Source organism: Hominimerdicola aceti (assembly GCF_025567495.1).
Classification (GTDB): Bacteria; Bacillota; Clostridia; order Oscillospirales; family Ruminococcaceae; genus Hominimerdicola; species Hominimerdicola aceti.
In genome coordinates this window covers 115344-163472 of sequence record NZ_JAOQJZ010000006.1, presented here as the reverse complement: position 1 = coordinate 163472, position 48129 = coordinate 115344, and the positions used below count along the sequence as shown (strand labels likewise).

Below are 48129 nucleotides of genomic sequence, written 5' to 3'. Positions count from 1 at the left end.
AATTCATTAAGGATTGACGAAACTTCATATCTTGTGTTATACTATTCATGAGAGATAGGCTTCCTTTCTGATTTGTATTTGTGTGGTAACTTTATATTATCAGATTTTTGTCTATCTCTCTTTTCTTTTTTCTTAATTTTGTCCAATATCTATTGTAGCACTACAGTTTTTTTTGTTTGCAAAGGTCTAAAATGCTTGACATTATGGGCGTTATGGTCTATTATTATTTTATACGACTTTATTTTAATAGGAGATATATAAATGAGTTTAAAAAACGCTTTCACCATTATTTTCGGCAAGCTTATGGTAAAAACTCTGCACCTGCTGGGCAGGGACGCAGGCAACTTTCCCGGGCTTGTGCTGTGGACTATAAATAAAGACTGCCTGAAGGCTTTCAAGGTGGATTGCCCTATCGTCGCCGTCACAGGCACCAACGGCAAGACCTCTGTTACAAACTATCTCAGCCACATTTTTGCAAGCGGTGGAAAGAAGATAATCACAAACCCGGAGGGAAATAACCTTGATACGGGCATATGCTCCCTCCTGCTCAATCACTGCGATATGAGGGGAAGAGTCCATGCCGATTATCTTGTGCTTGAAACTGACGAGTCACACGTTCCTGTGGTCTATTCAAAGCTCAATTTGCAGACCCTTGTCCTGCTGAACTTCTTCCGTGACCAGCTTGACAGAAACGGCGAGGTGGAAACACTCATACTCAAAGTGAAAAAATTCCTTGAAACATTTGAGGGCAACGTTGTTCTCAATGCCGATGACCCAAACGTGGCAAGACTTGGACTTGCTAACCCCAATAATAAAAATATCCACTATTTCAGCGTTGACAGATATCAGGGCGCAACGGATAAGCCTTATGAGGTGGGCGAGGGCAAGTTCTGTCCTTTCTGCGATACCGAGCTTGTCTATGACTATTATCAGTATTCACATATCGGCAAGTTCCATTGTCCAAAGTGTGGTTTTGGCAATATCGAGCCTGAGGTGGAGATAAAGAACGTTGACCTGACTGTTCCGTCCTTTGAAGCAGACGGGGAAACATATAAGACCGCTCATAACAGTATCTATTATATGTATAACATGGCGGCTGTCTATACCGCCGCAAAGCTCTATAATTTTGATAAGGCTATTTTGCATGACACTTTTGAGCATTTCGAGGTAAATAACGGCAGACTTGAACGCTTTGAGGTAGACGGCTCAAGCCTTCTTGTGAACCTTGCCAAAAACCCTGTTGGCGCAAATATGACCTTGCGTGTGATGAACGAGCAGGCAGGCTCAAAGGAACTGCTTTTTGTCCTTAACGATAACCTTGCAGACGGTCATGACGTTTCTTGGATATGGGATATAAACTTCTCTGTGTTCAATAATGTTGACCGAGTTGTGACCTCAGGCACAAGAGCATATGATATCGCCATAAGAATAAAATGCTCAGGCTATGACCCTGACAAGATATTCGTTTATCCTGATCTTGACGAAGCAACAGCGTCACTCTTCTCCACAAAGGGTGATAAGTTCGCCATAGCAAATTATACCGCTATCCAGCCGACAAGAGCCGCAATAAAAAGATATAAGAGCCTGAAAGAAAACGGGGAGGAAAAGTAAAATGGAAAAGCTGAAAATTCTTCATATGTATCCTAATATGCTTGACCTCTATGGCGACAGCGGCAACGTTGAAGTGCTTTCTTACCGCTGTAAGATGCGTGGCATAGAGCTGGAAGTTTCAAAGCATCTTATTGGTGACAAGGAAACTGATTTCACCCAGTATGATATCATCTATCTTGGCGGCGGTGCTGACTTTGAACAGCAGATACTTGCAGATGACCTTGTTTCCTGCAAGGACAGTATCATGGAAGCTTATAAGGCAGGAACATTTTTCCTGATGATATGCGGCGGCTATCAGCTCATGGGTCAGTATTATAAGGACTCAAACGGCGAAAAAGTGCCTGGACTGGGGCTTTTTGATTACTATACCGTCGCCTCTACCGATAAAAGATGCAGATGTATCGGTAATATCGTTATAGAAGCTCAGCTTGACGGAGAAAAATACAAGGTGATAGGCTTTGAAAACCACGGTGGACAGACCACCAACGTCAAGTCACCATTCGGAAAAGTCCTCTCAGGCAACGGCAATGAGTTTGAAAGCAGTACCGAGGGCTATATGGAAAAAAGCGTTATCGCAACCTATCTCCATGGTCCGCTTCTGTCTAAAAATCCAAAGGTCAGCGACTATGTTATTTCATACTGCATGAGCCGCAAGCTTGGCGAAAAGTATATCCCCGCACCTATAAACGATAAGCTTGAAGAGGATTGCCGCAAACAGCTTTTTGAAAGACTGGGTGTGTAAAAATGTTTTCACTGTTCAAAAAGAAGCAGGCTCAGAGCGAGCCGCCTCTGAAAAAGAAAATAAAGGATATGAAGTGCAGAAAAATAAACTACGTTGACGAGGGCTTTGATACCCTCGCATCGGAAATGTCTGCCGACCCGAAAGCTATTCTCAGGCTCAAGCCTGTGAACTATTATGCCATAAAAAATAAATATATCATGGGAAAAGTTTATACGTCTGAGGATCATCAGGAGAATTACGTGCAGTTTTTCAGATACGAGTATGACCACGAGTGCGGAAAAACTGATATCTACCCCCTAAGTGCAGAGCTTATGTCAAAGGCTCTTGCAAAGGTGGGCATAATAATAGACCTGAAAGCCCTTGCCAAAGACCAGTGAGGAAACGAAAATGGCTTCAAAACTTGACGAATTTGATATGAAAGCCCCTGTGGCTGATCTGCTTTATCCCTCTGTGGAAAAGCACAACGCAATGAAAAAAAGAGCTGCCGCCCTTGAAAAGCTCCCCAGAGCGTTTGTTGACAATCTGGAGCTTGAAAAGGTGGCTGATTTTATCACGCCCCATTACCAGTATCGTGTAATGAGGCTTTTTTGTGAGGTTTGCGACGATGAGGAGGTAATAAACTACCGCCTTGATATCCTTGATGATTTCATAAGGCTTCCGTCATTGTCTGCCACCATACGCAAGGTGATAAACGTCATGGTGGAAAATGACAGAAAAAACATCTATAATCTTACTACTCCCGACAGCTTTTCACAGCTTGATGATGCCATAAGCGGCTTTGACGCTTACATACGGTGCATGGAGATAATGCACGATTTTTATGGAAAAATGAAAGATAAGATACGCTCAGAGGGCGTAAAAAAGCTTTTTGCGTTCTTTGAGGAGCATTACGGCGACAAGCATTATATATCCCTGAAGGGTGAGATAGAGAAGCTTAAAAAGGCACTCTATGACCGCATACGAAGCGTTACAGTCGCCATAAACCTCGATGAAAGGCTAGTTCCTGTTTCAGCAGGCATTATAGAGCTTTCAAAAGAGCGTTACGATATAAAACCGTCCCTTGTTGACAGGATACTTTACCATGGGGCAAAGTTCAACGATAAGGCTGTTGTGAAAAATCTCAGAAAAAAGTATAATGACAGCGAGGTGTCTGACGATAAGCTTATCAACACTGTGGATAAGACCCTTTTTGACGAGCTTAGCGATCTTACTGATACTTTTGTGAAAATGATAGACAAGGTGCTTGCTGAGTATCAGAAAGCAGGCATTGCCGATATGCGCTATATAGACTATCAGCTTGAATACTACATGGGCGCAGTGGCTGTGATAGAAGCCTGCGAAGATCAGGGGCTTAAAATGTGCCGTCCGAAAATTCTTCCTGCAGGTGAGAGAAAAGCCGTCATAAAGGATATCTTTGACCCTGTTTATTTCCGTGAAGCCAGAATATATAATCTTGACCACAAGGAGAAAAAATTCGTTGTCACAAACGATATCACCATGGGGGGTGACAGCGAGGGCTTTTATGTGCTTACGGGCGCAAACAATGGCGGAAAGACCACATTTCTCCGTGCGGTCGGTCTGTGTCAGATAATGGCGCAGACAGGGCTTTATGTGCCTGCTTCATACTGTGAAATATCCCTTTTGGACTATATCTACACTCAGTTCCCGCAGGAAGAAAAAACAGGCATCGACACAAGCCGTTTCACCACAGAGATAAAAGAGTTCCGTGAAATAAGCGACACTATCACAGCAAACAGCCTGCTTCTTATGAACGAGTCTATCCAAAGCACAACCCCAAGGGAGTGCGTTGAGGTCGCCTGCGAGCTTTTGAGGATATTCTGCAAAATGGGCGTAAGAGGAGTTTTTGCAACACATCTTGTGGATATCGCATACAAGACCGTGGAGCTTAATAAAGACAACACGCTCAGAACAAAGCTTGCAAGCATTGTCGCCGACGCAGATGATGAAACTGGAGAGCGAAAGTATAAGATAGTCCGTGGAATGCCCCGTGACAACAGCTTCGCTCAGACTATCCTTAAACAATACGGTATAGATATGGAAACGATAGAAAAGCGTATAAGAGAGAATAAAGCCTGACTATTACAAAATTGTAACCATACTTGAAAATTTCTTTGATGTGTGATATACTGAAACATACAACTATGAAGACAGGAGATAAAAACATGAAAAAGATACATAGAACATTGAGCCTTTTTACAGTCGCTGCAATGTGCACCGCACTTCTCTGCTCATGCGGAAAGGTGCCTGACAGTTCACAGACCGACAGCAGCTCAAAGGCAGCCACAACTACAACAGCCGATACAACGGCTGATACAACCACCACAGGTGAGGCGAGCAGTACAGCTTCTGCCACTTCTGCACCTGACAGCAGTGTTTCAGACAGCTCATCAGCGGTAACGGACGATACAAAGACGAACGGTATCACACCTGCTATGTGGAAAGTGACTTCACCTGAGGGCAACACAATGGTGATGCTCGGCTCTTTCCATGCACTGAAAGACGAGTGCTATCCGCTGCCTGAGGCAGTAACGAATGCGTACAACAATGCTGATATACTTGCGGTGGAGTGCGATATAACCTCCACAAGCGAGGACGGCGAGTATATGAAAAATCTTATGAAGCAAATGCTTTATAATGATAACACAAAGCTCAGCCAGCATATTTCCGAGGAAGCATATTCAGCCCTGCAAACATATCTCGGCTATTGGGGCATGGATATCTCAGCTTTGGAGGTCTATAGACCGTGGGCAATATCCAGTACCCTCGATACACTGCTTATTCAGGATGCCGACTTTGATTCGGAAAAGGGTCTTGATAACTACCTTCTTACCACCGCCCACGCAGACGGCAAGGAGATATATGAAGTTGAGTCGGTGGATTTTCAGATGAATCTGCTCATAAACTTCTCTGACGATATCTATGACCTTATGTTCAGAAGCTACGAGGGTGAAACCAAGGAGAGCCAAAAGCAGGCTCTTGAAGACCTCTATACCGCATGGAAGTCGGGGGATATCGAAACCTTCCTTGAGGAAGATAACGAGGAGGAGCTTGCAGGCTATACCGAGGAGGACAAAAAGATCGCCGAGGATTATAATAACCAAATGCTCTATGACAGAAACAAGAACATGGCAAAAGCTGCCGAGGATCTTATGTCTCAGGGCAAGAACGTGTTCTATGTTGTTGGTGCGGCGCACTATGCAGGCGAGGGAGGAATAATCGACCTGCTTGAAAAAGACGGCTACACAGCCGAGCGTGTGCAGTATTGATGGATCTATAGATTTGTATAGGGGAAAGGGGAAAAAAATAAATGCCACATTCATCAGGTGGAGGCTCTCACAGCGGAGGGTCACACAGCGGCTCAGGCTTTTCCAGCTCTTCATCAAGCTCGGGAGGGTCGAGTGCTAAACATATAAAGAACACAAGCTTTCCTGGGGCAAGAAGATACGTATACTATGAGAACTATCGTCCTGTCTATATCTATGCTGACTATGATATTCGCAAGGGGACCGCTTCGGGAAAGGTGTGGAGCATAATAGGCAGTGCTGTCAGCCTGCTCTTTGGTATCATGCTTATTGCCTTGTGCTATGATAAGCCGCAAAAAATGGATACAAGTCCATCTTATCACTGCGAGATAAAGGATACGGCAGGGGTCATTGATGATATGGACAAGGTGCAGGATGCAATAGTTGATTTCTATGACGTAACCGGTATACCTGTGGAGATAATGACGGTGAACAACGAGGATTGGCAGGGAGGATATTCAGAGCTAGAGTACTTTGCCTATGATATGTATGTGACGGAATTTGACGACGAGGAGCATTGGCTCGTGGTCTATTCTGAGCCTGCATCTCCCGACCCTGATTTTAACGATTGGTACTGGGAGGGTATGCAGGGCGATGATACCGACAATATCATAACTGTAGATGTAGCAGACGATTTCAAAGATCTTATGCAGAAATATCTTACCGCTAACAGCCGTTATGATGTCAGCTCTGCTATAGCAGCGGCTTTTGATGAAACTACGCCAAACGTTATGGATGGTCATGTAGAGTGGCTGTTCGTGATATGGGGACTTCTCTTGTCAGGTATCGGGGCTTATGAGATATATCAGACGCTTATCACGAACAAAAAGGCTTACCGAAGCGCAGTGAAATGTGCAAATGATGCAAAAGAGGACACCTGCGAATACTGTGGAAATGTCTATGTTATCGGCACTTGTCATGAGTGCCCACACTGCGGAGCGCCGCTCAGACCACATAACGTGGAAACAGAACAGCCTGTCGCAGATGCTGCAAAAAAATAAGAAAGGGGTAAATAATAAATGCCACATTCATCGGGAGGAGGCTCTCACGGAGGAGGATCACACGGAGGCTCGCATCACAGCAGCCATTCGCACGGAGGCTCAGGAAGAAGCTCACGCCACGTAAGAAGCACCTATTTTCCGGACGCAAGAAGATATGTATATTATGATCATCACAGACCTGTCTATGTCTATGCAGATTATGACATAACCGAAAAAAGAAGTCCTTTGAGATTTCTTATGCTGCTTTTCTATCTGCCGTTTATTTTATTCACATTTTCTATGTTTGCCGAGGCTTATCATCACCCTCATAAGCTTCCCCAAAACTATGATTATAAAATAGTTGTGGAGGATAAAGCCAACGTCCTTGGCAACACCGCAGAGCTTAGGAACTCGCTGGTGGCATTTTATAACCGCACCGGTATCTCACCTGCGGTCATAACAGTGGAAAATTCCGATTGGCAGGGAAATTATTCAGACCTTGAAAACTATGCCTATGATCTGTATGTGAACCACTTTGCGGACGAGAGCCATTGGCTCATAGTTTACTCTACTCCTGACGGCTATTCTTCCTCTGACGGCTATGAGGATTGGTATTGGGAGGGTATGCAGGGCAATGATACAGATGATGTTCTGACAAAATCTGTAACGAACAGCTTCAATGACGAGCTGCAGAAAAATCTCACAGCGAGAACACGCTATACAGTGTCTTCAGCTATCAGCACATCATTTGACGACCTGACGCCTACAGTAATGAAGAGTAAAGTAAATTGGACTATGCTATTTACCTCGATCGCCATTCTGGCATTTGTGTGTCTGCACGCCTGCCTTATGATAGGCATAAATCCAAAGGCGAGAAAATATGCCAAAGCAAAGCCGTGTTCTGACGCAGCTCAGGAAAAAGCCTGCGAATATTGCGGCTATACCTATGTCGTAGACACTTGTACAGAATGTCCTCATTGCGGAGCGCCTATCCCACCAGAGGATCAGCCTGGGCACGATTTACTTGATAAAAAAGTCACCGCCTGAGAAGCTATTTCTCTCAGGCGGTTTTGTTTGTCATTTTTAGCCGTACATCTCTGTCTGCTCAGCGTAGCTGTAGATTATCTCGGAGTCAGGGTCAATGGCAACTCCCTTTGCGTGGAAAAGCTCTGTTATGGTGACGAACTCGTAGCCCTGTTCTTTGAGGGCAGGGATTATCTTATCAAGGGCTTCAACTGTCTGAACGTTTCCGTTCATATCGTGAAGCAGGATAATTCCCCCGTCCCTAGCCTGTGCAAGCACCTTTTCAACACGCTCCTCAACGCCTATGGCATTGTTATAGTCCTCTGCGCCGTATCCGCATATAAACGGCATATCTATAACGTCAAACATTGTCTGGTTCACCGCAATATATGGCGGACGGAAAAACTGTGGACGTTCGCCAACAGCCTCTTCCACCTTGTCAGAGGTAAAGTCTATCTCGGCTTTTATTTCCTCTGCGGTCATTTTTGTCATGTCAGGGTGGCTCTGAGAGTGGTTTTCAATGTCACAGCCCATGTTGTAAGCACGCTTCATGACCTCTGCACTCTCGTCTGTGATGTTGTTTCCGATAACGAAAAACGAAGCCACAATGCCGTGTTCTTCAAGTTTGTCAAGGACAAGGGGAGTTGTGTCAGTGTTAGGGCCGTCATCAAAAGTGAGGGCTATCACTTTTCCGTAGTCAGACTTGTCACGAAGCTGTCTGCGCTTATTCTGTGAACTGCTGTCCTCAGCCTTTGAGCTTTCTTTTTCCAGACTGCTGTTTTCGCCAGTCACACAGCCCACTCCCATAGCAAGGCTGAAAGCCACAGCACCCATAAGAATAGTTTTAAGCACCTTTTTCATAAGATTTTCTCCTTTGTTTTTATTATCTATATGATAGCATATTCCCCCATGATTTTCAATAGAATTTGATGATAAAGCAACAAAAAAACGAGCGGTCAAAAACCGCCCGTCAAATGTCTTTTATTTTTCAGAATGTTTCTTGTCCTTGAAGAATTTTCTGTATATTGCCACTGTTATAACAGCATAAATCGTTCCCGTTAGAACGCCTGCGATAACGTCAAATGGATAGTGTACCCCAACATACAGCCGTGAGAACGCAATGAGTGTTGCCACTATAAGTGCAGGCACGCCATATTTTTTCGGCATCTCCATGAACATTACCACCGCCACTGCAAAGGAGGCTCCCGAATGTCCCGAGGGAAAGGAGAAGTCCGATTGTGCCCCTATTATCCTGTTAAGCCCCTCTACCACCTCGTAAGGTCTTGTTCTGGCAATAATGTTTTTGAGAATGATGTTGTTTATAAGAAAAGTCACCGCAAGGGAGCATGAACACACGATGCCTGTTGTTCTAGTCTTTTTCAGTATGAGAAGTAAAACGCATATGCCTATCCATAACGCACCTCCGTTTGCAAGATATGTTATGAACTTCATTATGGGGTCGAGCCACCCTGCACGCAGGTTGTCCTGTATCCATAACAGTATGTCGCCGTCTAGTTTAAGTAAGGTGTCTAACATTTATCCTCCTGCCATTTATGTAAATCTATCCCTTGAATATATTTACATCAAAACTGACAAGCCCGTCAAAAAACGAGCCTGTCCTTTGTGTATTAATGCTTTAGTTCATATTTTCGCAAATTAATATTATGATAAGTTCATTTTCGTGTATAAAAAGCTTAAAATCATGTGTCATACCCTTAACAAATTCAATTTGCATAGAAATTTGATTTCCAATTACAGCTTAACAGGCTCTATCTTCCAGATGTTTTCTGCATAGTCCTTGATAGTTCTGTCAGATGAGAACTTGCCTGCATTGGCAATGTTCAGCCAGCACTTCTTAGCGAATGCAAGCTTGTCCTTGTAGTCTGCGTTGACCTTGAGCTTTGCCTGAACATAGCTTTCAAGGTCGCCAAGAACATAGTAGTGGTCAGGAACGTGCCAGCTTGCACCGTCAGTGAGAGCCTTGTAAAGCTCCTTGAAGCTGCCCTCCTCGTTGGACGGAACGCCGCCGTCTGAAAGGCTGCCGTCAATAAGCTTGTCAAGAACACGCTTTATCTTGTCGTTTGAGAAAAGTATCTCCCTAGGGTCATACTTTGGCATTATCTCAGCCAGCTCCTCTACTCTTGCACCGAAGATGTAGTTGTTCTCCTCGCCTGCCTCCTGAACGATCTCAACGTTAGCTCCGTCATAAGTTCCCAGTGTAACAGCACCGTTGAGCATAAGCTTCATGTTGCCTGTACCGCTTGCTTCAGTGCCGGCAGTAGATATCTGCTCTGAAACATCAGCCGCAGTAACAAGCTTTTCCGCATAGGAAACGTTGTAGTTCTGTACGAAAACCACCTTGATAAGGTCTTTTGTGTCAGGGTCAGCGTTCACAAGCTTGCTTATCTCGCCAATAAGCTTGATGATAGCCTTAGCCCTCCTGTATCCCGGTGCAGACTTAGCACCGAAAATAAATGTTGTCGGTGTGAAGTCCTTTATAGAGCCGTCCTTGATACCATAGTAGATATACAGTATAGACAAAGCGTTAAGGAACTGCCTCTTGTATTCGTGCAGACGCTTGATCTGAATGTCAAAAATAGTGTTCGGGTCGATGTCAACACCGTCATGCTCCTTTACAAAAGCGGCAAGGCGGTTCTTCTGAGCCTCCTTAACAGCCATGAACTCGTTAAGAACAGCTTCATCATCAGCATATTTTTCAAGCTTTTTAAGCTCGTCCAAGTCCTTCACCCAATCTGCATTGCCAAGAAGCTTTGTGATAAGTGCGGAAAGCTCAGGGTTGCAAAGTGCAAGCCAACGTCTTTGTGTGATACCATTGGTCTTGTTCTGAAATCTCTCAGGATAAAGCTCATACCAATCCTTAAGAGCGTCCTTTTTCAGTATCTCAGTGTGGATAGCCGCAACGCCGTTTATATAGCTTGAAACATAGATAGCCATAAACGCCATTTTCACCATGCCGTCGCCAACAGGAGAAAGCTTAGAGATATACTCTCTGTCCTTTTTGAGAGCGTACATATCCTTTATAAAACGCTCGTTTATCATAAGGATATATGTGTAGACCTCAGGCACTACCTTTTCCACAAGTCTGCAATCCCACTTTTCAAGAGCCTCAGCCATGATAGTGTGGTTTGTGTAGTTAAAGACCTTGTGGGCGATCTCAAAAGCCTTGTCAAAATCATATCCATGCTCAGCACAAAGCTGTCTTATAAGCTCAGGCACAGCGATAACAGGGTGAGTATCGTTAAGCTGGATAGTAATATAGTCGCCAAGGTTGTCAAGAGTGCCGAACTTAGCCAAATGCTTTTTGAGAATATCCGTCACAGAAGCGGAGGAGAAGAAATATTCCTGCTTGAGTCTGAGTATCTTGCCCTCTTCACAGTTATCGTTAGGGTAAAGCACCTTTGAGATGTTCTCAGCGTCATTTTTAGCCTTTACGGCACCGTCATAGTTACCGCAGTCGAACTGAGCGAAGTCGAAATCCTCCACGCTTTCAGCCTGCCAAAGTCTGAGTGTGCCAACGTTCTTAGTGCCAAAGCCGATAACAGGCATATCATAAGGCACAGCGTAAACAGTCTGGTCGCCGTATTTAACGACTACCTTGTCATTTTCGCATCTCTTAGACCAAGGGTCGCCGTACTTTGTCCAGTTGTCAGCTTCTTCCTTTTGGAAGCCGTCAACTATCTTCTGCTTGAAAAGACCGTACTTGTATCTTATTCCGTAGCCGTCCAAAGGCAGGTCATGAGCGGCGGCGGAATCGAGGAAGCAAGCGGCAAGTCTGCCAAGACCACCGTTGCCGAGGGCAGCGTCCTCTATCTCTTCAAGGTCATTAAGACTTCTGCCGTGAGCCTTCAAAAGCTCGTCCACCTCGTCGGTGATACCAAGGCAAAGGAGATTGTTATAAACGGCTCTGCCCATAAGGAACTCCATAGAGAGATAGCAGGCTCTGCGGCTGTCAAGGTGAGCCTTTCTGCTGTTCTCCCAATCGCTGTCAATAAGCTCCATAACAGTAGTCGACAGGCTTTCGTGGAGCTGCCAAGGCAGAGCTTTTTCAACGCTCGTGCCAAACTTCTTTTTCAGGTCTTTACTAAGTTCGCTGTAAAACAGTTCTTTGTTCATTGGTTTTTTTATCCTTTCTGGTGTTTTATGTATTCTATTGTATTTTGTACTTTGTGATTATCCGCACAACGTATGGTAGGGGCGAACATCGTTTGCCCGCATTTATCTTGCCTCTCAAATTTTCCGTTTGCCACCACATTGGATTTACACATTGTTCGGCAAACGAAAAATTTCTCCTACAATGTTTTGGTCAATTTTCTTCTGCCGCAAAATCGCTGTCGCTCTTTGCGGATCTACGTTGCGCTAAGGGATAGAAAAGCGGTGCAGATTTAATTCTCCGATATTACTTTTATCTGGTATCAAACTTTCATGTGCTTTTTAGTTTTACTCTGCACCGCTTGTAGGCTTACGCCTATTGAGGCTCTGCCTCAAACTCCGCAGGGGCTTTGCCCCTAGACCCTGCAATGGGTTTCACCCCTTGACCCTGACCAGGGGCGTGCCCCTGGACCTTTTGCTCGCTTCGCTCGGTGTTTTATTTTACTCCATTCTTGTGATTTGTTCGGTCGGCTATGCACATTCCTCACTCCTCATTCCTCATTTATCCCTGCTCTATCTGCCATACACCGCTGTTATCTTCGCCAATCTTTCCGCCAAAGTATCATCAAGCTTATCAAAACTTTCCAATCTCCACTTCCAATTTGCTCCCACTGTTGACGGTGTATTCATTCTGGCTTTATCGTCAAGGCAAAGTATATCCTGCATTTGTGCGATAGCTGTATCACACACGCTGGACCAACAAAGCCTTACCATTGCCCAAGGCACGAACTCGTCTTTTGTAACTCCAAGATAGTCCTTGCAGTAGCTTCTGGTCTTTTCGTCACAGCTCTTTATCCAGCCAAGTATGGTTTCGTTATCGTGCGTACCTGTATAGCAAATGCTGTTTGTGGTCTTAAAATTGTGGGGCAGATAGCCGTTTGTATTATCAGAATCAAAGCCGAACTCCAGCACCTTCATGCCAGGATATCCGCTTGCATTGAGCATTTTTACAACGTGCTTTGTAAGAAAACCCAAGTCCTCTGCGATTATCTTCACGTCCCCAAGCTGTTTTCTCACTTCTTTGAAAAGCCTCATGTCAGGACCTTTTCTCCACTTGCCCTTTTTGGCGTTCTTTGCACCGTATGGTATGCAGTAATAGCTTTCAAAGCCCCTGAAATGGTCTATTCTCACCACGTCATAGGTGTCAGAAGCCGCCTTTATACGCTCTACCCACCAGCGGAATTTATCTCTCGCTATGTATTCCCAGTTGTAAAGAGGATTGCCCCAAAGCTGACCGTCTGCCGTGAATGCGTCAGGTGGACATCCTGCCACCTCAACAGGATTTTTCTCCTTGTCAAGGCTGAAATACTGCGGTGTACTCCACACCTCAACACTGTCATATGCCACATATATTGGGATATCGCCTATTATCTCGATGCCCTTTTCGTTGGCATAAGCCTTTAGCTTTTTCCACTGCTGGAAGTATTTATACTGCACAAAGCACCAGAAGTCTATATCATTTGCATATTCTTTTCTAGCACTTTTTATCGCCTTAGGCTTGTACATTTTCAGAGGTTCGTCCCATTCATACCAAGCCTTGCCCTTGTTGGCAAATTTCAGTGACATAAACAAAGCGTAATCGTATATCCAGTCTTTATTTTCCACCACGAATTTTGAGTATGCCTTTTCAGGCTTCTTGCGAAAACGCTTGTGTGCCGTCCTAAGCACCTTGAAAATGACCTCGTATATCTTGCCGTAGTCAACAGACCCTTTGTCATCGCCCCACTCAATATCCTTGTATTCCGCAGGTTTCAGATAACCCTCTTTTTCCAGAGCTTCAAGGTCTATAAAGTATGGATTTCCAGCGTGAACAGAAAAGCTCTGATATGGCGAATCACCATAGCTTGTAGGAGATATAGGAAGTATCTGCCAACATTTTTGGTGAGCCTTCTCAAGAAAATCCACAAAAGCATAAGCCTCCTTGCCAAGCTTGCCGATACCATAATCGTTAGGCAGAGAGGATATGTGCATTAAAATACCCGATCTACGCATAAAATGCTCCTTTCATGTCAAAACCGCACCCATGTGAAAAATTTCAGTGCAGTCACATATAATACATCATTATGATTATACTACTTTTCAGCCATTTTTGCAATAGAAAAACCGCCATATATTTCATTTTAGAAATAATTTCTCTAAACAGAAAAATCCCGAGGACGCAAACCCTCGGGATGATCTTTTATTCATGTGTTATCATCATAAGCACCGCAAAGTAGTGGAAAACACTTCCCGCAATGGTGAACAAATGCCATATTGAGTGAAAATATTTCTTGCTCTTTTTAACATAGAAAATAACGCCCACAGTGTAGAAAAGTCCGCCTATAAGAATAAACCATAAGGACAGAGGATAAACTTTTTCTATCATAGGCTTGACAGCGATTATAACTACCCAGCCCATTGCGATATAGCATACAACAGAAGGCTTGCGGAACTTTTCAAGGTCAATGGAGTTCAGCACAATGCCAAGAATAGCCGCACCCCAAACGATTCCGAAAAGAACCCAGCCAAACGCACCTCTCAAAGGCACAAGGGTGATAGGGGTGTAGGTGCCTGCGATGAGGAAGAAAATGGTGTTGTGATCCATTATTCTGAAGAATTTTTTAGCTTTTGGATTGGTGATAGCGTGATAAAGGGTTGACATGGTGTAAAGTATGATAAGAGAAGCTCCGAAAATAGCGGAGCTTACAACGCCCCAAGCGTTGGAGTAAATGGCAGCGAGAACGATAAGAACGGCAGTGCCGGCAATGGATAGCAGACCGCCTGCACCGTGTGAAACGGAGTTGAAGATCTCCTCGCCGAGGGTGTATCTTTTGGTTAGATCCTGAGATTGGATCTCGACAGATTTTGACATAGTATCATTTCCTTTCCGATAGGACCGAGAATTTGCATATAAGTTTTATTACTATAGTATAGTAACATTTTTTTAGACACTTGTCAAGTTTAAATACAGGTGTAAAAAGTGAGGAGTGAGGAATGAGGAATTAGGAATGAGGAATTAGGAATGGGCAAAGCTGACCAGAGTTGTGCCCCAACACCGAGCGAAGCGAGCAAAAGGTCCAGGGGCACGCCCCTGGTCAGGGTCAAGGGGTGAAACCCATTGTGGGGGTCTGGGGGCAAAGCCCCTAGCGGAGTTTGAGGCAGAGCCTCAATAGGCGTAAGCCTACTAAGCGGTGCAGAACAAATCCAAAAAGCACATAGAACCCAAACATCAAATAAAACCAACATCGAAGCATAAACCTGCACCGCTTTTCTATCCCTTAGCACAACGTAAATCCGCAAAGAGCGAAGCGATTTTGCGGCACAGCAAACTCGCCCGAATAATCCGTAGGGGCGAACATCGTTCGCCCGCATGGTATGCAACCGGTACCATGTAAACAAAATACCCCCAATAACTTAAATCAAAAAAATTTTCACCCCCCCCCTTGACAAAACATGAATATATGATATAATAAACATATGAACAGTTATTCATATGATGAATTGAAATGACCCATATCGAATATACTAAAACAATAATAAGAAAAGGAGAGCGAAAATAAATGAGCGAGAATACAGTAAAGCATGAGCATAAACAGTGCGGAGGAAAGAATATAGAGAAAATGGAGGAAATAGGGAAAACAATGCCCGTTGAGGAGGAGATATATGACGTGGCAGAGCTTTTCAAAGTCCTTGGCGACCAAACAAGAGTGAAAATACTCTTTACCCTTATAAAGGACGAAATGTGCGTGTGCGATATCGCAGAGCTGTTGGAAATGTCACAGTCAGCTATCTCGCACCAGCTCAGAGTGCTAAAGCAGGCCAGACTTGTGAAGTATAGACGTGAGGGAAAAACAGTCTATTATTCAGTTTCCGATGAACACGTCGCTGTCATACTCAATATGGGTATCGAGCATATCAGCGAGTAAAGAAAGTGATCTGTTTTTTTGTAGTATAGGAGAATGTGAAATGAGTAAAATGACTTTGCTTCTTAAGGAACTCGATTGTCCGCATTGTGCGGAAAAGATTGAGAAACGTGTGGGCGAGCTTTCAGGCGTTAAAAGCTCTAACCTTGACTTTATCAATAAAAAGCTCACAGTTGATTTGGACGGTGATAAAAACGCCCTCTTTACCGAGATAGAAAACGTCGTCCATAAGCTTGAACCTGACGTTAGCGTGAAAGAGCTTGGCGATTGCGCTGAGAAAACTCTCTATCTGAAGCTGGAGGATCTCGATTGCCCTAACTGCGGTGAAAAGATAGCAAACCGTGTGGGTGAGCTTGCAGGCGTTATTTCATCAAACGTTGATTTTATCAGCAAAAAGCTCACTGTCAAAACAGACGGTTCTAATCCTGACCTGCGTATCATGATAGAAGATACCGTCCATCAGCTCGAGCCTGACGTTACTGTTAAGGATTATGGTGCTCAGACAGCAGAGGAAGAGCCTGTGAATGACCATAAGGGCGAAATAGTCAAGCTTTCTGTGGCTATCGTGTTTTTTATCGCTTCAATGCTTTTGGATAAGCTTGGAAGCGGCACTGCGTGTGAGTATCTCAGTGCAGGCCTTGCAATAGTTGCTTACCTTATCGCAGGTCTTGACGTTGTCATCGCCGCCGTAAGAAACCTTGTTAAAGGCGAGGCTTTTGACGAATCACTGCTCATGACTATCGCAACAGTTGGCGCATTTGCACTTAAAGACTTCCGTGAGGGTGCAGCCGTTATGCTGTTCTTCCAGGTTGGCGAGCTTTTCCAGACTATCGCAGTAGAGAAGTCAAGAAAATCTATCACAAAGCTTATGGAGCTTAAGCCTGAGTCTGTAACAGTTGTAAGAAACGGCAAAACATACGAGCTTCCTCCTGAGGATATCCTCAAGAACGAGATGATCGCAGTAAAAACAGGCGAGAGAATACCTCTTGATGGTATCGTAACAGAAGGCGAATCAGAGCTTGATACATCAGCACTCACAGGTGAGTTTCTTCCGGTCGAGGTCAAAGCAGGGGACAGCGTCCTCAGTGGCTCAACAAACCTGAGAGGACTTCTCAAGGTTCGGGTCACAAATACCTTCCACGAGTCTGCAGTGTCGAAAATTCTCGATATGGTGCAAAACTCCAGCGAAAGAAAAGCCAAGACCGAAAAGTTCATCACACGTTTTGCAAGAGTTTATACCCCTGCGGTAGTAATTGCTGCACTTGCACTCGTGTTTATACCAAGCTTCATTCTGGGCTTTGACCAGTTCTCAAAATGGCTATATAGAGGACTTCTGTTCCTTGTAATATCCTGCCCATGCGCACTTGTTATCTCAGTGCCTCTCTCGTTCTTCGCAGGAATAGGCGGAGCTTCTAAAAAGGGTATCCTTATCAAAGGTGCAAAAAATCTCGAAACAATGGCGAAGTGCAAAACTCTCGCAGTTGATAAAACAGGTACGCTCACAAAGGGCAAGTTTACTGTCCTCAGTGTAAACCCACAGGGTGTTTCACAGGATATCCTCCTTGAAGCCGCCGCATATGCAGAAAGTATGTCAACTCACCCTATCGGTATCTCCATAGTGCAGAGATACGGCAAGGAAATAGACGGTGCAAGACTTTCAGATGTTGAAGAGATTGCAGGAAACGGTGTAAGAGCAAAGCTTGACGGCAAGGAGATACTTTGCGGAAAGAAAGCACTTCTTGAAACAAACGGCATTGCAGCACAAAGCTCAGAAGACTCCGCAACGGCAGTTTATGTTGCCCTTGACGGCAAGTTCATAGGCGAGATACTCTTAGGCGACGAGATAAAAGAAACTTCTGCCACAGCCGTTTCAAGACTTAGAGAGCTTGGGGTCGAAACTGTCCTCCTCACAGGTGATAAGAAAGATACTGCCGAAAAGGTGGCAAAGAAAGTGGGCATAAAAACATTTTTCAGTGAGCTTCTCCCTGAAAACAAGGTTGAAAAGGTCGAACAGCTTATAAAAGACCCCGACCGCAGACTTGTTGCATTTGCAGGGGACGGAATAAATGACGCACCTGTTATCGCAAGAGCCGATATCGGTATCGCAATGGGTGGCTTAGGCTCAGATATCGCCATTGAAGCCGCAGACGTTGTGCTTATGAACGACGATCCGTCAAGCATAGCAGACGCAGTAAAGATATCCCGAAAGACTATGACAATAGTAAGAGAGAATATAATTTTTGCCCTTGGAGTAAAAGCCCTTGTGCTTATATTCGGTGCATTGGGACTTGCAGGAATGTGGCTTGCGGTATTCGCAGACGTTGGTGTAGCCGTAATAGCTATCCTCAACGCCCTAAGAAGCAGCAGAATAAAATAAAAAACTATGTTAAGGCAACACCGCACAAAGCCCGCCTGACGGCTTTGCACGGTTTTGCCTTAAAGGCGGACGCTGGAAAAAGCTCCGCCTTTTTTTCTGTCATTGACAATAAGCCTGATATGTACTATAATATTGGTATTGTAAAAATGAACGGAGGTGCAGTCAGGTGGCTAATAAAGACAGACAACAAAACTACACAAACGATAATAAGCCTCAGGACTACTATGAACAGGAATATCAGCGACAGCTTGACGAGTTCAATCGCATAAGCGGTGCGGGCGGACAGCGTGTTCAGCAAATAGACGAGGGCGTGAACGACTTTGACGATTACTATGACGCTGGCTACCCTGATGATCGTACACAGGGTACAGCTCAGCCATACGGGCAGGGAAGCCGTTCATCATCAGATCACTCAGGCTCATACAGAGAAAGCACTCCAAGACGGCAGACACAGAGCAGACAAACGTCACGTCCACAGAACAGACAAAGCGATCGGGGCAGGTCAGGCAAGTCAGCAAAAAGCAACAAGACCTCAGCCCAAAGACGAAATAATGACCTGCAATTTGGCAAAAACAATAAAAGCCGTAACGGTCAGACGAACAAAAAAGGTAAAAACAAAGTGGAAAATAAAAAAAGACACCCTATAAAAACCTTTTTCAAGGTGCTTATCATCATACTTTTGGTGGTTTTCATATTGGCGAACGTGCTTATATGGCGATACATAGGCATGGTGAACAAGGTGCAAAGAGGTCAGCGAACGAACACAGATGCTTCCATGAACAGCTCTGATGTACGAAATATCCTGCTTATAGGCTCTGATACAAGAAACGCTGACGAGCGTGGAAGAACAGACTCTATGATACTTCTCTCCATTAACAGCACCACAAAAGAGATAACAATGACTTCTTTCATGCGTGATATGTATGTGAATATCAAGGGCATTGACGCTGACGGAAATGATATAGACACATGGTCAAAGCTCAATGCAGCGTATGTTTACGGCGGTGCAGAGCTTCTTATGGATACCATAGAGTATAATTTTGATATTGCCGTTGACGATTATGTTTATATCGACTTTCTGTCATTCGTTGATATCGTTGACGCAGTTGGCGGTATCGAGCTTGACATTTCCGACGAAGAGGCAGAGGGCATGAAGCCTCCAATGGCAGAGCAAAACAAGCTTCTTGGCAATAAAAAGGGTACAGACTATCTTGATAAGGGCGGAAAGAAGCTCCATGTAAACGGCAATCAGGCACTTGCCTATGCAAGACTTAGATATGTTGGCAACGCAGATTTCCAGCGAACAGAACGCCAGAGAACAGTTATCACAAAGATAATCGAAAAGGCGAAAGGCTCAGATCCGCTGACTATAGACAAGTTCGCAAAAGCATCAATGTCACATCTTACAACCAATATGTCCCAGACACAGCTTTTTGCTCTTACCTATAAGGCGATATTCTCCATGAATTACGAGATAAAGTCCATGAGAATACCTGATGATGATTCCTATTCATATGGCACATCATCTGACGGTCAATCAATTCTCGAAGTGGATTTTGAAGCCTGCAAAGCACTTCTCAGGAAAGAGATATATAACCAGTAAAAATAAAAGCTCTGCTTCGGCAGGGCTTTTTATGTGCAAAAATATAGGGGCGCTGTCCCCTACATGGTTTGTGCGTTTTTAATATAATTTTTTTTATACAAAGAAAAGCCCTGCCGAAGCAGGGCTTTCTATATTCTAACTATTGTTCAGGTGTCGGCTCAGGCTCAGGCTCAGGAGCAGGCGGATCAGTTTCCGTAACAGGCTCCGTTACTGTTTCTGTAACAGTTTCCGTGTTCGTTGACACCTCAGTGGTTTCACTTGGCTGTGTCAAAGATGGAGTAGTTTCAGTTGCTTTTTTCGTTTCTGTTGAAACCGAAGTTGTTTTGGTGGTCGTTGAAGTTGTGGTCGTGGTGATGTAGCTTGTGGTGGTCGTAGTTGTGGTGGTCTCTTCCTCTGATGAGTCCTCCTCCACAGGTGCGTCACCGAATGCTATAACGCCCCATTTTCCAGACTTCATTACCCATGCCTTGCCGTTGTGAGCAGGTCTTGCCTGATCGAACTCGCCTGGCTTTACGATACAGTTGCCGTCTATGTCATAATAACCATATGATGAATCTATGGATACCGGCAGATAATCGTCAGTGAAAAGATAAGGATGAATAGCCATCTCGTCATCTATCACCTTTCCGCAATAGGCACTCATGTCACCGTCGCACTTAAAGTCGATTATAGTCTTGCCGTCAGAACCAACATATCCCCACTTGCCTTCATCGTTCTCAAAGGCGATGCAGGTAAGTCCTGCGCCTTTGTATGCAGGGGCATAGAAATCAGTGTACTGCATATCAAGTATAAGCTTGTCCTTTTTAGCAAGCCCGTAAAGCGGTTCGCTCACAGGAGAAATGTCATAAAAACCATTGTCAGACTTTTTCACGTCAGCTTCACATACCACAACAGCCTTTTTGCCAGTATATTCTTCGCCCTGTTCTTCGTCAGCGTCCTTTACATAGATCTTTTCCTCATTGCTGTTCCAGTAATATTTCGGTGAGCTGTCATGATGTTCCGCCGCATAGTATACTACCTGATTTGAGCTGTCGATACTGCAATACTCATACTCATCATTCTTTTCATTTATAATATTGAAAAGCGTGACCTCTCCGCACCAGCAGGTGTAGTAATCGTCATATTCCGCAGGCACTACCATGTTTCCGCTGTAGTCTATAATGCCATATTTGCCATTCTGTCTGATAACAGAATAGTTGGCATAAGCTGTGTTCTTTTCGTTGTTAGGGTCGACCTGACTTCCGTCAAAAGAAATGATATTATCGGCGTTTATAGTTGGCTCTATGAGCCAGCGATAAGCTTGTTTCTGTTCTGAATTTGAGTCAGCCGTATAGGAATAACCACCAGGGGCAACGTCGTCATCAGCACCCTTTTCCCAAGGCATGGCACAGCCTGTGAGCATAGCACCTGCAACAACGGCTGTCAGAGCAGAACAAAAAATCTTGTTCATAAGTTTCCTCCTATCATTTTCTGCTTCTTCCTTATCACCCATTATCTGTATTTTTTTATCTTTTCAGGGCAATATCTACACATACGATTATTATATACTATAACCCCTTTTATGTCAATAGCACAACTTACAAACAGCACCGCAAAGCTGCAAGGATTTTCAGCGATTTTAACACGAAAATCCCCGAAAAATCGTCGTTTAAAGCTTAAAAGGGACTGTCGCCCCGCAAGCGTCAGTCCCCCATATCTGCATGATTATTTTATGAGCTTCTCCGTCCAATTATGCGCACCATTTTCCAATGTTTTGAAATCAAAACAACGCTTTGATATTACGTGTTCAGGCTTGTCATATTTGAGAGCATACAATGAGCGTGCATTGTTTTCAAGAGGAAGTTCTTTGATATATTTCATTTCTCTTTTCAGAAGGTCAATGTATTTGCTTTTGGCAGTATCATTTTTGAAATCAACATACTCCTCGATTTTTTCGTATTCAAGGTCTGTCATTTCAGACACAGGCACAGGGAACATATAATTAAGATTTACAACAGCTATAAGCACGTCATTATGTATTATTTTCTGAAAATCTATATTTGCCTTTATTTTATTGTGTCTTGGCTTTGCAGAAGATACCTGCGTCACATATGCAAGGTCACCCACACGCATAAGCTCTCCAAAGAACGGCTTCAGCTTATCATTTCCGTAGTCTGTTCTTGGTATCCTCGACTCATAATTTTCTCTCAGATAGTCAAGGTAATCATTGTTTATTATTTTCCACTTCTGCACGTTCATACATCTCCATACAAAAAATAAAGGGTCAAAACAAATTGACCCTTTAAATACCTATTAAAGCGATTTTAGACGGATTCGCAACCCCTATTAAAACAGTATTTTTAAAGGCTCTGTGACCTCTATTAAAGCGATTTTAGACGGATTCGCAACCCCTATTAAAAGAATAAATCTTTCTAATTCTATTATACCACATTATATGTAAATGTCAATAGTAAAGTGTCAGAAATTTTCCTGATTATTCTTCCTCTTCAACCGGCATATTCTCCCAGTTGTGGTAAACGTTCTGAACGTCGTCATCGTCCTCAAGATGCTCAAGAAGCAGACCCATCTTTTTGATAGCGTCCTCGTCTTCGATAGTTGTGTAGTTTGAAGGAACTTTCTCAGCCTCGGCAGAAAGTACCTTGTAACCCATTCCCTCAAGAGCTTCTCTTACAGAAGAAACCTGATTAGGGTCGCATGATATCTCGATAACATCGTCATCAACGTTGAAATCGTCAGCGCCTGCCTCAAAGCAGTCCTCCATTATCTTGTCCTCGTCAGCACCGTTGTTCTCCATAACAACAGTACCAACATCAGAGAACATGAAAGATACGCAGCCTGATGTACCCATGTTTCCGCCGAACTTGTCGAAGAAGTGACGGATATCGCCTGCTGTTCTGTTCTTGTTGTCTGTAAGGCACTCAACTATAACAGCAACACCGCTTGGACCGTAGCCCTCGTATACCATTGACTCGTAGCTGTTCTTGTCGCCGTCGCCTGCTGCCTTTTTGATAATTCTATCGATATTATCGTTAGGCACGTTGTTTGACTTAGCCTTTGCGATAAGATCTCTCAGCTTTGCGTTACCTGCAGGATCAGCACCGCCCTGCTTAACTACAACAGCGATCTCTCTGCCTATCTTTGTAAATATCTTAGCTCTTGCAGCGTCTGTTGCACCCTTTTTTCTTTTAATGTTTTCCCATTTTGAATGACCTGACATTTGATTCACTCCTTGATGTAATATTATTCATTGATGCTGCCCACAGACCATGCTGCCTCGAACAGTTCACCTATACGTTCCTCACGCCCCGTGAGATATAAAAAACCGAAAAGACATTCCAAACCTGTCGCCATGCGGTATTCCCCCACAGTGGAATGTTTCGGAGCATTTATGCCCTTTGCATTTCTGCCCCTTTTGAAAATATCCATTTCCTGTTCGTTAAGCAGCCCCTCGTCAAGCCACTTGCGAACAGCCTTTGCCTGATACTCCGCACACACCCTCTCAACAGTGAGCTTGTGCAGCTTGTCCGCAGGCATATTAGCTTCAAGGATAAGCTTTTCTCTTACCCTTATCTCGTAAACGCCGTCCCCGATAAAAGCCAGTGCCAGAGGGGAGTATTGCATAGCGTCCATATCAGAAAGCTTTCCCGTGACGCTCCCTCCTATCTGAGATATTCAAACTCAAAGTCGAATATAGAAACAGTGTCGCCCTCTTCGATACCCATTTCTTCCAGCTTGTCGATTATGCCGCTGGTCCTAAGTACGTTCTGGAAATACTGGAGGGAAGAGTAGTCGTCCATATTAGCCGTCCTGAGTATGTCAAGAAGCCAATCTGCTTCCACGAAATAAACGCCGTCCTCCACAGTAACACGGAAGTCTTTCTTTGAGATGAGCTTATCGTCAAGCTCCTCCTGCGTGAGCGGCTGAGCTTCAAACTGCTTAACAGGCGGAAGAACAGAAAGTCGCTCCCATACGCCATACATAAGCTCTTTTGTACCCTTTGTGGTAGCGGCAGAGATCTCATAGAAGAGAAGTCCCTGATCCTCAACATAGTTTCTCAGTCTTTCTACCTGCTCAGGGGTAGCCATATCGCTCTTGTTTGCGGCAACTATCTGCGGAGCTTCCGCAAGCTCCATTGAGAAGTTTTCAAGCTCGTGATTTATCGCCTTGAAATCCTCGATAGGATCTCTGCCCTCGCTGCCTGAAACGTCGATAACGTGAACGATAAGTCTGCACCTCTCAACGTGTCTGAGAAATTCATGACCAAGACCAACGCCCTCGCTCGCACCCTCGATAAGACCTGGGATATCTGCCATAACAAAAGATTTTCCCTCTTCTATCTTAACAACGCCAAGGACAGGCGTCAGGGTAGTGAAGTGGTAGTTGGCTATCTTTGGTTTTGCCGCTGATACAACAGAGATAAGTGTGGATTTACCAACGTTCGGGAAGCCCACAAGTCCTACGTCTGCAATAAGCTTGAGTTCAAGCATTACCTCATATTCGTCACCACGGAAACCCGGCTTTGCAAACTTCGGTATCTGCCTTGTGGAAGTGGCAAAATGAGCGTTTCCACGTCCGCCCTTGCCTCCGTGAGCGATAACAGCAGGCTCGTCGGTAGAAAGGTCGGCAAGTATCCTGCCGCTCTTTATCTCTCTAACAACAGTGCCTCTAGGAACTTTCACCACAAGGTCGGGAGCATTCCTGCCTGAGCAGTTTTTGGCGCCGCCGTTCTGTCCTTTTTCGGCAACATATTTTCTCTTATATCTGAAATCTATAAGGTTTGAGATATTGTCGTCAACAACGAAAACAATATCTCCGCCCTTACCGCCGTCACCGCCGTCCGGACCGCCTGCCGCAACGTATTTCTCACGGTGGAATGAAACTGCACCGTCACCGCCGTCACCGGCTTTTATATAGATCTTCGCCTGATCGACAAACATGATCAAACCTCCTTATAAATGATATTATGCGTAAATTTAGTTGTCATTAACCAACAAAAGACCCCAAGCCTAAGGCTCAGGGTCATATGTTACAAAATTAAGCCTTGGGATAAACCGAAACCTTCTTGCGGTCTCTACCGAGTCTTTCAAATCTTACAACACCGTCGCTTGTTGCGAACAGAGTATCGTCAGAACCCTTCTTAACGTTCTCGCCTGGGTGAATGTGAGTACCTCTCTGACGAACGAGGATGTTACCAGCCAGTACGAACTGACCGTCAGCTCTCTTTACGCCAAGTCTCTTTGACTCAGAATCACGTCCGTTCTTTGTAGAACCCATTCCCTTTTTATGAGCGAAAAACTGCATTGAAATCTTAATCATCTAAATTACACCTCCATAAAATGTAATCCGTCCGATCAGTTATCTCTGACCGTGACTTTGATCCTGCCTGAAAATTCCTCAGCTAGAAAATATAAATGAGTGAGAAGCCCTAAAAGCAGCTTGTCCCCCTCCTCTGAGCTGTCATTTTCAAGCCTTAATATTATTTCGTTTTCTTCCACTGCGACATCGGCCTTTATCTTAAAAGCCTCAGTGACAGTGTTAGCCGTCAACATTACAGCAGACGATACGCTTGCACAGCATACGTCCTCGCCATAATCTGCATAACCTGCGTGACCCGTTATACGAAATCCCACAAGTCTGTCATGCTCATTTCTGAAAAAATCAGCACAGATCATTATGCGTTGATAGCTTCGATCATAACCTTAGTGTAAGGCTGTCTGTGACCGATCTTGGTCTTTTCGCCCTTCTTTGGCTTGTAAGTGAATACAGTCACCTTCTTGGACTTGCCGTTCTTGATGACCTTAGCTGTTACGGAAGCGCCGTCAACATATGGAGCGCCAACCTTGATACCGTCGTCAGCGCCAACTACCATTACCTTATCGAAAGTAACAGCGTCCTCAGCGTTTACGTCCAGCTTTTCTACGAAAACCTCATCACCAGGCTTAACCTGATACTGCTTTCCGCCTGTTTCAATTACTGCGTACATTACGAATGCACCTACCTTTAAATAAACTCGCTACGCACGGTGGTCTGCAAATACAAACACTTATGACCGTGAATATGCGGCTTTAATATCATAACATATCCGCCCCAAAAAGTCAAGCACAGCTCTGTTTCTGCTTGAAAATTTACAGAAATTTAACTTTTAAAAACTCCTTTCCTACCCAATGACGTCCCGCTGTAAACATTTCTCCTTAAACCTATTGTAAACCCACAAAAAATATGCTATAATAAGTGTGTATACATTATATAATATTACGAAAGAGGTCGAAGAACAATGACAAATTCTTATGAAAGCCCGTTTTGTACCAGATATGCAAGCAAGGAAATGCAGTTTATTTTCTCTGCTGACAAGAAGTTTACTACTTGGAGAAAGCTGTGGGTAGCCCTTGCCCGTGCTGAAATGAAGCTCGGTCTTAATGTTACTCAGGAGCAGGTAGACGAGCTTGAAGCTAACATTGATAATATAGATTATGCCGCTGCCGCTGAGCGTGAAAAGCTTGTTCGTCATGACGTTATGTCACACGTTTATGCTTATGGCCTTGTTTGTCCAAAGGCAGCAGGTATTATTCACCTTGGCGCAACTTCATGCTATGTAGGCGATAACACAGACGTTATCATCATGAGGGATGCACTTAAGGTCGTAAAGAGAAAGCTTGTCAAGGTTATCGACCAGCTTGCAAAGTTTGCCGATAAGTATAAGGCTATGCCTTGCCTTGCTTATACTCACCTCCAGCCTGCACAGCTCACAACAGTGGGCAAAAGAGCTACTCTTTGGTGCAACGAGCTTCTTATGGATCTTGAAGATCTGGATTTCAGACTTGCTAACCTCAAGCTCCTCGGCTCAAAGGGAACTACAGGCACTCAGGCTTCATTTATGGAGCTTTTCCACGGTGATACTGATAAGGTAAAAGAGCTTGAAAAAATGATAGCTGAGGAAATGGGCTTTGACGCTGTCGTTCCAGTTTCAGGTCAGACCTATTCAAGAAAAATGGACTATCAGGTATGCTCAGTTCTCGCCGGTATCGCTCAGTCTGCTATGAAGTTCTCAAACGATATAAGAATTTTACAGTCATTCAAGGAGATCGAAGAGCCGTTCGAGAAAAATCAGATAGGCTCTTCCGCTATGGCATATAAGAGAAATCCAATGAGAGATGAGAGAATAACATCACTTGCCAGATACGTTATCTGCGACGTTCTCAATCCTGCATTCACAGCAGGTACACAGTGGTTTGAGAGAACTCTCGACGACTCTGCAAACAAGAGAATTTCCGTTGCCGAAGCTTTCCTGGGTGTTGACGCTATACTCAATATCATGCTCAATGTTACAGATCCTGACAACGGCTTGGTAGTATATGACAAGATCATCAGAAGAAGAGTTATGGCAGAGCTTCCTTTCATGGCTACCGAGAACATTATGATGGACGCTGTAGAAAAGGGCGGAAACAGACAGGAACTCCACGAAAGAATAAGAGAATATTCAATGGTAGCAGGCGCAAGAGTTAAGAAAGAGGGACTTGACAATAACCTCTGCGAGCTTATCCTCAACGACCCTATGTTCATGATAACAAAGGAAGAAATGGATAAGATAATGAAGCCTGAAAACTTTATCGGCAGATGCCCACAGCAGGTGGACGAGTTTATCGAAAATTGCGTAAAGCCTGTTGTCGAAGCAAACGGCGTGTCTGACGATGTTGCGGAGATAAACGTATAATATCAAAGGATAAAAATTTTCAGCGGGCTGATAGGTCTTTTCAGATCGTCAAGCCCCTGAATTTTATCTGATAAACACCACACAAAAGAAAGGCGGAAAACACCATGGCAGATTTTTGTACAGGCAAACGCTGTCCAAAATGCGGCGGCAGGAACTGTCAGCTTATAAGCGAAACAGACTACAGAAGCGGCAAATACGGCTTTGGAAAAGGCTGCTGCGGCTATATACTGTTCGGACTGCCAGGGCTTATCTGCGGACTTTGCGGCATGGAAAGCAAGTCAAAAACACGTTCCTATTGGGTATGCCCCGATTGCGACTATAAGTTCAGGGCATGAGAACGAGAAAAGACCCATATGCGCTGTGGCTTTATCTTATGAAGCTTGGTGCGGTGGCAGGCTGTCACCAACGCCCCGACAGAAGCTTCTTTTTTCACGGCTGGCAGTTTCCTGTGTGCGCAAGATGTACGGGCGTGCTTGCAGGACAGCTTATAGGCTTTCCGCTGGCCATAAAGAAAAATATATCCGCCCTTACAGCCGTACTCTGCTGTGAAACTACCATGCTCGATTGGCTTTTGCAGTATACAGGGGTGAAAAAGTCCACCAATAAACGTCGGCTGGTAACAGGTCTGCTTGGTGGCTTTGGACTTGCGGTGATCTATGTTAATATCATCAGATTTGTGATAAAAAAGATAAAAAGGGGAGCGAAAACGTGAGAAACGGTGATAAAAATGGAACTTGAACAATATAAAAGCAGTGCCTTTGAGATATTTGACAGACTTCTCAGAGCCATGAGAAGCCCTGAGGGCTACGTTCATCCTCAATCCCTTTTGTGCTGTATAGGCTCTCTTGCAGGCTATTCCTGCCAGCAGGACGTGAGAAAGCTTTTCATGACAGAGGGTGTTAAAGAAGAGGACGTTTTCACAGTGTTCACTGATAAGTCAGGCAGAAAGTATTTCTACGGCGATATCATTGACGAAAAGCTTGTGGGCAATAACTACTCAGTGTGGTCTTTTACCGCAGGAGTGCTAAAAAAATATAACGAGCCTTTTACGGACGTTGGGGAAATGCTGCGCTACACTGCCGCAAACGCAGGGGGCGCAAGCTTTGGCAAAATAAGAAACTGCACCACAGGTGAAACTGTCCAAAGCTATATAAAGCTTCTTTGGCAACCGCTTCTGCCTATAGCACAGAAATCAGCAGGCAGGGGAGAACTTCACATAGTTTTCGGACTTTGCATACAAAAAGCCATGATGACCTGCAAAAGCGCAGTTTCACTTTCAGAGTGCGCAAGAATAATAATGGAAAGCGCTTTGACAGGGGCAAGGGTGGACTTCAAGGACTTGTAAGGTAAACAAAATAAAAAAAATAGGGAGAAACTTAATATGAAAAATAGCAGAAAAAAAGCCGTACTGCTGGCGGTATTGCTGTCAGTGTCACTTTGCGCCTGCGGACCTGTTGAGGAAGCCGCAGACAGCGTTTCAGAAACGAAAGATACTACTACTGCGGAAGCGGTGTCAGATACGCCCAACGGTGTGGAGGAAAGTTCGCAGACGGATGACAGTTCGCAGGTGGAAATAATTCGTGACCCTGAGCTTGTTTGTGACCTTAGCGAAATACCATATACAGCCAAATGCACCGTAGAGGGCAATTTTGGTGCAGAGGCAATGCTTTCTGATTATTATGGTATAAACGCAATGATAAATTCTGACGAGCCGCTCCTTAGTATACCTGTCAAGTATACTGACGCTGATTTCGGTGGTGGGGTCATTCGTTTTGAGTTTAGCGACAAAATAAGCGACGAGCAGAAAGCCAGTGCAGTTATAATGCAGTTTGACGAGGATAGCACGTTCACGAAACTTGAAAGTTTCGTTGACGAAAATGGCATTTCTGCGAATATCACCACGGGTGGCGTTTACATGGTCATAGACAGCTATGTTTATGATATGCTTAACGGAGGGTCGGTGGATACAGACCGTTATGATATTGAAAACGGTTTGACCATAGAGCTTTCAGATTTTTCTGCCGCTTTAGAGTTGCCTGAGATAGGTGGATTTTCTGCCGCAAAGTTGGAAAAGCATGAGATAACTACAGATGATTTTGACGGCACGAGAGATGTGAAGATTGTCTATGCAAATCTTATTGACGGCAAAGTGGACGAAAAATATGACGGGTTAAATCTGTCATTGTCTTATTATCAGCGGCTTGACAAGACCACGGTCGATGATATGCTAGATATGTATGCAAAGTCGGCTGATATCAGCTCTGATGATAATGTTTGGCTTGATTATCGGGGACTTGACCTTGGCAATGGCAAGCGTGGCTGTGTTATTGCGGCTCTGGGTGAGGATCAAAGTGTGAACGTTCAGGGTATATACGAGTTTTCTGACAGCGAATATATACAATATAATGTGGTGATACCACTAAAGTATGTTTCAATGGGAGAAGATATTTTCGATTCAGCTATGAGTTTTCGCTATGCAGAATAAACGCATTTATAATGTTTGGGCGGTCTGAGGGGACTGCTGTTTTAAACGCTTTTTGAAAAGCTTTTTATATTGGTAAAAATTTTGCGGTCGTTACCGCATTGAAAGGATTTGATTTGATTGAAGATCGAAACACAATGTTTACACGAGGGCTATACGCCTAAAAACGGAGAGCCGAGAGTAGTGCCTATCGTACAAAGCACAACCTATGTCTATGACTCCTCAAGAGAGATAGCCGAGGTCTTTGACGACCCTACCAAGAGCCTTATCTACTCACGCTTTGAAAACCCTACCACAGACGCAGTTGAGAAGAAAATTGCCGCTCTCGAGGGCGGTGCAGCCGCAATGTGTACATCAAGCGGACAGGCTGCCACACTTTGCTCTATCCTGAACATCTGTCAGGCAGGGGACAGCTTTATAGCTTCCACTTCTATCTATGGCGGCACCATAAACCTTTTCAGCATAACAATGAAAAGACTTGGCATAGAGTGTATCTTTGTTGACCCAGACGCTACAGATGATGAGATACAGGCGGCATTCAAGGATAATACAAAGCTTGTTTTCGGTGAAACTATCGCAAACCCAGCGCTGACAGTTTTCGATATCGAGCGTTTTGCAAATATCGCCCATAAGAATGGTGTTCCTCTTATCGTTGATAATACTTTCGCTACTCCATACCTTTGCAGACCTATCGAGTGGGGCGCAGATATCGTTATCCATTCCACATCAAAGTATATGGACGGCCACGCAGTTCAGGTTGGCGGCGTTATCGTTGACAGCGGCAAGTTCGATTGGACGGGCGGAAAGTTCCCTTGCATGACCGAGCCTGACGAAAGCTATCACGGCACTATCTACACTGAGAAATATTCTTTTGCACCTTACATCGTAAAAGCAAGAATGCAGCTTATGAGAGATTTCGGCTGCTATCCTGCAGCAAATTCCTCGTTCCTGCTCAATCTGGGTCTTGAAACTCTCCCTGTAAGAATGAAGCAGTATTGCGAGAATGCGCTCACAGTGGCAAAATTCCTCGAAAGCAATGACAAGGTAGAGTCCGTTGCATATCCTGGACTTGAAAGCGATAAGTACCATAAGCTTGCTGAAAAGTATCTCCCTCTTGGCACAGCAGGCGTTATCTCGTTCGTTATCAAGGGCGGAAGAGATACAGCGGCAAAGTTCATGGACAGCCTTAAGCTTGCTTCCAACGAAGTTCACGTTGCCGATATCCGTACTTGTATCCTTCACCCAGCCTCCGCAACACACAGACAGCTTTCAGACGAACAGCTCGTTGCCGCAGGCATAAACGGCGGAATGATAAGACTTTCCGTAGGTCTTGAAAATGTCGAGGATATCATAGACGATCTGAAGCAGGGCTTTGCGGCTATCTGATAAAATAGAAAAAGGCGGACATTTCTTTGGAAGTGTCCGTCTTTTTTATGATACTAAGGTCATTTGTCGTTTTGCGGGAGCGTAACAATAAAATTTGTACCCTTTCCGTATTGTGATTCTACACGGATATTGCCGTTGCACAGCTCCACGATACGCTTAACAAGGGGCAAACCAAGTCCGTTTCCCTCTGAAGCGTGCGCCCTGTCCCCTTGATAAAAACGCTCGAAAATGTGTGATATGGTCTGCTGATCCATGCCAATGCCACGGTCAGTTATCTCAGCCGTTATCACATCACCCTCTTTGAAAAGCTTTACTCTGATAGAGCTTCCCTCTGGGGAGAATTTTATGGCGTTGCCTATTATGTTCACCCACACCTGCGAAAGCATTTCCGCATTGGTGGTGTATTGTATCTCCTGCATATCAATGTCAAAGCTTATGTCCTTAGCCGTCCATTGCTTTTCCAGAAGAAGTATGCAGTTTCTTATCTGCTCGTCAAGGGAAAAGCTTGTCTTGTCAGTGATGATCTGCTGATTTTCAAGCTTTGAAAGCATAAGAATGTTCGATGAAAGATTGGTCAAACGCTTTGATTCGCTGATGATAATGTCAATGTATTCCTGCTTTTTCTCTTCTGACAGATTTTCTTTTTTTAGCTGTTTTGCAAAGCCCTGGATAGAAACGATAGGCGTTTTGAACTCGTGAGAGAAGCTGTTGATAAAATTCTCCCTGAACATCTCGATGCCCCCAAGCTCCTGCGCCATTTTGTTGTAGCTTTCTATAAGCTCGTCTATCTCGCCGTTAAAGCCTGTTACCTCTAACCTTTGAGAGAAATCTCCCTTTTCTACCCTGTGCATTGCCTTTTTTACCTCACGCACAGGTCTTACTATCTTGCTTGCTACAGCGGCAGAAATGCAAGTGCCGATTATTACAGATACCACAAGTCCCACAATAAGGAAAACAAAAGGCATTTGCAAAGGGGATAGAAAATGCAGGCATCTTTTTATGCCTATCATTATAAATCCCGTAAGAAGCCCTGCCCATATCATTATCATAAATACCGCCGAAACTATGCTGGCGTTCATGGTGTAATTTCGCCTGCGCTCTGAGCGAAGAGCAGAGATAAGATGTTTTTTCATGAGCCTATCCTTTCAGCTTGACCGCCTTGTAGCCAAGCCCTCTCACTGTCAATATCTCAAAATCGTGGTTATTCTTCAAATGCTCTCTTATGCGGTTTATGTGTACGTCCACAGTGCGCTCGTCAGTGTCTGAGGTCATATCCCAAAGCTCGTCCATAAGCTGACGGCGGGTGAATATCTTTTCGGGATAGGAAAGAAGCTTGTAAAGAAGCATGAACTCTTTCGGCGGAAGCTCCCTTATGCCCTCAGGGGTCTTGATAGTCAGTGCGTCATAGTCGAGAGTGGTGTCGCCCACAGTTATCTTGTGGTCGCTCACTATCTGCGAACGTCGCAAAAGAGCCTGAATACGCAGAAGCATTTCCTCCTCGTCCACAGGCTTCACCATGTAATCGTCCGTACCTTTTATAAAGCCCTGCTTTTTGTCAAAAGCCGTTTCCTTAGCCGTCACCATTAATATAGGCGTCTGAAACCCAGCCTTGCGGATAGTTTCGCAGAGCTCCAAGCCGTCCATACGAGGCATCATAACGTCCATTATAATAAGGTCAACGTGTTTTTCGTCCATTATTTCGAGAGCCTCTATACCGTCACGAGCCTCGATAGGTGTGTAGCCGTTGTCGCTAAGCACATCACAGGTCAGTTTGCGAGTGTTAGTATCGTCCTCCACCACAAGTATGTGAAACATTTTTACTCCTCCGTTCACTTTGCATTTTTTTATTATATCACCGTTTTATTAACGTGATATTAACGATGTCAAGACACATTTAGTTCAAAATTCCATGTTGATCCTGCACAATTTCAGGGGTATTGCCTTGTGCAAACAAATGATTTATATTTTAATTTGGCAACATTTCTGCAATTGTTGCATTTTTTATGCAACAAAAGGGGTGATTTTCAGGATAGGTAGAAAGCGTTTTGATACTTGCGGGCACGTACAAGCCCTGCGACTTAGTGAAACCGAGGTGAGTTTCTGGAACAGGCTGTAGAGTACTTGTGTCAAAGCGTGGGTGTGCATTGCGGTATTTTGTGTATACGCAACCAAGGGCATAATACCCAATGTCGCACCCCGAACGTAACTTGAAAATTGAATATATATATCGGACAAAATTACGGCAACAAATCTGTAGGGGCGAACAGCGTTCGCCCGTCGAAGAAACAAGTCCACGATTACAACCATTGCAGGACAGAACAAAAAAACTATCCTATCACGCTTGTAGGGGACGGCGCCCCCGACGTCCCGCTCGAAGGTGTAATGCTGTGATTGTTGTATCTTTGATGCCAAATTATTTTCGAGGTACATTATTGTGATATTCCCCGATAATTCAATGGGCAAGAAATAGCGGGCTGTCGAGGGCGCCAGCCCCTACAATTCTGAAATTATAACAAATTCTGAACACAGGCGAACGCTGTTCGCCCCTACAGATATTTGGGATAGTTTATTCCTCCGCAAAATCGCTCCGCTCTTTGCGTATCTACGTTTTGCTATGGGATAGAAAAGCGGTGCAGATTTTATACTCCGATATCACTTTTATCTGATATCCGACTTTTATATGCTTTTGATACTACAATCTGCACCTTGTCGGCTTGCGCCGAATGAGGCTCTGCCTCATACTCCGACAGGGCTTTGCCCTGTACCCACAAGCCCTCTAGCGCCGGGCTTGAGCGTGCGCTTTATCTCTCGCTTCGCTCGGTGCTTGGGGGCAGCTTTGCTCATTCCTCATTCCTCACTCCTCACTCCTCACTCCTCACTTCAATTCCCCCTCCGACAATTTTTACACCCAAAACTGTGTTATGTTTAAACTGAGTTTATAAAACCCTATTATAATATCTTTACAATAACAAAAATAGGAGAAAATATATGCTTAGTTTAAAGGACATAAAAAAAGATTATGTCGTTGGTGATTCCACCGTTTCTGCCCTTAAAGGCGTTAGCATTGATTTTCGTGAGAATGAGTTCGTTTCTATCCTCGGCCCGTCAGGCTGCGGTAAAACCACTCTTTTGAACATTATCGGCGGCCTTGACAGATATACCAGCGGTGACCTTAACATTAACGGCAAATCTACCAAAGATTTCAAGGATTGCGACTGGGATTCCTACAGAAACCATTCCATAGGCTTCGTGTTCCAGAGCTATAACCTTATACCGCACCAGACAGTGCTTTCAAACGTTGAGCTTGCTTTGACCCTATCAGGTGTTTCAAAGTCAGAAAGACGTGAAAGAGCCGTCAAGGCTCTCGAACAGGTGGGCCTTGGCGACCAGCTCCACAAAAAGCCTAATCAGATGTCAGGCGGTCAGATGCAGAGAGTTGCCATTGCAAGAGCGCTTGTGAATGAGCCTGACATCCTGCTTGCAGACGAACCTACAGGTGCGCTTGATACTGAAACAAGCGTGCAGATAATGGAGCTTTTGAAGAGCATTTCAAAGGACAAGCTTATTATAATGGTAACGCACAATCCTGAGCTTGCAATGAAATATTCTTCAAGAATAATAAAACTTCTTGACGGAAAGGTCATAGACGATTCCGACCCTCTTGACAAGAATGTTGTGGAGCCTATCAAAAAGCCTGAAAAAGAGCCTACTAAGGCTGACAAAAAGGCAGCGAAGAAAGAGCGCAAAAAGCTTAAAACTTCCATGAGCTTCCTTACTGCACTGTCTTTGAGCCGAAACAATCTTATGACAAAAAAGGCAAGAACGCTTCTTACCTCTTTTGCAGGCTCTATTGGTATAATCGGTATCGCACTTATTCTTTCTATCTCAAACGGTGTTCAGCTTTATATAGATCAGGTGCAGTCTGATACCCTTTCAAGCTATCCGCTTCAGATAACAAAGACCACCGCAAGTATAGGTGAGATAATGAACACCATGGCGAAAAACCATGAGGATTCAGCAAACCACGATAAAGACAAGGTCTATTCTCAGAATGCCATGGGCGAGATGATAAACACTCTCATGGAAGAAACGAAGGTCAACAATCTGGAGAAGTTCAAGAAATATCTTGACGATAACAGCGACCTGAAAGACCTTACAAGCGACGTTCAGTACACATACGCCACTACACTTAATGTTTTCACGGAGAGCGACAGCGGTGTAATGCAGGTCAATCCGTCAACGCTTCTTGAAGATATGGGATATATGTCCTCAACTCAGATGGAAGCAATGTCCATGAGTGGCTCAATGGGTGGCATGATGGGCATGGGTACTGACGTATGGAGCGAAATGATAGATAATGAGGAGCTTATCGACAAGCAGTATGACGTTATCGCAGGACGTTTGCCTGAAAAATATAACGAAGTTGTGCTTGTAGTTGATAAGAACAACGAGATAAACGACTATGTGCTTTATTCTCTCGGACTTCTCGACCCAAGCTCACTTAACGGCATAGTAAGACGTGCCATGGCAGGAGAGGATATATCCGTTGACAGCGAACAGCACGTTTACACCTATGATGAGCTTCTTGACCTGAAATTCAAGGTCGTTCCTACACCTGATTTCTATAAGAAAAAAGACGGTGTGTGGGAAGATATGACAGGCGATGAGAGCTACATGAAAAAGGCTGTTGCAAACGGCACTGAGATAAGTGTAGTCGGTATCCTCAGACCTGACGAGGACGCTTCCTCTGCTTCCATAAGCGGTGCGATAGGCTATCGTCATGACCTTATGACATATCTTATCGACGAAGTAGATAAAAGCGAGATAGTAAAAGAGCAGATAGCAAACCCTGACATAGATGTTTTCACAGGACTTAAGTTCAAAACGGACGAGAATGCGGCAGATACAGACAGCAGTTCAGAAACCGTTTCCGACAGCACAGCCGATACAGAAAGCAAGGCTGACGAAACAGCAGACAGCTCCGACACAGACAAGAAGGCTGGTTTGGTGGCAGGCGACAGCTCTATGGAGATACCTGAGGGAATGACCGAGGAGCAGTATAAGGCTCTTATGGAGCAGAGCGGTGCTTCCGATACAGGCGAGCTTGCAGATATGGGCATGAATGCCATGGGTTCAATGGATATGTCAGCAATTCAGGGCGGTGATATGTCATCGCTTACCGAAACTCAGAAGAAGTATATAGCTTCACTTTCTGACGAGCAACTGGAGCTTATGAAGCAAATGCTCAAAGAACAGTCCGACACAAATGCGGATCAGCTTGCAAACAGCGGAAAATATTCCACTTCAAACTATGACAACAACATGAAAACTCTTGGTTATTCAGTTGTTGAAGACCCTGACAGCATAAATATCTATCCTGTGGACTTTGCTTCAAAGGAAAAGATAATAGATATTATCGACGATTACAACGACAGTGTCGGCGAAGAGGACAAGATAGAATACACCGATTATGTTGGTCTTATGATGAGTTCTATCACCTCTATCATAAACGCTATCGGCTACGTTCTTATTGCATTTGTTGCAATTTCACTTGTGGTATCATCTATCATGATAGGCATTATAACCTACATCTCAGTTTTGGAAAGAACAAAGGAGATAGGTATTCTGAGAAGTATAGGTGCTTCAAAGAGGGATATATCAAGAGTGTTCAATGCCGAAACAGTTATCGTGGGATTTGTGGCAGGTGCATTGGGAATAATTATCTCATATCTGCTCACAATACCGATAAACATGATAATCGCACATCTTACGGACGTGCCGATAAGAGCTTCAATACCTGTCAGTGCGGCAGTTGTACTCATTGCAATAAGCGTTTGCCTGACGCTTATCGCAGGTCTGTTCCCGTCAAGAGTGGCGGCAAAGAAAGACCCTGTTATCGCACTGAGAACAGAATAGTTTATTTTAGACCCCAAGGAGGTAATCACTATGAAAAAGCTTACAGCAGAAAAAATAGACAACATCATGGGCGCAATGAGTTGTATCGTAACAGGTTTTTGTCTTATGGCTCTCATTATGATGGGACATTGCTGATTTTCTGACATTCCCATAACAAATTCCTATATAAACTACTGCCCGTCATACCATTTTGGTTGGCGGGCAGTAGTTTTCTGGTGAATTGGTGCGGTATGGCTTAGAATATTCTATAAACCGTCACAAATTTTACACAATAATAGGTTATTATATAAGCAAAGAATATGAATTAAGGTAGCAACACACAAGCATTGTATGCAAAGCAAATAGGTGTTCTTTGTGCGGTGTTGCCTGAATAGGAGGGAATGACTATGGCAAAAATTCTTGTAGTCGATGACGAAATTAAAATAAGAGAGATAATCAAAGAGTATGCCGAGTTTGAGGGATATGAAGTAGCTCAGGCTGAGGACGGTATGCAGGCTGTGGAAATGGTGAAAAATCAGGATTTCGATATCATCATAATGGACGTTATGATGCCGAAGCTTGACGGCTATTCAGCTTGCAAGGAGATAAGAAAAATAAAGCAGATACCTGTTATAATGCTTTCCGCAAGGGGCGAGGAGTATGACAAGCTTTTCGGCTTTGAGATAGGCGTTGACGATTATGTAGTAAAACCGTTCTCGCCAAAGGAGCTTATGGCAAGGATAAGGGCGGTGCTTAACCGCGCGTCAGCTTCTCAGCGCACTGAGGACGTTATAAGATACGAGGGATTAGAGATAAACTTTACAGCCCGTGAGGTAAAGATAGACGGGGAGAAGGTTTCCATGACTCCGAAAGAGTATGACCTGCTTTTCTATCTGGTGAAGAACATGAACATTGCGCTTTCAAGAGAGAAGCTTCTTGAAGAGGTATGGGGCTTTGATTTTTACGGTGACGACAGAACTGTGGACACTCACATAAAAATGCTGAGAAACAGCCTTGGAAAATACCGCAATCTTATTGTTACTCTGAGAGGAATGGGATATAAGTTTGAAAAGATCCAGTAAGCTTGCAGAAGTCAAGGAAAAAGTCAGCAATAAGACGGCGGAGATAAAGGCGAAAAGAAGTCTGCGGTCATATGTGTGGATGTATTTTATCTTCTTCACGGCTTTTATTCTTATTCTTATTTGGCTTTTTCAGTATTTTTTCTTGGAAAGATATTATCAGTCGGCGAAGATAAGAGATATCACAGACGCTGCAAATCAGATAATCCAAGCATATGGCACTGACCAGCAGGAGGTAACGAACCGCTCTCTGGCTTTTGACAACAGCCTTTGCATTGTTATAACGGACGAAATGGGCAATCCTCTTGTGATGGAAAACAACATGGGAGCATATTCGCATCTTAACAAGATCATAAACAAGGGCTATGGCATCGGACTTTTCAAGATGATATCTAAGCTAAAGCAGTCGGACGATAACTATATCACGAAAATTGCTCAGAATGAGAATTTCAAGAGCAAGGAGATATTTTACTGCACGTCTATCTACACTGATGATTCGGATAAGCAGGCGTATCTTTTCATTGAAAGCTCAATAGAGCCTATAGATTCCACTGTAAGCATTATAAGAGAACAGCTCATTTATATCACTATCATACTTTTTGAGCTTGCTTTTATTGTAACTATGTATATCTCAAAGCGACTTTCAAAGCCTATCGTTGACATTACGAACACGGCGAAGAAATTCGGTGAAGGGGATTATACGGTGGAGTTCAATGGTCATGGCTATTGTGAGATAGAGGAGCTTTCCACGGTGCTTAACAATGCCAAGGACGAGATACAAAAGGTATCGGAGCTTAGGAAAGACCTTATTGCGAACATATCTCACGACCTGAGAACACCGCTCACTATGGTGAAGGCTTATGCGGAAATGATAAGGGACTTGTCGGGGGATAATCCTGTGAAGAGGCAGGAGCATATCCAAGTCATTATCGACGAGGCTGACAGGCTTTCAAGTCTGGTAAATAATCTGCTGGAGCTTTCAAAGCTGGAGTCGGGCAATGCGGAGCTTAAACTCACGGACTTCTCTATTGTTGACAAGCTCAATGACTGCATGACTCGATATCAGATACTCATAGAGCAAAATGGTTATGATATCAAGTATATCCCAGACGAGGACAGAGTGATAACGGCGGATATTGCAAAGCTGGATCAGGTAATTTACAACTTTATAAACAACGCTATAAACTACACAGGGGACAATAAGGTCATTCGTATCAAGCAGATAAACAAGGCTGATGTGGTTCGTATTGAAGTAACAGACAACGGAAAGGGCATTTCTAAGGAGCTTTTGCCGAAGATATTTGACAGATACTACCGTGACGCAAAGGTAAAGCGTGACGTGGTAGGCACAGGACTTGGACTTTCCATTTGTCAGGAGATACTCAAAGCCCACGGCTTTGCATACGGCGTTCAATCGGAAGAGGGCAAAGGCTCGACCTTCTGGTTTGAAGCGAAGATCGCAAAGCAGGAGAGCAAGACTGTTCAGAAAATGGAGAGCAGGCTTTCGCTCAGCGGACTGGAGGAAAAATAGGGTAAAATATAAGAGTGCATTATCTGAGGTGGTAATGCACTCTTTTTTTATATCAGCGTCTGCCATGGTGAAATAACAAAGTTGGGTTTATAAATAATGATCCATGAGCGGCAATAAAAAACCGCCTTACATAAAGTAAAGCGGATCGGGTGCAGGGGCACGCCCCTGAATTTGTAAAAGTGACACACGAATTATCACAGCGGTGACTTTGTGTGTTTACAAAAAAAACTTGACGGGAAATGCCCACCACGGAGAAACAATGGTTGGATTTTAGTTAAAATTGATGAGCGGCAATAAAAAAACCGCCCTACATAAAGTAAAGCGGATTGGGTGCAGGGGCACGCCCCTGCTGGTGGAGGTGAGGAGAATCGAACTCCTGTCCGAAAGCCTATCCCCACGAACTTCTACGAGTGTATTCTGTTATTGCGGAAAACTCCCGTTCCCTTGCACAAAGGCAAACAGACACGCCTGTGTGTTTGGTAGGCTGTGATACATTACAAGGCTACAGCCGTCGCTTTGTAACGTTCACCACTGATCGACGCCTTTACCAAAGTCGTGGTACTCTAAGGCAAGACGAGCGCTGACTTAAGCAGCAGCTAATTCAAAATTATCGTTGTCGTCTAATTTTAAAACGTACGCCGTTTAAAGAGTGTGCGCTCCTCTACTCGCTTATCGTGCTTCAAAACCCCCGTCGAAACCTTTACACCCCCAGGTTAGTTTCGCTCTTTCATGGCACGCTCTATGTCACGCTGTGCGGCTTTCTTTGCCATGTCGTCACGCTTGTCATAAAGCTTTTTACCTTTGCAAAGCCCAAGTGCAAGCTTGACTCTGCTGCCTTTGAAATATAGCGACATCGGGATAAGCGTAAGACCCTCCTGCTGTACCTTTCCGAACAGCCTCAGTATCTCACGTTTGTGGAGCAGCAGCTTTCTCTCACGGCGTGGATCACGGTTGAAAATATTGCCGTGTTCATAAGGGGATATGTGCATACCCTTGACCCACATCTCTCCGTCCTCGATAGAACACCAACTGTCTTTCAGATTGACGCCGCCATTCCTTATAGACTTGACCTCTGTTCCCACAAGCTCGATACCGCACTCTATCTGCTCAAGCACGAAATAATCGTGACGTGCCTTTCGGTTGTCGGCAATCTGCTTTGTGCCTTTTTTGTCTATCGCCATACTGCTCACCTCCCGTGGAATATTATTATAACACCATTTCATGCCTTTGTCAACAGGCAAAGAGTTCAAAAAATTGTACAAATGGTCGTAATGTTTAGATTTTTACACATCTCTGTGTGTGCTTATGTGCAAATTCGGGTATTGAAATAGCTTTGATGGTGTGATATAATATTAGGTATGAGAAATAGTTAGTTGAAAGATGAGAGAAGATCTGGTATGAAAAATAAGAAAATAGATATGTTAAACGGTCCGCTTGTGGGCAAGATCGTTATTTTTGCACTGCCCCTTGCATTGTCAAGTATTTTGCAGCAGCTTTTTAACTCCGCTGACCTTGCGGTGGTGGGCAGATTTGACAGCGACAAAGCCATGGCGGCGGTTGGAAGCAATTCTTCATTGGTGAACCTTATTGTAAGCCTTTTTCTGGGGCTTTCTGTCGGTGCAAATGTCGTGGTGGCCAGGCTTATAGGTCAGGGGAGAAAAGATAAGGCAAACGAGGCTGTACATACGGTGGTGCTTTTGGCGGTCATAAGCGGATTTATCATACTGGGTGTAGGCGAGATACTTGCACCGATACTCCTTGGCATGATGAATGTGCCTGACGATGTTTTAAAGCTTGCAACGCTGTATCTCAGGATATTCTTCTTTGCAATGCCTTTTATCGAGATATACGATTTCGGTTCGGCAGTGCTCAGGAGCAAGGGCGACAGCACCCGACCTCTTTACGCTCTTATCACCGCAGGCGTTATAAATGTTATTCTGAACCTTGTGTTCGTGATCGTGTTCAAAATGGGTGTGGCAGGCGTTGCAACGGCAACTGTTATATCAAATTTTTTCAGTGCCTGCATGATACTTTACTTTCTTACCCACGAGGAGGAGATGCTAAGACTTGATGTCAGAAAGCTCAGGATACGCTGGAAATATCTCCTCGGTATCATAAAGATAGGCTTGCCGGCTGGTTTGCAGAGCATGGTTTTCTCGCTGTCAAACGTTGTGATACAGGCGGCGATAAACAGCTTCGGTTCAGACGGTATCGCTGGAAGCACAGCCGAACAGAATTTTGAGTTCATGGCATATTTTGTTATAAACGCTTTCGCTCAGACTGCGACCACCTTTACAAGTCAGAATTTTGCGGCTCAGGATAAGGAACGCTGTAAAAAGATATACAGGCTTTGCACCTTTATCGGGCTTGCAAGCTGTCTTGGGCTGAGTCTGATATTCCTTATTGGCAGACACCTTTTTATACAGATCTTCTCAACGGACGAGAACGTTATACACTACGCAATGATAAGAATGTGGTCAGTTTGCCTGCTGGAGCTTCTTACGGGTGTTTACGAAATATCGGGCGGCTGTCTTAGGGGAATGGGTCACTCTATGACACCTGCGGTCATAACTGTGCTTGGTACCTGCGTGTTCAGGCTTGTGTGGGTGAACACGATTTATGCGGCTCACAGAAGCTATCTTATGCTCATGATAGTTTACCCTGTTTCCTGGGTGATAACAGGCGCTGCCGTAACAGTGGCTTACTTTATCATACGGCGCAAAGAGTTTGCACAGATAGGTAAACGCAGGGCGGATATTATTTGATAGACAGGCGACAATTCAGATAGACGTGGAAAGGGGCAAACGCTTTTCGCCTCTACAGAAAAAGATAAATCTGCACTCTGAAAGCTTTAGGATTTTCGGAGTGCAGATTTTTTTTGAAAAAAGTCGCAACTGTCCAAAAAAAGTTACCACAAATGGCTTTAAGTGTGATATAATACATACATCAGGAACGAATCAAGGCAATACCGCACAAGGATTGTGCGCAAGATGTGCCGTCAGATTTTTCGTCAGATTGTGCTAAAGCGACGCAGGAATACTAGCGTATTTCAAGAAGCTTTGGTGCGATATGACGGAAAATCTGCAAGCAGATTGCGTACAAAGCCGACAGGCGTGCCTTGTGCGGTATTGCCTTATGACTTCTGCACACTCCTTCTAAGTTGATTAAATTGTGTTTTATTTGTTATCTTATGTTTACTATTGACTCCTTTGTTTTATTTGTTTTTTCATAATACCCCCTTTACTGTGTTCCTGAGAGCAGAAGTCATTTTTTTACCGCAGTTCTTTTTGAACTGCGGTATCTTTTTTTATATGTTATATAAGCCTATAAAAACAGGCGTCATGCTTTTGATACAAAGCCTTTTCGCAGAAGGGGGATAAGTATTCCGCCAATGGAGTTTCCAAGGGACATTATAATAAGGTAGCCAAAGGCTTTAATGCTCCATAAGTCTGCTATGGTAAAGAAATACATATTAGCGACGCAGTGTTCAAAGCCGCTGAGGATAAAGACCACAACGGGGAGAAATATTGCAAGTATCTGTCCCGCAGGGTTTTGGATAGTTTTATAGCCGTCTGCGGCAACGAACATAAGTATTCCGCAGAAAAATGATAGGATAAAAACGCTTGTGATATTATCCCCAAGCTTTATATTGCAAAGCTCTGTGGCTTTGTCGCTTATGGTGGATATGCGTGTTTGGGTAATAAGCAGGGCGGAGATGACGGCTCCTGCAAAATTGCCGAGCCATATTATGCCAAGCTCACCGAGATAAGAGGGTTTGTTTTCCACTGCGTAGCCGACTTTTCCTGTGAAGAGATTAAAGCCGAAAAACAGTATCACAAACAGTCCAATGCCGAAAAGAAACGCTCCCAGATATTTGTTAGGGCAGGACAGATAGACTGTTCCGCCTATGGCTATCGCCACGCCTGTGAGCAAAGAACGCAGAAATATGTCGATAATTTTTTTCATGTAAATTCTCCTATAACTTTTTTGTGACAAAGCACTGTGTTATTATACTATATTATAATGGCTGTTTCAACAAAAAAGTGGCATTGTTTACACTTATTTTGATTTTTGTTTCCAAGTAAGCCATGGGTAACATGAGTTTTGTGACATATTTCTTGCAATATGGGAGATATGCAATGTGAAGAATAGTCAGAACAGATCCAGCATACTGTCGAGATAAATTTGCTCTCTGACCTTTAGCTGATGTTCGGGTCTTGTCATATAGTAGAGCAGAAATTCAAGTATCAAGGCGCTTCCAAGGTTTCTGCCCTCTATTTTGAAGTTTGAAAAGCCCATGGGGAGATAGGTGTTTTGGATATCCTCTATGCCGATAAAGGCGGGGCTTTCCATGGCTTTTGAAAAGCGGTAGCCCTCTGAGGCATTGGGTGCTTTGCAAACATGGTCGGGACAGTTTTCGCCTAGATTTTTGCGGCTGACGTTTTCATAGCAGTTTTTTCGGTCTGCACAGCCTACATAACAGCACTCGTTGCAAAGAAACTCAACTTTGTTTTTCTGCTCAGTGGTGAGATCGGAGAGTTTATCCAGGGCTTTGTTCAGGCGAAAGTCTGGGACTACATAGGAAAAATCGTCGCGGTCAAGCTCGTTTACAAGCTGAGAAAACTCGGTGAGGACTTTTGTGGTAGAGGACACAAAATAGAGGTTGGGATAATTCTCTTTCAGATATGAAAGAAGCAAGTCGGAGCATATTATCACGCCATTTTGTGGAGGCGGGCTTTGGGAAAACAGCCTACAAAGGTCGTTGCACTTTTTGTCTGAAAGGTGTTCTTCTCTTAGCAGGGAATTGCTGAAGGTCAGCCGTGAGGAGATGTTGTATTCTTTCATAAGGTCGAGGACTTCTCGTGGAGAATGTTCGCCGAAGCCTGCTCGTCCGCCGCCCCATATACAGTCGGCAGGTGCGCCATAGACAGAGCCTATTTCGCACCAGTCATAGAAATAATCTCTATGTTTACGGAATATGGGCAGGAAAGCGGCGTAAAGGTCATAAAACTCGAAAAGCCCCGGCAGGTGGTAGTATGCTTTATTGGTCATGTGGGGTCACCTCTTTTTTTATCATTATAGCATGGTGGGGGTGGGAAGTCAAAGTTATTTTTCCATTACTACTATTTTGTTTGAGATATTGCTCACAGGCTTTATCTTTTTAAGAAGCTTTGGTTTTTTCATTCATATTCATCTTCTTCCTCCTGCGGTGTTATTGAGATAGCTGTGACTAACTCATTCTTTTTTTTGATAGCACATTGAGGTGGAAATGTCAATAAAGGTGGGGCGGATAGGGGAGTTGGGGCAGAAAAATACCGATACAGAGGGGCTGTATCGGTGGATATATCTGAAGTTAGTTATTGTTATATCAATAATCTCCCAATATCATTAGAATGTCTTTACCGTATTTTAGGCATTTGGCATCACCAAAGCCTTTTATTGATTTTAGTTCTTCTAAAGTTTGAGGATTAGTTTTTATTATCTCTTCAAGCTGAGCATTATTAAAAATGAAATATGGCTTGATTTTTTCCTTAACACTTTGTTTGTAGCGATAGTCTTTTAATGCTTTATATACAGGTGAATTTTCAATGCTGTCAAAATATGTGTTTTGAATTGGCTCTTCCTTTACAGTAACTGTTTTTTCCTCATTGACTTCAAGCTGATATTTGGCAGTATAGTCAGTAGTATTTGGAATGCTGCTTTGCAGAAAGAAATCAGCCAATTCTTTCATTTGCTTATCTGACATATTTTCGTTTCGGCTTTCGTCATTCAGTCTTTTTATATAGCTGTTAAGTCCGTCAACTTTAACTATCTTGGATTTTATATCCTTAGGTGCATACTTCATGTCAATTATGGTTTTTGGATTAGCTAAAACAACTACTGACTTATATGTATCGTCAAAATAATGTTCAAAAATAGCCTTGGTGAGTAAGCCTTTAGTGTTTCGATGCTTTTCTTTTATCATATCCAAATGACGCTGATTTTGAGTTATAGGGCTATATATACCTTCTTTATGATAGCGTTTTCCAAATTGAATGGTTCTGGTGAAATCTCCCTGATTATTAACAGTAATATTTCCATAGAGGTTTTTGCACTCAATTATCAGTATCACTTTTCGTGTGATTACTATATAGTCTATCTGCGTTGTAAGTCCATTTTCTTCAAAGAAAATATCGTGAAGAATATACATAGGCATATGACTGTTTTTCAGCTCAAACATCAATGCCTCTTCGCCTTTTATGCCATAGTAAACAAGTTTTTTGTCCTGTTCTATTTGTTCCTTGACACTTTCAGGTGCAAGCTTTGAATAAAAGTCCAGCTGCTCAAGTTGTTTTTTCGCACTGCTGTCCTCTTTTAGTACCACAGGTTCACGAAGTTTATCAAATAATCCCATATAATTTTCCTCCGATAGTTTTTTAGATAGTGCTATTATACCATATTCCGTATGTCATTTCAAGTATTTTACTTTGCAATGTGGTACAATTATTGTAGTACTACACAGATTAAAAGGGCTTGACTTTGAGGGCTGTTGAAATATTGCGGATAATGTGATATACTGTCAATAAACGAAATACCGCAGCAACGATAGGTCGGACAATGTGCTTGTCAGGTTTTCTTCTTTCGCAAGGCTAAGTGAGGCTTATCCTAATTATTTTGCGGATATAGGGGAATTTGTTGGCGTTGTAAAGGGGTATTTGAAGTGAGATACATTACAGAGGTGACGGCAAAATGACATACCATTATTATGGCGACAAAAATGCTGATATTGTTCTTATTCAGCCTGTGGGCGACCATGATTTGCCTGAGATAGAAAATGAGGTGGCAGAGATAAAAAAGCTCACGAGTGTGGATTTTCAGCTTATTGCGGTGAAGGTCGATGATTGGAACGATGAGTTATCGCCTTGGAACGCTCCTGCGGTATTTGGCAATGAGGGCTTCGGCAATGGAGCGGAAGACACTCTGGCGGAGATATTAACGCTTTGCTCGGACAAGAGCAAGGATTATTACATTGGCGGATATTCTCTGGCAGGGCTTTTTGCCTTGTGGGCGGCGTTTCAAACGGAGAAATTTTCAGGCGTTGCGGCGGCTTCTCCGTCGGTGTGGTTCCCTGATTTTGTGGGGTATATGAAAGAGAATAAGATAAAATGCGACGCTGTTTATCTCAGCCTTGGTGACAAGGAAGAAAGGACGAAAAATGCGGTCATGTCAAAGGTGGGCAACTGTATCCGTGAGAGTTATGATTTGCTGACGGGGCAGGGTATCGAATGCACCCTTGAATGGAACAAGGGCGGGCATTTTAAAGAGCCTGCTTTGCGGACAGCTAAGGGGTTTGCTTGGGTGATGAACGGAAGATAGGGGAATGGCAATGGATAAGAAAAAATTGTAAAACAGGCTTATGATATCGCAAAACTAAGAGACAGGTCGATCAAGGGAACAAAAGAGACAATATATTTTGAAAACGCATCTATTGGCGTACTTCCAGAGATCATTACGGAAAATAATATTGTTGTTGCAAGCTCCAATAATGGCGCAGTGCAGAATATCGTAAATGAGCTTTCACTTACCAAGGAACAAATCGACCAAAAGTTTATCGAAGAGCTTAAAGGTGCTGACTATTTTTGCAGTATCGCTCTCAAATAAAGCCTGTACTCACAATGGATTCAAACATTCTGAATATGCTTAGAGAACATTTTGGAGTGACTGAAAAATATTTATCAAATTCCGCATCAACGCAGACATTGACTGACTGTTGCCGCTACCCGTGCAAAAAAAGAATTTTATATTGTTGGAGATAAAAAATTATATCTGAATTGCGGCGCTGATACGCTGTTTGACGGGCTTTTTGCGTGGCGGAACTTCTAAATTTGGGATTATAGCATGGCGGGGTTGGGAAGTCAAAGTTATTTTTCCATTACTACTATCTTGTTTGAGATATTGCTCACAGGCTTTATCTTTTTAAGAAGCTTGAATATTGGGATAAACTCCGCCATTCCCTCGGCAAGGCTATGTTCTTCTATAAGGCGGAAGTTCGGGAGAAGCTTTGCAAGCTCTTTACCGTCTTTGACGCCCCATGTGAATTTGGCCTTGCTACCCTCGATCGACTTTTCTTTCATACGCTTTACCATAGTGGGGCTCATCGTCTCGACCAATACTGTGACGTGTTCAAAGCGTTTGCTTATGACGTCAAAAATCTCCTTTACGTCCTTTTCGGAGAGGTACATAGTCAGACCTTCGATGATGACGATAGCAGGGGCATCGTGCTCGGTTATTTCTCCGCTCCAATCGTCCATGGCGGACATTGCTATCTGGGATA

General features: G+C 43.8%; 41 protein-coding genes and 1 other RNA gene (1 of these 42 cut by a window edge). 21 read left to right on the top strand and 21 right to left on the bottom strand.

What is annotated here, in order from left to right:
- Positions 1-261: 261 nt before the first annotated feature.
- The 7 genes from OCV57_RS07685 (at position 262) to OCV57_RS07655 (ending at position 7703) form a co-directional block, all read left to right on the top strand.
- Positions 262-1611, top strand: coding sequence for a MurT ligase domain-containing protein (locus OCV57_RS07685; protein WP_038672293.1), 1350 nt, complete (start codon positions 262-264; stop codon positions 1609-1611).
- A gap of 1 nt (position 1612) precedes the next feature.
- Positions 1613-2353, top strand: coding sequence for a type 1 glutamine amidotransferase (locus OCV57_RS07680; protein ID WP_038672291.1), 741 nt, complete (start codon positions 1613-1615; stop codon positions 2351-2353).
- 2 nt (positions 2354-2355) lie between these two features.
- On the top strand, positions 2356-2730 hold the full coding sequence (locus OCV57_RS07675; RefSeq protein WP_267301060.1) for a hypothetical protein: 375 nt from the start codon (positions 2356-2358) through the stop codon (positions 2728-2730).
- 10 nt (positions 2731-2740) lie between these two features.
- Positions 2741-4450 carry a MutS-related protein gene (locus tag OCV57_RS07670; protein ID WP_267301059.1) on the top strand — a complete coding sequence of 570 codons (1710 nt, stop codon included), beginning with the start codon at positions 2741-2743 and terminating at the stop codon, positions 4448-4450.
- Positions 4451-4536: 86 nt separating this feature from the next.
- On the top strand, positions 4537-5640 hold the full coding sequence (locus OCV57_RS07665) for a TraB/GumN family protein (RefSeq protein ID WP_195550811.1): 1104 nt from the start codon (positions 4537-4539) through the stop codon (positions 5638-5640).
- Between the two features lie 41 nt (positions 5641-5681).
- Positions 5682-6677 carry a hypothetical protein gene (locus OCV57_RS07660; RefSeq protein WP_267301058.1) on the top strand — a complete coding sequence of 332 codons (996 nt, stop codon included), beginning with the start codon at positions 5682-5684 and terminating at the stop codon, positions 6675-6677.
- An 18-nt stretch (positions 6678-6695) separates the two neighbouring features.
- Positions 6696-7703 (top strand): TPM domain-containing protein, encoded by a 1008-nt coding sequence (locus OCV57_RS07655; RefSeq protein ID WP_267301057.1) that lies wholly within the window; start codon positions 6696-6698, stop codon positions 7701-7703.
- Between the two features lie 36 nt (positions 7704-7739).
- On the opposite strand, the gene OCV57_RS07650 is transcribed toward OCV57_RS07655, so the two are convergent.
- The 5 genes from OCV57_RS07650 to trhA form a co-directional block, all read right to left on the bottom strand.
- Complete coding sequence (locus tag OCV57_RS07650) at positions 7740-8540, bottom strand: polysaccharide deacetylase family protein (RefSeq protein WP_243246328.1); 801 nt, start codon at positions 8538-8540, stop codon at positions 7740-7742.
- A 120-nt stretch (positions 8541-8660) separates the two neighbouring features.
- Entirely contained in the window at positions 8661-9215 is a 555-nt protein-coding gene (locus OCV57_RS07645) for a phosphatase PAP2 family protein (RefSeq protein ID WP_022287647.1), read from the bottom strand.
- 216 nt (positions 9216-9431) lie between these two features.
- Positions 9432-11813, bottom strand: a complete 2382-nt coding sequence (locus tag OCV57_RS07640) for a glycogen/starch/alpha-glucan phosphorylase (RefSeq protein ID WP_267301055.1) — start codon at positions 11811-11813, stop codon at positions 9432-9434.
- A gap of 549 nt (positions 11814-12362) precedes the next feature.
- Positions 12363-13841: a 4-alpha-glucanotransferase gene (malQ, locus tag OCV57_RS07635; protein ID WP_267301054.1), complete on the bottom strand. Its 1479-nt coding sequence runs from the start codon at positions 13839-13841 to the stop codon at positions 12363-12365.
- A 187-nt stretch (positions 13842-14028) separates the two neighbouring features.
- The gene (trhA, locus tag OCV57_RS07630) at positions 14029-14700 is read right to left on the bottom strand and encodes a PAQR family membrane homeostasis protein TrhA (RefSeq protein WP_117859453.1); all 672 of its coding nucleotides are present in this window, start codon (positions 14698-14700) and stop codon (positions 14029-14031) included.
- 688 nt (positions 14701-15388) lie between these two features.
- On the opposite strand from trhA, the gene OCV57_RS07625 reads away from it, so the two are divergent.
- From OCV57_RS07625 to OCV57_RS07615, 3 genes are all read left to right on the top strand, one after another.
- On the top strand, positions 15389-15754 hold the full coding sequence (locus OCV57_RS07625) for an ArsR/SmtB family transcription factor (RefSeq protein WP_022287119.1): 366 nt from the start codon (positions 15389-15391) through the stop codon (positions 15752-15754).
- 40 nt (positions 15755-15794) lie between these two features.
- Complete coding sequence (locus OCV57_RS07620; RefSeq protein ID WP_267301053.1) at positions 15795-18128, top strand: heavy metal translocating P-type ATPase; 2334 nt, start codon at positions 15795-15797, stop codon at positions 18126-18128.
- Positions 18129-18294: 166 nt separating this feature from the next.
- Positions 18295-19731, top strand: coding sequence for an LCP family protein (locus OCV57_RS07615; RefSeq protein ID WP_267301052.1), 1437 nt, complete (start codon positions 18295-18297; stop codon positions 19729-19731).
- A 139-nt stretch (positions 19732-19870) separates the two neighbouring features.
- Here the strand turns inward: OCV57_RS07615 and OCV57_RS07610 are convergent, their stop codons facing one another.
- The 8 genes from OCV57_RS07610 to rplU all read right to left on the bottom strand — a co-directional run bounded on the left by OCV57_RS07610 (position 19871) and on the right by rplU (position 25714).
- Positions 19871-21181: a WG repeat-containing protein gene (locus OCV57_RS07610; RefSeq protein WP_267301051.1), complete on the bottom strand. Its 1311-nt coding sequence runs from the start codon at positions 21179-21181 to the stop codon at positions 19871-19873.
- A gap of 254 nt (positions 21182-21435) precedes the next feature.
- Entirely contained in the window at positions 21436-21969 is a 534-nt protein-coding gene (locus tag OCV57_RS07605) for a type III toxin-antitoxin system ToxN/AbiQ family toxin (protein WP_267301050.1), read from the bottom strand.
- Between the two features lie 235 nt (positions 21970-22204).
- Positions 22205-22948: a YebC/PmpR family DNA-binding transcriptional regulator gene (locus OCV57_RS07600; RefSeq protein ID WP_038672277.1), complete on the bottom strand. Its 744-nt coding sequence runs from the start codon at positions 22946-22948 to the stop codon at positions 22205-22207.
- 23 nt (positions 22949-22971) lie between these two features.
- A complete protein-coding gene (locus tag OCV57_RS07595) occupies positions 22972-23361 on the bottom strand; it encodes a Mini-ribonuclease 3 (protein WP_046441827.1) in 390 nt (129 codons plus the stop codon).
- 29 nt (positions 23362-23390) lie between these two features.
- Positions 23391-24668 carry a GTPase ObgE gene (gene obgE, locus OCV57_RS07590; RefSeq protein ID WP_118162585.1) on the bottom strand — a complete coding sequence of 426 codons (1278 nt, stop codon included), beginning with the start codon at positions 24666-24668 and terminating at the stop codon, positions 23391-23393.
- A gap of 97 nt (positions 24669-24765) precedes the next feature.
- Positions 24766-25047, bottom strand: coding sequence for a 50S ribosomal protein L27 (rpmA, locus tag OCV57_RS07585; RefSeq protein WP_022288733.1), 282 nt, complete (start codon positions 25045-25047; stop codon positions 24766-24768).
- 35 nt (positions 25048-25082) lie between these two features.
- Positions 25083-25403: a ribosomal-processing cysteine protease Prp gene (locus tag OCV57_RS07580; protein ID WP_022288732.1), complete on the bottom strand. Its 321-nt coding sequence runs from the start codon at positions 25401-25403 to the stop codon at positions 25083-25085.
- On the bottom strand, positions 25403-25714 hold the full coding sequence (gene rplU / locus OCV57_RS07575; protein ID WP_022288731.1) for a 50S ribosomal protein L21: 312 nt from the start codon (positions 25712-25714) through the stop codon (positions 25403-25405). Before rplU ends, OCV57_RS07580 begins: the two co-directional genes overlap by 1 nt.
- 291 nt (positions 25715-26005) lie before the next feature.
- Between rplU and purB the strand changes: the two genes are divergently transcribed.
- The 6 genes from purB to OCV57_RS07545 all read left to right on the top strand — a co-directional run bounded on the left by purB (position 26006) and on the right by OCV57_RS07545 (position 31310).
- Positions 26006-27442 carry an adenylosuccinate lyase gene (gene purB, locus OCV57_RS07570; protein WP_046441833.1) on the top strand — a complete coding sequence of 479 codons (1437 nt, stop codon included), beginning with the start codon at positions 26006-26008 and terminating at the stop codon, positions 27440-27442.
- Positions 27443-27546: 104 nt separating this feature from the next.
- Positions 27547-27777: a hypothetical protein gene (locus OCV57_RS07565; RefSeq protein WP_022288729.1), complete on the top strand. Its 231-nt coding sequence runs from the start codon at positions 27547-27549 to the stop codon at positions 27775-27777.
- A complete protein-coding gene (locus tag OCV57_RS07560; RefSeq protein WP_267301049.1) occupies positions 27774-28154 on the top strand; it encodes a DUF2085 domain-containing protein in 381 nt (126 codons plus the stop codon). Before OCV57_RS07565 ends, OCV57_RS07560 begins: the two co-directional genes overlap by 4 nt.
- A gap of 15 nt (positions 28155-28169) precedes the next feature.
- Entirely contained in the window at positions 28170-28787 is a 618-nt protein-coding gene (locus tag OCV57_RS07555; protein WP_117924018.1) for a hypothetical protein, read from the top strand.
- A 36-nt stretch (positions 28788-28823) separates the two neighbouring features.
- On the top strand, positions 28824-29927 hold the full coding sequence (locus OCV57_RS07550; RefSeq protein WP_046441835.1) for a hypothetical protein: 1104 nt from the start codon (positions 28824-28826) through the stop codon (positions 29925-29927).
- Between the two features lie 117 nt (positions 29928-30044).
- Positions 30045-31310: an O-acetylhomoserine aminocarboxypropyltransferase/cysteine synthase family protein gene (locus tag OCV57_RS07545; RefSeq protein ID WP_022288724.1), complete on the top strand. Its 1266-nt coding sequence runs from the start codon at positions 30045-30047 to the stop codon at positions 31308-31310.
- A 59-nt stretch (positions 31311-31369) separates the two neighbouring features.
- Here OCV57_RS07545 and OCV57_RS07540 read toward each other — a convergent pair whose 3' ends face one another.
- Positions 31370-32443 (bottom strand): HAMP domain-containing sensor histidine kinase, encoded by a 1074-nt coding sequence (locus tag OCV57_RS07540; RefSeq protein WP_046442155.1) that lies wholly within the window; start codon positions 32441-32443, stop codon positions 31370-31372.
- 4 nt (positions 32444-32447) lie between these two features.
- Positions 32448-33125, bottom strand: a complete 678-nt coding sequence (locus tag OCV57_RS07535; protein WP_267301047.1) for a response regulator transcription factor — start codon at positions 33123-33125, stop codon at positions 32448-32450.
- A gap of 1173 nt (positions 33126-34298) precedes the next feature.
- On the opposite strand from OCV57_RS07535, the gene OCV57_RS07530 reads away from it, so the two are divergent.
- From OCV57_RS07530 to OCV57_RS07520, 3 genes are all read left to right on the top strand, one after another.
- A complete protein-coding gene (locus OCV57_RS07530; RefSeq protein ID WP_267301046.1) occupies positions 34299-37226 on the top strand; it encodes an ABC transporter ATP-binding protein/permease in 2928 nt (975 codons plus the stop codon).
- 386 nt (positions 37227-37612) lie between these two features.
- Positions 37613-38287 carry a response regulator transcription factor gene (locus tag OCV57_RS07525; protein ID WP_022286586.1) on the top strand — a complete coding sequence of 225 codons (675 nt, stop codon included), beginning with the start codon at positions 37613-37615 and terminating at the stop codon, positions 38285-38287.
- The gene (locus OCV57_RS07520; RefSeq protein ID WP_267301045.1) at positions 38271-39815 is read left to right on the top strand and encodes a sensor histidine kinase; all 1545 of its coding nucleotides are present in this window, start codon (positions 38271-38273) and stop codon (positions 39813-39815) included. Before OCV57_RS07525 ends, OCV57_RS07520 begins: the two co-directional genes overlap by 17 nt.
- Positions 39816-40165: 350 nt before the next feature.
- Here OCV57_RS07520 and ssrA read toward each other — a convergent pair.
- Together ssrA and smpB are read right to left on the bottom strand one after the other, a co-directional pair.
- Positions 40166-40525: a transfer-messenger RNA gene (ssrA, locus tag OCV57_RS07515) on the bottom strand.
- Between the two features lie 3 nt (positions 40526-40528).
- Positions 40529-40996: an SsrA-binding protein SmpB gene (smpB, locus tag OCV57_RS07510; protein WP_022286588.1), complete on the bottom strand. Its 468-nt coding sequence runs from the start codon at positions 40994-40996 to the stop codon at positions 40529-40531.
- 216 nt (positions 40997-41212) lie between these two features.
- Between smpB and OCV57_RS07505 the strand changes: the two genes are divergently transcribed.
- Positions 41213-42580 carry an MATE family efflux transporter gene (locus OCV57_RS07505; RefSeq protein WP_267301044.1) on the top strand — a complete coding sequence of 456 codons (1368 nt, stop codon included), beginning with the start codon at positions 41213-41215 and terminating at the stop codon, positions 42578-42580.
- A 574-nt stretch (positions 42581-43154) separates the two neighbouring features.
- On the opposite strand, the gene OCV57_RS07500 is transcribed toward OCV57_RS07505, so the two are convergent.
- From OCV57_RS07500 to OCV57_RS07490, 3 genes are all read right to left on the bottom strand, one after another.
- Positions 43155-43781, bottom strand: a complete 627-nt coding sequence (locus tag OCV57_RS07500) for a formate/nitrite transporter family protein (protein WP_267301042.1) — start codon at positions 43779-43781, stop codon at positions 43155-43157.
- Between the two features lie 186 nt (positions 43782-43967).
- On the bottom strand, positions 43968-44867 hold the full coding sequence (locus OCV57_RS07495) for a hypothetical protein (RefSeq protein ID WP_195552160.1): 900 nt from the start codon (positions 44865-44867) through the stop codon (positions 43968-43970).
- A 316-nt stretch (positions 44868-45183) separates the two neighbouring features.
- Entirely contained in the window at positions 45184-46209 is a 1026-nt protein-coding gene (locus OCV57_RS07490) for an NERD domain-containing protein (protein ID WP_267301041.1), read from the bottom strand.
- 335 nt (positions 46210-46544) lie between these two features.
- On the opposite strand from OCV57_RS07490, the gene OCV57_RS07485 reads away from it, so the two are divergent.
- The gene (locus tag OCV57_RS07485; protein WP_267301039.1) at positions 46545-47171 is read left to right on the top strand and encodes an alpha/beta hydrolase; all 627 of its coding nucleotides are present in this window, start codon (positions 46545-46547) and stop codon (positions 47169-47171) included.
- Between the two features lie 545 nt (positions 47172-47716).
- Here OCV57_RS07485 and OCV57_RS07480 read toward each other — a convergent pair.
- On the bottom strand, positions 47717-48129 hold the 3' portion of the coding sequence (locus OCV57_RS07480; protein WP_317245241.1) for a class I SAM-dependent methyltransferase. The gene runs 379 nt beyond the window's last position; the window shows 413 of its 792 coding nt (coding positions 380-792); its start codon lies beyond the right edge, outside the window — the gene reads right to left on this strand; its stop codon occupies positions 47717-47719.

Excerpts from the sequence above, each read along its gene's own strand:
- OCV57_RS07625 (WP_022287119.1), top strand. The coding sequence starts at position 15,389 with ATGAGCGAGAATACAGTAAAGCATGAGCATAAACAGTGCGGAGGAAAG.
- OCV57_RS07670 (WP_267301059.1), top strand. The coding sequence starts at position 2,741 with ATGGCTTCAAAACTTGACGAATTTGATATGAAAGCCCCTGTGGCTGAT.
- rplU (WP_022288731.1), bottom strand. The coding sequence starts at position 25,714 with ATGTACGCAGTAATTGAAACAGGCGGAAAGCAGTATCAGGTTAAGCCT.
- OCV57_RS07580 (WP_022288732.1), bottom strand. The coding sequence starts at position 25,403 with ATGATCTGTGCTGATTTTTTCAGAAATGAGCATGACAGACTTGTGGGA.
- OCV57_RS07680 (WP_038672291.1), top strand. The coding sequence starts at position 1,613 with ATGGAAAAGCTGAAAATTCTTCATATGTATCCTAATATGCTTGACCTC.
- OCV57_RS07525 (WP_022286586.1), top strand. The coding sequence starts at position 37,613 with ATGGCAAAAATTCTTGTAGTCGATGACGAAATTAAAATAAGAGAGATA.
- OCV57_RS07535 (WP_267301047.1), bottom strand. The coding sequence starts at position 33,125 with ATGTTTCACATACTTGTGGTGGAGGACGATACTAACACTCGCAAACTG.
- OCV57_RS07495 (WP_195552160.1), bottom strand. The coding sequence starts at position 44,867 with ATGACCAATAAAGCATACTACCACCTGCCGGGGCTTTTCGAGTTTTAT.
- purB (WP_046441833.1), top strand. The coding sequence starts at position 26,006 with ATGACAAATTCTTATGAAAGCCCGTTTTGTACCAGATATGCAAGCAAG.
- OCV57_RS07675 (WP_267301060.1), top strand. The coding sequence starts at position 2,356 with ATGTTTTCACTGTTCAAAAAGAAGCAGGCTCAGAGCGAGCCGCCTCTG.
- OCV57_RS07500 (WP_267301042.1), bottom strand. The coding sequence starts at position 43,781 with ATGAAAAAAATTATCGACATATTTCTGCGTTCTTTGCTCACAGGCGTG.
- OCV57_RS07665 (WP_195550811.1), top strand. The coding sequence starts at position 4,537 with ATGAAAAAGATACATAGAACATTGAGCCTTTTTACAGTCGCTGCAATG.
- OCV57_RS07550 (WP_046441835.1), top strand. The coding sequence starts at position 28,824 with ATGAAAAATAGCAGAAAAAAAGCCGTACTGCTGGCGGTATTGCTGTCA.
- OCV57_RS07645 (WP_022287647.1), bottom strand. The coding sequence starts at position 9,215 with ATGTTAGACACCTTACTTAAACTAGACGGCGACATACTGTTATGGATA.
- OCV57_RS07660 (WP_267301058.1), top strand. The coding sequence starts at position 5,682 with ATGCCACATTCATCAGGTGGAGGCTCTCACAGCGGAGGGTCACACAGC.
- OCV57_RS07650 (WP_243246328.1), bottom strand. The coding sequence starts at position 8,540 with ATGAAAAAGGTGCTTAAAACTATTCTTATGGGTGCTGTGGCTTTCAGC.
- OCV57_RS07560 (WP_267301049.1), top strand. The coding sequence starts at position 27,774 with ATGAGAACGAGAAAAGACCCATATGCGCTGTGGCTTTATCTTATGAAG.
- OCV57_RS07655 (WP_267301057.1), top strand. The coding sequence starts at position 6,696 with ATGCCACATTCATCGGGAGGAGGCTCTCACGGAGGAGGATCACACGGA.
- OCV57_RS07505 (WP_267301044.1), top strand. The coding sequence starts at position 41,213 with ATGAAAAATAAGAAAATAGATATGTTAAACGGTCCGCTTGTGGGCAAG.
- OCV57_RS07555 (WP_117924018.1), top strand. The coding sequence starts at position 28,170 with ATGGAACTTGAACAATATAAAAGCAGTGCCTTTGAGATATTTGACAGA.
- OCV57_RS07685 (WP_038672293.1), top strand. The coding sequence starts at position 262 with ATGAGTTTAAAAAACGCTTTCACCATTATTTTCGGCAAGCTTATGGTA.
- smpB (WP_022286588.1), bottom strand. The coding sequence starts at position 40,996 with ATGGCGATAGACAAAAAAGGCACAAAGCAGATTGCCGACAACCGAAAG.
- OCV57_RS07530 (WP_267301046.1), top strand. The coding sequence starts at position 34,299 with ATGCTTAGTTTAAAGGACATAAAAAAAGATTATGTCGTTGGTGATTCC.
- OCV57_RS07620 (WP_267301053.1), top strand. The coding sequence starts at position 15,795 with ATGAGTAAAATGACTTTGCTTCTTAAGGAACTCGATTGTCCGCATTGT.
- OCV57_RS07540 (WP_046442155.1), bottom strand. The coding sequence starts at position 32,443 with ATGAAAAAACATCTTATCTCTGCTCTTCGCTCAGAGCGCAGGCGAAAT.
- OCV57_RS07610 (WP_267301051.1), bottom strand. The coding sequence starts at position 21,181 with ATGAACAAGATTTTTTGTTCTGCTCTGACAGCCGTTGTTGCAGGTGCT.
- OCV57_RS07640 (WP_267301055.1), bottom strand. The coding sequence starts at position 11,813 with ATGAACAAAGAACTGTTTTACAGCGAACTTAGTAAAGACCTGAAAAAG.
- OCV57_RS07565 (WP_022288729.1), top strand. The coding sequence starts at position 27,547 with ATGGCAGATTTTTGTACAGGCAAACGCTGTCCAAAATGCGGCGGCAGG.
- OCV57_RS07605 (WP_267301050.1), bottom strand. The coding sequence starts at position 21,969 with ATGAACGTGCAGAAGTGGAAAATAATAAACAATGATTACCTTGACTAT.
- OCV57_RS07485 (WP_267301039.1), top strand. The coding sequence starts at position 46,545 with ATGACATACCATTATTATGGCGACAAAAATGCTGATATTGTTCTTATT.
- OCV57_RS07595 (WP_046441827.1), bottom strand. The coding sequence starts at position 23,361 with ATGGACGCTATGCAATACTCCCCTCTGGCACTGGCTTTTATCGGGGAC.
- trhA (WP_117859453.1), bottom strand. The coding sequence starts at position 14,700 with ATGTCAAAATCTGTCGAGATCCAATCTCAGGATCTAACCAAAAGATAC.
- OCV57_RS07490 (WP_267301041.1), bottom strand. The coding sequence starts at position 46,209 with ATGGGATTATTTGATAAACTTCGTGAACCTGTGGTACTAAAAGAGGAC.
- rpmA (WP_022288733.1), bottom strand. The coding sequence starts at position 25,047 with ATGATTAAGATTTCAATGCAGTTTTTCGCTCATAAAAAGGGAATGGGT.
- malQ (WP_267301054.1), bottom strand. The coding sequence starts at position 13,841 with ATGCGTAGATCGGGTATTTTAATGCACATATCCTCTCTGCCTAACGAT.
- obgE (WP_118162585.1), bottom strand. The coding sequence starts at position 24,668 with ATGTTTGTCGATCAGGCGAAGATCTATATAAAAGCCGGTGACGGCGGT.
- OCV57_RS07600 (WP_038672277.1), bottom strand. The coding sequence starts at position 22,948 with ATGTCAGGTCATTCAAAATGGGAAAACATTAAAAGAAAAAAGGGTGCA.